Genomic DNA, 55460 nt, shown 5'->3' with positions numbered 1-55460 from the left:
CGGGCCGCCGAGAAGCTGCGGATCCGTCGCACCACCCTGGTGGAGAAGGTTCGCAAGTACGGGCTTCGGGAGGAAGAGTCGGAGGAATCCTGATCCGATCAGGCAGGTTACCCGGAGCTTCTGAAGCGGCGTCAAAGGTTCGTAACCTGAGGCGCCGTTTCTGTTTTCGGGCGACGTAATATTGTCATTGCGCTTTTCTTCGTTTTCCTTTCTATCTGAAATATAAAGAAAAAATAGAGTTGGCACGGTGCTGGCTTATCAACCTGCAAACGAAGTATCCGAACTGTAGGGTCCGAACCGACGGGCCGATCGGGGAGTCAGGTTATGAGTCAGGCACAGTTTGTTATTCAGTCCGAAGCTGGCGGCACAAAAGCCAATGCGGCGGCGGACGTCAATGACAAGGTTACCGCACTGTTTCCACAGCAGGACGATGAGGCAGTGGATTCTGCCCTGGAACTGTTCAATCGGATGTCCCGCCAGATTACCGACTCCTACCGCACCCTCGAATCCCGGGTTAACCAGTTGTCCGGCGAGTTGAACCAGGAGTCGCTGCAACGCCAGCAGGAGCTCGAAGAAAAGGAGCAACTGGCGGACCGGCTATCTACCTTGCTGAATGCCTTGCCGGCTGGCGTCGTTGTACTGGACAGCCAGGGCGTGGTGACCCAGACCAACCCGGCGGCCATAGCGTTGTTGGGAGAACCGCTCGATGGCGCCCGCTGGGTTGATGTCATTCATCGCTGTTTTGCGCCCCGGCGGGACGATGGCCACGAGGTATCACTCAAAGACGGTCGCAGGGTCAGCATCGAGATCCGGACCATGGAAAACCAGCCAGGGCAGTTGATCCTGCTCACCGACCTTACGGAAACCCGGCATCTCCAGGCCCAGTTGGCCCATGCCCAGCGTCTTTCTGCCATGGGCAAAATGGTCGCGTCCCTTGCCCACCAGATCCGCACCCCGCTGTCTGCCGCCATCCTCTATGGTGGACACCTGAGCCAGGAGGATCTGGATGAAGAAATGCGTCAGCGCTGCGCTTCCCGGTTGATGTCACGCCTTACGCACCTGGAGCAGCAGGTGCGGGATATGCTGATTTTTGCCCGGGGTGAAACACGGCTGGCAGAAGAATTGTCTGCAGACAAACTGGTTTCGGCACTGGCTGCGGCGGTTGAGGGGCTAAAGCCCGCTCCCGGCGCGGAGGTCATTTTACAGAACGAGTTATCCGGCGACTGTCGCCTGATGTGTAACCGGGATGCGCTCGTTGGCGCCTGCACCAATCTTGTCAACAACAGTCTGGAGGCCGGCGCTACCCGGGTTTCCGTTCGGGTAACGGAAGAAGCGGGTGAACTGGTGATCCGGGTTGTGGATGACGGCCCCGGTTTTGAGTCGTCGGACGCTGGTCGGCTAACCGAAGCGTTCTATACCACCAAGTCCCACGGCACGGGTCTCGGGCTTGCGGTAGTTCAGGCTGTGATCAAGGCGCACCAGGGGCGCTTCGCCATTGAATCCCCGGAGCAGGGGGGCGCTGTCGCTACCTTGCGTTTACCGCAATTACGAAACAGACACTGATCGGAGGCAACCATGGCCAAGGCCCAGATTCTGATTGTTGAGGATGACCATGACCTGCGGGAAGCGCTGGTAACCACGCTGGAACTGGCGAAGTTCCGGGTGCGTGAAGCAGCCAACGCCAACGAGGCGCTGGAACGATTGGCGGAGTCTCCGGTGGATATGGTGGTCAGTGATGTCAACATGCCTGGGTTATCCGGGCATCAGTTGCTGGCTGAGGTTCAGCGTCTCTATCCGGGGCTGCCGATGATGCTGATCACGGCCTATGGCCAGATCAGTGATGCGGTTTCCGCCATGCAGGCCGGTGCCATCGATTATCTGGTCAAACCGTTCGAGCCCAGGTTCCTGGTGGATGCCGTTAGCAAGGTTGTCGGTGGCGGGCGAGAGAAATCCAGCGATGAGCCGGTAGCGGAAGATCCGATCAGCAAGCGCATGTTCCAGCTCGCAACCAAAGTGGCCGGCAGCGATTCCACGGTTATGATTTCCGGCGAAAGTGGCACGGGCAAAGAAGTCCTTGCCCGTTATATTCATCAGCAATCCCCTCGGGCAGACCAGCCGTTTGTCGCCATTAACTGCGCAGCGATTCCCGAGAACATGCTGGAAGCCATCCTGTTCGGTCACGAGAAAGGCGCTTTCACAGGAGCGGTGGCCTCCTCTCCGGGCAAATTTGAGCAGGCCAATGGTGGCACCATTCTTCTGGATGAAATCTCGGAGATGGATCTTGGGCTGCAGTCCAAGTTGCTGCGGGTATTGCAGGAGCGGGAAGTGGAGCGTGTAGGCGGTCGAAAGACCATCAGCCTGGATGTCCGGGTAGTGGCCACCACCAACCGCGATCTGGCGGATTACGTTCGTGAAGGCAAGTTCCGGGAAGATCTTTACTACCGCCTGACGGTGTTCCCGATGCACTGGCAGCCGCTCAGGGAACGCCCGCTGGATATCATGCCTCTGGCGACCTCACTGCTGAAAAAGCATTGCCGGAAAATGAAACTCGCCGGTATTACCTTTGCGCAGGATGCAAAAAGTGCCTTGATGAACCATCGGTGGCCGGGGAATGTCCGGGAGTTGGACAATGCGATCCAGCGGGCGCTTGTGCTGCACCAGGGCAATGTCATTCACTCCGGGGATCTTTGCCTGGAACTGGGCATCACCGGGCGGTCTGACATTCACGGCGTGGAGCCGGTTTCAGCGCCTCAGGCAGTGGTTGGCCGTGGTGCTGAAGGGCAGGTTGCAGAACATCATGCCTCAGCTCCGGAGCCAGTCCAGTCGGTGCGTGATGAAGAGCCGGAAGGCGCCGTTTCGCTGGGTGATGATCTGCGGCAACAGGAATTCCGTATTATCATCCAGACACTCCGGAAAGAGCGTGGGCGTCGCAATCGGGCCGCCGAGCAGTTGGGGATCAGTCCCAGAACGCTCAGGTACAAGCTGGCCCAGATGCGTGACGCCGGAATCGATCTGGATGCCGAGATGGCCACGGCCTGACCCCCTGCAAGACGAACTCCTTCATTGGCACCCCTTGGGGTGCCGTTTTTTTATCTCTCCGTTTCAGATGGTGTGTCGGCGCCCGCTCTGTCGTCAAAAGTCCGTCATCGACTTCCTTGTTTCCAGGAGATCGATTGCTAAATAACTGATATGTAATGCCAAATATCAGTTGGCCCGCCGATTGCTTGTTCAGAATCAACAGCATCCCAAGAGCAATTCCGTCCCGGGGAGGGCGGAGCCAGGAGAGAGTTATGGTTCAGCGTGCCGACATCAACAGTGTTTTGTCCGATATTCGCTCCCTGCGTTCCCAGATGATGCAGAACCAGCGGGTCGAACAGGATCAATCGGTTCGTGGTCGTATAGACGGCCCCCGCCAGGTTCAGGAAACCCAGGAGACGCCAAGCTTCAATGACATGCTGGGCAAAGCAGTGAACAATGTGAACGATCTCCAGAAAACGGCGGGCGATCTGCGCACCGCCTACGATATGGGCGACCCGAACGTGGACATCACCCGCGTGATGATTGCCGCCCAGAAATCCTCTGTCTCCTTCGAAGCGCTGACCCAGGTACGTAACCGGGTAGTTCGGGCCTACGAAGACATTATGAACATGCCGATCTGATAACGGAGCAGAGTCATGGCCAGCGTACCTGCAGAAACCAACGCCTCTAACATGCCGGCAGCCCGGGAGGGTGACGCACCAGAGAGCCGTAGCGACCTGTTTATGGGGTTCAATCGCCTCAACCTGTTGCGCCAGATCGGCTTGATGGTGGGGCTTGCCGCCAGCGTGGCACTGGGGTTGGCGGTCGTACTCTGGGCCCAGGAGCCAAACTATCAGCCGGTGGTGGGTGATCTGTCTTCCTACAATCCGCAGGATGTGACGACCATTCTCGATACCAGCGGCATTGACTATAAAATGGACCCGCGCACCGGGGCGTTACTCGTCCCTTCCGACCAGGTCTACAACGCGCGGCTTAAACTCGCGGCCGAGGGCGTGACGGACCGCAAAACCCTGGGCTACGAATTGCTCGATCAGGAACGCGGGCTGGGTACTTCCCAGTTCATGGAAACCATCTCTTATCGGCGTGGCCTCGAGGGCGAGCTGGCTCGCACCATTGCGAGTATGCGCGGTGTCCGCAATGCCCGGGTACACCTGGCGATTCCGGAACGCTCCGTTTTTGTTCGCGATGCCAGGGATCCATCGGCCTCGGTCTTTCTCGAGGTCTTCGCTGGCCGCCGGCCGGAGCAGGAGCAGATCAGTGCCATTGTGAATCTGGTTGCCGGCAGCGTTCCGATGATGAATAAGGAACACGTGACCGTTGTCGACCAGAACGGCAATCTGCTGACCGGCAAGGAGAGCCAGACCAACGCCGACCAGATGGCCGACCAGTACGAATACACCGAGAGGGTTGAGGAGCGCCTGACCCGTCGCGTGGCTTCGCTGATAGGACCTATAGTCGGGGATGGCCGTTACCGGGCGGAGGTTTCGGCGGACCTGGATTTCTCGTCGGTGGAGCAGGCAGAAGAGTTGTTCAATCCGGAGCAACGGGCAGTGCGCAGCGAGCGTGAGCTGAATGAGCAGCGTGCGGCCGGTGCCCAGGGAGGAATACCCGGAGCTCTGGCCAATCAGCCCCCGGGTAATGCTACGGTGCCTGAGCAGGCCGCTGGCGGCGATGGCGAAGAGGCTGCTCCTCCGCCAGTGAACGTGCGCAGTGAGTCCACCCGGAATTATGAAATGGACCGCACGGTCAGCTACCGTCGCCAGGAGCTCGGAAGAGTCAAGCGGGTTACCGTGGCTCTGGCTGTGGATGATATGAAGGTCGTCGACCCCCAGACTGGAGAGGTCAGCTACGAGCCCTGGCCGGAGCAGGAACTGCAGCGCCTCAGCATGCTGGTGCGCGATGCCGTGGGCTACTCGGCCGCCAGGGGTGACAGTGTTACGGTGATGAATACGGCTTTTGCACAGGAAGAAGCTGTTGAATTTGAGGCGCCTGCATTCTGGGAACAGCCCTGGTTCTGGGACCTGATGAAGCAGGTTCTGGCTGGCCTGGTCATTCTGGTTCTGGTGCTTGGTCTCTTGCGGCCTACGCTCAAGAGCCTGTCAGGTGGCGGTCAGCGTGAACGAGGACTGGATTCCGATAGCGGCGGCTATGGCGGCCTGGACGACATCGAGGGCGGAGATGAGCTGCGCCAGGCCATGTCCGCCCAGGACGATCTGCTTTTGCCGGGTGCCACAGACGGTTATGATAGACAATTGAACGCATTGAAAGGTCTGATTGCCGAAGACCCGGCCCGGGTCGCACAGGTAATGCGCCAATGGGTGAATGTCGATGACTGAACAAGCCAATCAACAGGGTGGCAATGAGCCGCAGAAACCCCAGCGGAAAATTCCGCGCGTGGAGCAGGCCGCCATTCTGCTGATGTCACTGGGCGAGGCGGATGCGGCTGAAATCCTCAAGCACATGGGGCCCAAAGAGGTCCAGCGTGTGGGTGTGGCCATGGCCCAGATGAAGGATGTCAGCAAGGATGAAGTCACTTATGTGATGAACCAGTTTGTTGATGCCGTGGGTGGCCAGACCGGCCTGGGCGTGGGCAATGACGACTACATCCGGACGATGCTGACCCAGGCGCTGGGCGACGACAAGGCGTCCAGTCTTATCGACCGAATCCTGATTGGCGGAAATACTACCGGCCTCGATACCCTCAAATGGATGGAACCCAGGGCCGTGGGTGACATCATTCGCTATGAGCACCCCCAGATCCAGGCCATCGTTATCTCCTATCTGGATCCCGATCAGGCGGCAGAAATTCTTGGAACCCTCGATGAAAAAGTCCGCCTTGATGTCATGATGCGGGTGGCATCCCTTGAGAGTATCCAGCCACAGGCACTGCAGGAATTGAACGACATTCTTGAAAAGCAGTTCTCCGGCGGCGCAGCCTCCCAGACCAGCCGGATTGGTGGGGTCAAACGGGCAGCGGATATCATGAACTTTATGGATCGGAGCATCGAGGGCAACCTGATGGATTCCATCAAGGATATGGATCCGGACCTGGCCAGCACCATTGAGGACCTCATGTTTGTGTTCGATAACCTCAAGGAAGTGGACGATCGCGGTATCCAGGCGTTGTTGCGGGAAGTTTCTTCCGAAGTTCTGGTGGTGGCCCTCAAGGGCGCCGACGAGGAGGTTCAGAACAAGATCTTCAAGAACATGTCCAAGCGTGCTGCGGAATTGCTGCAGGACGATCTGGAAGCCAAAGGGCCGGTCAAGGTCAGCGAAGTCGAATCGGCCCAGAAAGATATCATTACCATCGCACGCCGGATGGCTGAGGCCGGTGAAATCTCCCTCGGCGGTGCCGGCGAAGAAATGATGTAATGAAAGATTCCACCCGAGACGTCAACCGAATTCCCAAGGAGCAACTGACCGCCTACGAGCGCTGGGAGCTGCCCTTGCTGGATGCCCGCGGCAACGAAGTGCCCCGGGAAGAGGAGCGGGAGGTCAAACCCCTGACGGCCGCCGACATTGACGAGATTCGCCAGGCGGCCCGGGAAGATGGTTTCAGGGAGGGGCGTGACCAGGGCTACCAGGCCGGGCTTGCCGAGGGGCGCGAAGAAGGCCACCGGGAAGGGCTTGAAAAGGGCCTGGACGAGGGCCGGGAGCAGGGTAAGACCCAGGGCTATGAAGACACCCGCAAGGAAATCGATGTCAAACTCGACCGCCTTGAGCATTTGCTGGGTGAACTGTTGCTGCCGATCAAGCGGCACGAGGACGAGCTTGAAACCTCACTGGTCAATCTCACAACGGTTCTGGCCCGGGCGGTGGTCTACCGGGAACTGACCATCGACTCCTCCCAGATTCGCCATGTGGTGCGCCGTGCCATCGAGACTTTACCTTCCACCGCAGAGAACATTCGCATCCACATTCATCCGGAAGATTGCGAAATGGTCCGCGAGGTTGCCGCTCGCCTGGACGCATCCGCGTCCGTGATTGAGGACACCAGTATTCTTCCTGGCGGTTGCAAGGTGGAAACCCGCCACAGTCTGGTTGATTTCACCGTCGAGAAGCGCTTCCAGCGCGCGGTGCAAAGTATGCTGGACCAGCAGATGAACGACAGCGAGGGCGGGGAAACCGAGGAGCTGGATTCCATGATGGAGGACCTGACCGGTTTCCATCGCGACGTCCTGGACTCTCAAGAGCCGGAGCAATCCGAAGAGGATCCAAAACCGCCGCAGAACGAAGGTGACGGTGATGACCTCGAATCTCGCTGATCGCCTGAATCGTTTTCAGGGCTTTCTGGGCAACGAACCTGAACCTGAGCTCTCGGGCCGACTGACCCGCATGGTGGGCCTGACGCTGGAATGTGTCGGCTGCCCCATGGTCGTCGGTGACCGCTGTGTGATCTTTGGCCAGAACACCGGCAACGTTGAAGCAGAGGTGGTGGGGTTCGAGGACGACAGGGTGTATCTGATGCCCCTGACGGCGATTGAAGGGCTCAAGCCCGGTGCGCGGGTGGTGCCCCTGTCCGCTGCCAGCCGTGTTCCGGTGGGTCCCCAGATGCTCGGCCGGGTGGTGGATGGCAGTGGTGAACCCCTGGATGGAAAGGGGCCTCTGCAGGCCGAAGCGCGCGTCGCGCTGACCGGCGACATCATCAACCCCCTGAATCGTGCGCCGGTGCGACAGTCCATGGACGTTGGTATCCGCGCGATTAACGCACTGATGACCGTCGGCCAGGGTCAGCGTCTCGGCCTGTTTGCCGGCAGTGGCGTGGGTAAGAGTATGCTGCTGGGTATGATGACCCGGTTTACCGATGCTGATATCACCGTCGTGGGCCTGATTGGTGAGCGGGGCCGTGAGGTCAAGGAATTTATCGAGGATATCCTGGGCGAGGAAGGCCTTTCGCGCTCGGTGGTGGTGGCTGCCCCTGCGGACGATTCTCCGTTGATGCGACTGCGCGCTGCCATGCTGACAACGCGGATTGCCGAGTATTATCGGGATCAGGGCAAGCGAGTGCTGCTTTTGATGGATTCCCTGACCCGCTATGCCCAGGCCCAGCGGGAGATTGCCCTGGCGGTTGGTGAACCGCCCGCGACAAAAGGCTATCCGCCATCGGTGTTTGCCAAGCTGCCCCAATTGGTGGAGAGAACCGGCAACGGGCGCCCGGGCGGTGGTTCGATTACCGCGTTCTATACCGTGCTTACCGAGGGCGACGACCAGCAGGACCCAATAGCCGATGCCGCCCGGGCGATCCTGGATGGCCATATTGTTCTGTCCCGACGGCTCGCCGAAGAAGGCCACTACCCGGCCATTGATGTGGAAGCGTCCATCAGCCGCGTCATGCCCCAGGTCACGGAAACCGAACACTTCTCGCGGGCTCAACGGTTCAAGCAGGTGTATTCCCGCTACCAGCAGGCCCGGGACCTGATCTCCGTAGGCGCTTACGTCAAGGGCTCCGATCCGGAGACCGATTTCGCCATCACCCATATCAGTAACATGCGCCAGTTTCTGCAGCAGGGTCTGAATGAGAGTGCACCGTTGAAAGACAGCATCGAGCAGTTGCTGGCGGTGGTGCCGGAGCGTCGTTCTCCCGAGCGGCGCAAATCGGCGGTTCCCAACCCGGCAACCGGCGTCGGCGGAGGTGATGCCTGATGCTGCGATCCCGGCGGCTGGAAGTAGTGCTTTCCCTGGAAGAGCGCAAGGAACAGGAAGCCCTGGAGCGAATGGGGGAGGCCCGGAAGCTGGCCGAACAGCAGCGTGAACAGGTGGAGAACCTGAACCGGTACCAGCAGGAATACCGAAACCAGATCCGCAACAGTCAGCAGGGCGTCATTCAGGTGTCCCGTCTCCAGGCCTGGCAGGCCTTTATCGCGCAACTGGATCAGGTGATCCGGCAGCAGCAGAAACAGCTGGAGCAGGCGGAAAAAGTCTTCGAGACCCGCAAGCTGGAATGGCAGCAGGCCTGGGAGCGGCGGCGGGGTATGGAAAAGTACATCGATAGCTGCCGGCAACAGGAGCAGAAAGAACAGGATCTTCGGGAACAGAAGCTGTCGGACGAGGCTGCCGGGCGGGCGTTCAGTCGCCGTCGACGCTGATTCTTGCCCCACATCAAGCGAATACGGATGCAAAATCAGGCCATTCAGCTATCCTTAACCGGAGAAGGACCGTTAGAAAGGCCGGTTTTACGTGCTCTTGATGCCTTGGGAGGTTTTGGAATGCCGATTCAGACGCGCCGCGATGATGACGGTCAGACCCTTGTTATCAGGATCGAGGGGCGCTTCGATTTCAGCACCCACCAGGCGTTCAGGGATGCCTACGAGCACGGTGATCCGGCCATCCGGAATTACATTGTGGATCTGTCAGATACCACCTACCTGGACAGTTCGGCGTTGGGCATGTTGTTGTTGCTCAGGGATTACGCCGGGGGCGACAGCGCCCGTATTGTGATCGAGAACTGCAATAACGATGTCCGGCGAATCCTTTCCATCTCCAATTTCGAGCAACTGTTCAACATCCGCTGATTCTCGCGGACTGCCGGAGTACACATGGATGATTCCGCTGCAGGACACAGCCCTCTCAGAATACTCATCGCAGACGATTCGGACAGCGACCGCCTGATCCTGAAGACGCTCCTCAAGCGTCTGGGCCATGAGGTTCTGGACGTTTCGAACGGTCTTGATGCGGTTTCGGTGTTTCAGCAGGAAGCGCCGGATCTGGTGCTGCTTGATGCCCTCATGCCAGTCATGGATGGCATGGAGGCGGCCCGGCAGATCAAGTTTCTGGCTGGCGAGCGTCTGGTCCCGCTGATTTTCCTGACCTCCCTCTCCGAGGCCGGTGCCTTGGCCCGTTGCCTGGAGGCGGGAGGCGATGATTTTCTGGGCAAACCCTACAACCGGATTATCATTGAAGCGAAGATCAAGGCCTTCAACCGGATGCGGCTGATGCACCAGACGCTCTCGGATCAGCGGGATCTGATCCGGGAGCGGAACCGGCAACTGACCGAAGAACAGGAAATCGCCAAGCGGGTGTTCGATAACGTTGCCCACTCCGGCTGCCTTGATGCCGACAACATTCGCTACCACGCCTCGCCCCAGTCTATTTTCAATGGCGACGTGCTGTTCGCATCGCCGCGTCCGGCCGGCGGAATGCTGATCTTCATGGGGGATTTCACCGGTCATGGCCTGCCAGCGGCTATCGGCGCCATGCCGGTTGCAGAGATCTTCTATGGCATGGCCAACAAGGGGTTCAACGGCCAGGACGTGTTGCGGGAAATCAACCAGAAACTCAAGCGGATCCTCCCCACTGGAATGTTCTGCTGTGGTGCCATGATTGAGGCGGATTTCAAGCTCAATCAGGTGCAGATATGGAACGGTGGCCTGCCGGATGGCTGGCTGATTCGGCGTTCGGGGGAGCATCGGGTACTGCCGTCACGGCACCTGCCCCTTGGCATCCTGGCGCCCGATCAGTTCAACGCCGAGTTCGAGCGCGTTGGTGCCGCTCCGGGGGACAGGGTCCTGATGATGACCGATGGCTTTCTGGAGTCTGCTGACGGCGCGGGCAATGTGTTTGGCGAGAAGGGCGTCGTGGAAACGCTCGAACGGCTGGCCGACGGTGATCATCCGTTTGATACCATGATGGCGGCCGTTCACCGCTTTACCGGTAACTTTGAAGATGGCGACGACCTGACCCTCTGCTCCCTGGAAATGATGGATGAGGCAGGTTTGGCTACGTTGCCGGACCGCGCAGCACCCTCCGCTCTGGCGGGTCCTGCGGAATGGCGCTGCACCTACGAAATCCGGGAACAGACCCTCGGGGAGTTCAGTCCCCTGCCACTGCTTCTTCACATCTGCATGGAAGTGCCGGGCCTTCGCAGGAAGAGCGGCGAAATCTACACTTTGCTGGCGGAGCTCTATAACAACGCACTGGAACACGGAGTGCTGGAGCTGCCTTCGGAGTGGAAGCACTCACCGGAGGGCTTTGGCCGCTACTATGCTGAGCGCAATCGGCGCCTGGCCAATGTAGAGGGGCATTACATCCGGTTTACACTGCATCATTCCCTGAAACCGGATGGAGGTCGGCTTCGTGTTGTGTGTGAGGACAGTGGTCAGGGGTTTGATTTTCGAAATCATCCCAGTGTGGACCCCGGTCATGCCTCGGCAACGGGCGGGCGATATGCCGGGCGGGGCCTGCTGCTGTTGAAACGCCTGGCTGAGACCATCAGGTTTCATGAGCAGGGCAATCATGTTGAAATTGTCTATGATTGGCAATTTACCCGAACAGCGGAAAATCGAGGACGGTTGGTCCGCTAAACGCTATAAAACGCACCAGGGGGTTGGTCATGAGTGATAAACCACACCTTGACGAGGAAGCACTGGCTGAGCTTCGGGACGTCATGGAAGACGAATTTGAAGTTCTGATACAGACCTATCTCGCGGATTCCAGGGACAGGATCAGGAGTCTGCGCGAGGCCCTGGCGGCAGAGGATGGTGATGCCTTCACCAAGACCGCCCACAGTTTCAAGGGCAGTTGTATCAATATCGGAGCTCCTCGGTTGGGCGTACTGTGCCTGGAGGCTGAAATGGCCGGCAAAGAGTCGCGGCTGGATGAGGCACCGGCATTGCTGGATGCCATCGATGCAGAGTTTCAACAGGTGACCGAGCGGCTGGACGACATGATGGTTCGTTAGCGGCCGGTCCGGACCCTCCACTATGAAGAGCTGGATGCTCTGGCATCACAATTGCTAAGTCTTTCGCAGAGAGTGGATTAACCGCCCATGCACCGGCCAGGTCCGGCAAGGTGAGGGCGCCAATGCGATATAAAGCGGCAAGAGGTTGCCATGGCCCAGATGGTTCTCCCCCAAACCCCCGCGCCCGGGACCCAGAAAGATCCCGGCCCGTCCAAATCCGGATCCAGCCGGGATCCGGCTGATCGAAAAAACGATTTTGAATCGGTCTCCCAGGCGGAGCAGAAGCGACTGGATCGTCAGAAAGCAGACCGAAACGATAGCGCAAAGTCTGCAGATGAAACCCGGTCCGCACGGAGCGAGGCGTCCGATAAAGAAGCTGACGCCACTGCCAGGGCTGGTGAGAAGGCCAGTGCCGCCTCTGGAGCGGATCGCCAGGACCCCGTTGAGGCTGGAGTTGCCGAAGAGGGGGCCGACACGGAAACAACGTTGCTGCCGCTGACCTTTGCCGAGTTGCAGGCCTGGCTGAACCCGCAAACCGGTCGTTCCGGCGAGACGGCCTTGTCCGTTACCGGTCAGCCAACCGGAGCGGGTTCGTCGGCTGTCGGTGCCGGTCAGGTTGCTGCGGGTGCCGGTCTGTTCAGCGGTATCCTGTCGTCTGCGCCCGGGCAGAAATCCCAGACCGCTGGTGGTCTGACTGGCGATGCCACACTGACCGATGCCATGAAGGCATCGGTACTCACGGAGGCCGGCCGCAACCCGGACGCCAGTTCGCTTACTGGCTCTGGCCGATTTCAGTCGGCCATGGACCTGATGTCCCAGCAGGTTGCCAATGGCACCAATAACGCGGCCAAACTGGCAGCCGAGACTGCGGCGCCCCTGCGAGGGTATGCTACATCGATCGACGTGCCGGTGGGGCATGCCGAGTGGGGCGATAAACTGGTGGGTAAGCTCAGCTGGCTGACCGCCCGAAATATGTCGGTTGCGGAAATTCACCTGACGCCGCCGGATATGGGCCCCATGGAAGTCAAGGTGCGGGTCCAGAACGAGCAGGCAAACATCACCGTTCATTCCGCCAATCCGGTGGTGCGGGATCAACTGGAACTTCACTCCCACCGGCTCCGGGATATGCTGGGGGAGCAGGGACTGTCCCTGGCCGGTTTCGACGTATCTGACTCACCCCGTCAGCAGACTGGCGAGCAGGGAGGCGGGGACAGTGACGGCTCCGGCGCAGAGTCCTCGCCGCTGACCGCCGGCGATCAGGACGATGAAGGCGTCAGCTCTGGCAGCCTTGATCTCAGCTGGAAAGGCGAAGTGGACATCTTCGCCTGATAGCTCACCGATATTCTCTTCCAATCTCTTTTGCCCATCCTTCCCGGCAACGCTAAACTGCTGTTCTGAACGGGAAGGTTGGGTGTTCTGGCCCGCCCTTTGCATCCAATCCTGAAAAGTCAAGGAATAACGATTCCTCTGACGGATTTCTGGCAAAGCGAACACTATGGCTGAAAATAACGAATCTGAAGCGGCTCCCGCCAAAAAAGGAAAACTGAAGCTGATCATCATGCTGGTGGTTGTGGTGATCCTGGCAATTGTTCTGTCTGTGGTGGGTACGCTGTGGTTTCTCGGCGGCGGTTTGCCGGGTATGGGGGATGAAGGCGAAGCGACGGAAACCGCCGAGGAGACCTTTGTACCGAGTAGCTACTACCAGATCGAAAAAGCCGTTGTAACGACGGTCCAGGCGGAGGGCCGTCAACGCTATGCCCAGGCCTATCTGGCTCTGGAGTCAACCGATCCGGCGGCGCTGGAAGCCGCCAAATTGCATATGCCACTGATTCGAAGCCAGCTGGTAACGGTCCTCGGTAGCAGTGATTTTAACGAGTTGCAGACGCCCGAGGGGCGGAGCGGACTGGCTGACCGGATGCTGGCAACGGTGAATCAGGTGCTGGAACAGGAAGGTGAGCCCGCCATAAAGCGGGTGTTATTCCGAAATTTTGTCGTGCAATAGGGCACGGGCCAAGGTACTTCAGGGGCAGGACTACGTATGCAGGACTTGTTGTCACAGGATGAAATCGATGCCCTCCTCCACGGCGTGGACGACGGTGACATTGATACCTATGAAGAGACTGACGATACCGGAATAAAGTCCTACGACCTTGCCAGTCAGGACAGGATTGTCCGGGGCCGCATGCCGACCCTGGAAATGATCAACGAACGGTTTGCCCGTTATACCCGGATCAGCCTCTTTAACCTGATGCGTCGCAACGCCGATGTCTCCACCGGCGGCGTTCAGATCATGAAATTCGGCGAGTACATTCACACCCTGTACGTACCCACCAGCCTTAACCTGTGTAAGGTCCGCCCGTTGCGGGGCACCTCCCTGTTTGTTCTGGACGCCAAGCTGGTCTTCAAGCTGGTGGACAACTTCTTTGGTGGAGAGGGGCGCCACGCCAAGATTGAGGGTCGGGAATTCACCCCGACCGAGACCCGCATCGTCCAGATGGTGCTGGATCAGGTATTCCATGACATGAAGGAAGCCTGGCACGCGGTCTTGAAAGTGGATTTCGAGTACCTGAGCTCGGAAGTTAATCCGGCCATGGCCAACATCGTCAGCCCCAGTGAGGTGGTCGTGGTCAGCACCTTCCACATTGAGCTCGATGGCGGCGGCGGGGAACTGCATTTCGCCTTGCCCTATTCCATGATCGAGCCCATCCGGGATGTGCTTGATGCCGGGGTGCAGAGTGATATCGATGATGTGGATGAACGCTGGGTTAATGCCCTGCAGGAAGACATCAAGGAAGTGAACGTACCGATTAACACCACGGTCTGTCGCAGACGGATATCGTTGCGGGACATTGCGAAGATGAAAGCCGGGGACATCATCCCGGTGGAGATTCCGGAACACCTGACCGTTACTGCCAACGGCATCCCCATATACAAGGCCACGCTGGGTACCCGTGACGGAAAACTGGCACTGAGAATTCATGAGCGGGCATCGCTGCCCAAGGTAAAGAAACAACTGAAGGTAGGACGCAATGGCTGACGACGACAAGAAAGACGAGCAGGAACTCAGCGAGGACGAAAAGCTGGCTGCCGAGTGGGAGGCCGCCATGGAAGAGTCCGGTGATGAGGGCGAACGAGAGGACGAATGGGCCGCGGCAATGGCCGAGGCCGGTGAGTCGGGTGAGTCCGGGGATGACGTTCAGACCGCGCCGATGGAAGAATTCGAAACCGGCACGGAACCCGCCCAGGGTGGTGGTCCGGCTCCGGATATCGACGTCATTCTGGACATACCCGTTACTATTTCCATGGAAGTGGGCAACACCCAGATCCCGATTCGCAACCTTCTGCAACTCAATCAGGGCTCGGTGATCGAACTGGATCGTCTGGCGGGCGAGCCATTGGACGTGCTGGTGAACGGTACCCTGATCGCCCACGGGGAGGTGGTCATGGTGAATGAAAAGTTCGGCATCCGCCTGACCGATGTGATCAGCCCGGGCGAACGCATCAAGCGGTTGCAGAAGTAGTATGTGGTCAAAACTGGCCGGTTTGCTGGCCCTGCTCGTTACCAACCCGGTCCTCGCCCAGGAAACGGCAGAGACGGCCGCCTCCGATTCTCCGGTGAAAGCCCCGGATACGCTCGGCACCATTGTCAGCCTGGGGCTGGGTCTGGTTGCCGTTGTTGCCGTGATCTATGGCTGCGCCTGGATCATTCGCCGGATGAACGGCATGACCGGCATGAACAACAACGCCATCAAGGTGGTATCGGTCATGGCCATCGGTGCCCGTGAGCGTATTGCCCTGATTGAGGTGGGTGGCCAGCAGATCCTGTTGGGCATTACGCCATCGGCGATCCGGACCCTGCATGTCTTTGACGAGCCGGTTGTCGAGGCCGGCAGCACCGGCTCCGGTGATTTTGCCCGCCGCCTGCAGGGCATGATCGGCAAATCCTGGACCTCCCCGACAAGGAACGACTAGGCCCATGTTTGCGGCAACCATAAAGCGACTGCTCCCATCCCTGATTGTATTGGCCGGCCTGGCCTGGGCGCCTCTGGCCCTGGCCCAGGAACCGTCCGGTATTCCGGGCATACCGGCGTTTACCGTGACTCCCGGAGAAGGCGAGGGCGCGCAGGAATATTCGGTGACCCTGCAGATCCTGGCGCTGATGACTGCGCTGACTTTCCTGCCGGCCATGCTGATGATGATGACTTCGTTTACCCGCATCATCGTCGTGTTCGCTATCCTGCGTCAGGCTATCGGCCTGCAGTCCACGCCCTCGAACCAGATTCTCCTGGGGCTGGCGCTGTTTCTCAGCATCTTCATCATGAAACCGGTGCTGGAGGAGGCCAACCGGGTGGCGTTGCAACCGTACATGCAGGAAGAGGTGACCTCTCTTGAGGCCGTTGAACTTGCCAGCCAGCCCTTTCGCAAATTCATGCTCGAACAGACCCGGGAAAGCGACCTGGCCCTGTTCATGCGAATTGCGGATGTACAGTATGAGACCCCGCAGGACGTCTCCTTCTGGATACTGATGCCGGCCTTCGTGACCAGTGAGCTCAAAACCGCCTTCCAGATCGGCTTTATCCTGTTTATCCCGTTCCTGATTATCGACATGGTGGTGGCCAGTGTTCTCATGGCCATGGGTATGATGATGCTGTCACCGATCATCATTTCCCTGCCATTCAAGATCATGCTGTTTGTACTGGTAGACGGCTGGGCCCTGATCATGGGCACGCTCGCTGCCAGTTACGGAATATAGGGGGCACCATGACTCCGGAAACCGTTATCGACATCCTGCGCGAAGCCCTGTGGCTGATTGTCCTCCTGGCCTCGATCATCATCGGCCCCGGGCTGGTCATCGGTCTGGTGGTCAGCACCTTCCAGGCCGCCACCCAGATCAACGAGCAGACCCTGAGCTTCCTGCCCCGGTTGTTGGTCACGCTGATCGTCATCATTGTCTGGGGCCCCTGGATGCTGACGCAGCTGCTGGACCACGCAAACCGGCTGTTCGGCAATATTCCTTACCTGATCGGCTGACGGATGATACCGGCGGAAATCAGCGCGGACGTTATCGGCCAATGGGTCGGCCAGCACCTCTGGCCCCTGTTCCGGCTGGCGAGTTTTCTGATGGTCATTCCCATCTTCGGTACCCAGCTGGTCCCGGCGCGGGTGCGCCTGGGCCTGGCCCTGCTGATGACTATCCTTATTGCGCCCATGATCCCGCCGGTGCCGCAGGTTGAGGCTCTCAGCGCCGACGCTGTGGTGATCACCCTCCAGCAGATCCTCATAGGGGTTGGTATGGGCTTCGCGCTCGTTGCGCTCTGGCAATTATTCGTGGTCACCGGCCAGATGATTGCCATGCAGATGGGCCTCGGGTTCGCCTCCATGGTTGATCCCGCCAACGGCGTTAATGTGCCCGTGCTGTCCCAGATCTACACCATCACCATCACGCTTCTGTTCCTGGCCATGAACGGACACCTTGTCGCCTTCGAGGTCTTTATCGAAAGCTTCCGGACCCTGCCCATCGGGATGGAGGGCCTGGGCCAGACCGGCGTCTGGGAGCTGGCCCACAGGATCAGCTGGATGTTCGCCTCCGCCATGCTCCTGGCCCTACCGGCGGTTACCGCGGTTCTCATTGTTAACATCTCCTTCGGCGTCATGACCCGTGCCGCGCCCCAGATGAACATCTTCGCCCTGGGTTTCCCGATTGGCCTGATTTTTGGATTGTTTGCCATATGGGTGCTGCACGCCAATTTTCTGCCGCACTTCGATCAGTACACCCGAGAAACCTTTGATTTCATGCGGGGATTACAGGGGCAGCCGTAACGACTCATGGCCGAAGAAAACGACAACAGTCAGGAAAAAACGGAAGAGGCCACCCCCCGAAGGCTGGAAAAAGCCAAGGAGGACGGCCAGACCGCCCGTTCCAAAGAGCTGGCCACCATGGCCGTGCTGCTGGCTGGCGCCGGCGGCATGCTGATGTTTGGCGCAAGCCTGGGCGCGTCGCTCGAAGCCATCATGCGCGATAGCTTCGTGATCGAACGCTCCGCCATCTTCGACATGCGCCATATGAGCGTTCAGCTCATCGAGTCTGCCAAAGAGGCGGCCTGGGCTCTCTCGCCGATCCTCCTCATGCTGTTGATAGCCGCCATCTTCGGCTCCATCGGCATCGGTGGCCTGCTGATCAGCGGCAAAGCCGTGGCGCCCAAACTCAACCGTATGGACCCTATCAAGGGCCTCGGTCGCATGTTCTCCCTGCGCTCCCTGATTGAACTGGTCAAGGCCATCGCCAAAGTTGGCCTGGTCATGGCTGTCGCCATTCTCATCCTTGATCTGCGTACGGAAGACCTATTGGCCATCGCCGAAGAGCCAGTGGTGCCGGCTATGGAGCACGTCCTGTGGACCATTGCCTGGAGTTTCTTCTTCCTGGCCAGTGCCACGATCATCATTGCGATGATCGACGTGCCTTTCCAGATCTATGATCATCAGAAAAAACTGCGCATGACCAAGCAGGAAGTAAAAGACGAATACAAGGACACCGAGGGCAAGCCGGAGGTTAAAGGGAAAATCCGCCAGCTCCAGCGCGAAATGGCCCAGCGTCGGATGATGCAGGATGTGCCCACGGCAGATGTGGTGATCACCAACCCGACCCATTATGCGGTAGCCCTGAAATACGATCAGAAGGCGATGGCGGCGCCGGTTGTGGTGGCCAAGGGGGCCGATGAGATTGCCTTCAAGATCATGGAAATTGCCCGTGAGAACAAAGTCGAGATCCTGAGAACGCCGCCGCTGACCCGGGCGGTGTACCACAACACCGACATCGGCGAGGAGATTCCCGATGGCCTGTACATGGCCATTGCCCAGGTGCTCGCCTACGTATTCCAGCTCCGGCAGTTCCGCAAGGGGCGTGGGCCCAAACCGGGCATGCCTGATTTCCCCATTCCCTCTGATTTGCGGCGCGACGTCTAGATTGGAGTTGGGTTCCTTTTGGTAGCCTGCGGGTTTGGGAGTTAGCGCGGTTGTGGGTGGCCTTTTCAGGACACGCTACGAGCACATCCATGTGCGCTTGACTGTGGCCATCCATGGCCACAGACAGTCCTGAAAAGGCCACCCACAACCGCTTTTCAAACCCATCGATATCGCTGAAAAATACCAATGTTGACCGTAGGTCGGATTAGGCAAAGCCGTAATCCGACAATGCAGGTCTGGCTCTGATCCCATTTGTTGGATTACGGCTTCGCCTAATCCAACCTACGTGGTTTTGGCGGACTCCCGTCAGGTTTGCGAGGTTCGTGGGGCTGCCTCCCAAAAATGTCGGCGACCAGGGATGGCCGACGCCAAGCGCACATGGGTGAGGCCGAGCGATTATGAAGCGCAGCTTCATGCGACAGCCGAACGACAGCAATCTGTGATTGCTGGCTGGACCCCGAAGGGGTGCTCGTAGCGGTTTTTGGGAGGCAGCCCCACGAACCTCTTTCCCCTGAACCTGCAGGCCAGGGCAGGAGTCGACTGGCTAGATCAGCAACCAGCTTCAATAACCCGAACCATCGGCTCGCCGCGGCTTTCGGGAATCGGCAAGATTCCATACCAGGACCTCGGGTCATGCACAGTGGCCGAGGCGAATCCACAGGACAGGAAATGCTCCCGTGCCTGCTCGTCGGTCTGGAAATGGAAAGATACCTGGCTGCGAGTAACAGCCCCAAGGACGCCACCAAGTGCTTTTAGGGTAGTGTTCAGCAATGGCTGGCGGGGCTGATAGTAACTTTCGGACAGGTAAACCGAACCCGGGCGTTTGGTCATGGCCGCGGCCAGTCGGCGCCAGAACTCGGTGATGGTCTCCAATGAGAAGTAGCTGGTGAGGCCTTCGGTCACGATGATCACGGGCTCGTTGTTTTCGAATACGCGGTCGATCACTTTTTCCAGTTGATACTCGCCGTAGTCCGCGAGGATATCGATAGGCGTGACCTGATGGTGGTCGCCCAGTCGCCCCGTGGCCATCAGGCGGAGCGCTTTGCGAGCCGCCATGTCGGGCAGGTCGGCTTCGACCATGTGGAGCAGGGGGTGTTTCTGGCGTAAGCGGATCCCCCGGGGCGACATGCCGCAGGCGATTTCCAGCACCTGGGTGATGCCTCTGTTGCGGATTGCCTGGTCGATAAGGTGGTCGATGATCAGGTGGCGTTGCAGGAGGAAGGTGCGGATGTTACCACCGATGGCCGCTTTGCTGGCGGCCTCGAAGGGGGTCATCAGGCGGTAGAGCCAGCGGCCTTTTTCCGTGGCGAGGGTATCGTCGGAAAGCCCGTACCGGTGCCAGACGGCACCGGTATACAGGGCAGTGAAGCTGATGCCGGAACTGTCAGTCGGCTTTCTGCTCATAAATGGCTTTACCCCAGGCCTCGTGGCTGCCCGGGAGCACCAGGTTCAGGATAATGGCCGCGACCGCGCACAACGCGATGCCTTCCAGGTGCCCGAGCACCATGCCGCCAATACCGAATACCAGGGTGACACCCACGATAACCAGATTGCGAGACTGTGACAGATCCACCTGATGGCGGATCAGTGTGTTGAGGCCGACCACGGCGATGGAGCCGAACAGCAGGCACAGGATGCCGCCCATGACGGGTACCGGGATGGTTTGCAGAGCCGCACCGAACTTGCCAACAAAAGCCAGAACGATGGCAATGCAGGCCGCCCACCACATGACCTTCGGGTTGAAGTTCTTGGTCAGCATCACGGCGCCAGTGACTTCCGAGTAAGTGGTGTTGGGTGGCCCGCCAAGCAGGGAGGCGGCGCTGGTGGCCAGGCCGTCACCCAGAAGGGTGCGGTGCAGGCCGGGTTTTTCCAGGTAGTTCTTGCGGGTGACGTTACCGATGGCCAGTACGTCGCCGATGTGTTCGATGGCCGGCGCAATGGCCACCGGAATCATGAACAGAACAGCGCCCCAGCTGAACGCCGGTGCGACAAAATTGGGAACGGCGAACCAGGCCGCTTCCTGAATCGGTGTGGTATCCACGATGCCGGCGAAGGCGGACAGGATGTAGCCGGTGATGACACCGAACATGATCGGAATGAGCCTGAAAATGCCTTTGGCCCAGACCGACATGATGATGGTCACGCCCAGGGAGATCATCGCAATCCAGATGGCGGTGTCATAGGGAACCAGTTGGTTGGCGCCATCACCGGTGCGGCCCGAGGCCATGTGAACCGCAACCGGTGCCAGGCCCAGGCCGATGGTCATGATCACTGGGCCGATGACGACCGGCGGCAGCAGGCGACGGACAAAACCGGTCCCCCGCAGGCGTACCAGTCCGCTCAGGAAAATGTAGAGAATACCCGCCGCCATCAGGCCGCCGAGGGTTTCCTCCATGCCAAACCGGCCTTTTGAAGCAATCACCGGTGCAATGAAGGCAAAAGAGGAAGCCAGGAAAATCGGGATCTGCCCGCCGGTCACCACGTGGAAGATCAGCGTGCCGAGGCCGGCGGTAAACAGGGCCACGTTGGGATCCAGCCCGGTAATCAGGGGCATCAGAACCAGCGCGCCGAAGGCCACCAGCAGCATCTGGGAACCGGCTATTGCCTGTTTCCAGACCGGGTCGTTGGTATGGTCCTGCATGCTTAAACGTCCTTCTGCTTGGTGCCGAAGATCTTGTCGCCGGCATCGCCGAGACCCGGAAGGATATAGCCTTTTTCGTTCAGGCGCTCGTCAACAGAAGCCGTATAGATAGATACATCCGGATGTTTCTCCAGCACCTTTTCAACACCCTCAGGTGCTGCGACCAGAACCAGTGCCCGGATCTCGGTGCTGCCTGCTTTTTTCAGCAGGTCGATGGTGGAGATCATGGAGCCGCCGGTGGCCAGCATCGGATCGACAATCATGGCCATGCGCTGGTCCAGCTCTCCCACCAGTTTTTCCAGGTAGGTGCTGGCCTCCAGGGTCTCCTCGTTGCGAATCTGACCGACAACGCTTACCCGGGCGACGGGAATCAGACTGAGGACACCGTCCAGCATGCCAAGGCCGGCACGCAGAATCGGAACAATGGTGACTTTCTTGCCGTGAATTTGTTCCACGTTAACCGGTCCGGCCCAGCCTTCGATGGTCTTTTCCTGAAGATTGAAGTCCTTGGTGGCCTCGTAGGTCAGAAGTGCACCAACTTCCTGTGCCAGCTCCCGAAAATTCTTTGTGCTGATATCCGCACGGCGCATGATGCCGAGCTTGTGGCGGATCAGAGGGTGTTTTACCTCGTGGATTGGCATGGGGTCACCTGTGTGTCTGGTTGGGTTTCTAATGTTGCGATCAAATGGCGCAAGGATACCGCATCTGGCAAGGGGAGTCAGGCCGCAAATGGCCGGTTCAGGGAAATCCCCTAAGGGCTGGTACGGATCTTGCGATAACCCTTCCAGACGACGCTCCGGTGTCAGATTTTCGACCTTCAAAACGCCTGCAGGCACGGCCAATCGGAGAAGTATCCGGCATGGACAGAGCATTAGTCCTCAATAACGTCAAAACCCTGACGCGGGGAAATCTGGGCATTCCCATCATGTTGATGGGGCTGTTGGGCATGATGATCCTGCCCATGCCAGCGTTCCTGCTGGACGTGTTCTTTACTTTCAACATTACCCTGTCGATCGTGATTCTGCTGGTGTGCGTCTACGCCCTCCGGCCCATGGAGTTCGCGTCTTTCCCAACCGTTCTGCTGGTCGCCACGTTGCTGCGGCTTGCCCTGAACGTGGCTTCCACACGGATTGTTCTGTTGAATGGCCACGAGGGTGGTGACGCCGCCGGTAAGGTTATTGAGTCCTTCGGGGCGGTTCTGATCGGCGGCAACTACGCCGTGGGTCTGGTGGTGTTCGCGATCCTGATGATCATCAACTTCCTGGTGGTGACCAAGGGTGCCGGACGGGTATCCGAGGTAAGCGCCCGCTTTACCCTCGATGCCATGCCGGGTAAGCAGATGGCGATTGATGCCGACCTGAACGCTGGTCTGATTAACCAGGACGAGGCCAAGCACCGCCGTGCCGAGATCGCCCAGGAAGCCGACTTCTACGGTTCCATGGACGGTGCATCCAAGTTCGTAAAGGGCGACGCCATTGCCGGCCTGCTGATCCTCGCCATCAACATCATCGGCGGCATCGCCATTGGTATGCTCCAGCACGGTCTGGATTTCGGGCTGGCGATGGAGCGCTATGCGCTGCTGACCATTGGTGACGGCCTGGTGGCGCAGATTCCCTCGCTCCTGCTTTCCACATCCGCCGCTATTATGGTTACCCGGGTAACCTCCAGCCAGGACATGGGCGGACAGATCCTCCAGCAGATGTTCAGTGCGCCCAAAGCCCTGTCCATTGCCGCCGCCATCCTGATTATTCTCGGTCTCATTCCTGGCATGCCCCACGTTGCCTTTCTGGGGCTGGGTGCCATGGCGGCCGGTGCGGCCTGGTATATCTGGAAACATCAACGTCAGACGGTCGAAGAAGAGGGCGTCTTTCCTGGCAGGGGCAGTGCTGGCGGTGCGCCGCGTCCCGCGGGGCGGGACCTTCCGCCGGGCGGCGACGCCGGCGGCGATCAGGGTCGTCAGCTACCGGCACCCGGAGAGACCAAAGAGCTCGGCTGGGACGATGTATCCACTGTCGATATCGTTGGTCTGGAGGTTGGCTATCGGCTGATTCCGTTGGTGGACAAATCCCAGGGAGGCCAGTTGCTCAGCCGCATCAAGGGCGTTCGTAAGAAGCTGTCCCAGGATCTCGGTTTCCTGATGCCCTCGGTCCATATTCGCGACAACCTCGATTTGATGCCCAATGTGTACCGCATCACCCTGATGGGCGTGACCATCGCCGAGGCGGAAATCCATCCGGACCGCGAACTGGCTATCGATCCGGGCCAGGTATTCGGAAAAGTGGAAGGCATTGAAGGCAAGGATCCGGCGTTTGGTCTGGACGCCTGCTGGATTGAGCCGGACAAAAAGGATCAGGCCCAGACCCTTGGGTATACCGTGGTTGATGCCAGCACGGTCGTTGCCACCCATCTGAATCAGGTGTTGCAGAAACACGCCCATGAACTGCTGGGCCACGAGGAAGTCCAGAAGTGGCTCGATCAGCTGGAGAAGATTTCCCCGAAACTGGCCGAGGAGCTGGTGCCAACCACGGTTTCCATCAGTCTGCTGCTGAAGGTGCTGCAGAACCTCCTGAAAGAAGAGGTGCCGATCCGGGACATGCGGTCTATTGCCGAGGCCATCGTGAACGTGCATCCGAAGAGTCAGGATCCGAAATTGCTGACCACGGTCGCCCGCCAGTCCCTGCGTCGGATGATCGTCCAGAGTATCTGCGGCAACGAATCGGAGATACCGGTGATCACCCTGGACCCGGATCTGGAACAGTTATTGCTAAAGTCAGTTCAGCAGAGTCAACAATCCGGCGGTCAGGAAGATATTGGCCTGGTTCTGGAGCCAAACATGGTTGAAAAGCTCCAGCGCTCCCTTCAGGAGAGCGTCCAGCGCCAGGAGATGCTCGGCAAACCGGCCATTTTGCTGGTGTCCGGGCCACTGAGGCCGGTTCTGGCGAAGTTTGCCAGCTACGGGGTAGAGCGGCTGCACGTGCTCTCATACCAGGAAATCCCGGATAACAAACAGATTACGATCGTGGCGTCCGTTGGCCAGTAACGGCGCGGATGACAGAGCGGACAGCGCCGGCACGGCGTTGCCGGTGGAGGATGAGGCATCATGAAAGTAAAACGGTTTTTTGCTCAGACCATGGCCGAGGCGCTGAAACAGGTCAGTGAACAGATGGGGCCGGACGCCGTAATTCTTTCCAACCGTCGTGTGGATGGTGGCGTCGAAATTGTGACGGCGCTGGACTACGACGAAAACATGGCGCGTCAGCGACTGGGTAACCAGGCCGAGGAAGCCACCAACGGATCCCGTCTTGCGGAGATGCAGGCAGACCAGCATCGTCGTCTGGAAGACGAGTTGAATCGGTCCCGGGATCGCATTCGAGAGGTTCGGGAAAAGCGGGTTTCCCAGGGTGCCGGATACGCCGGAGCGTCGTTCGCAGAGGTACAGGAATCGGTGAGTGTCGGCTTTGACGAACCCGAGCCAGTGCCCCGGGCACCGCGGCAAGCCTACTCCGATGAGCTTGCCCAGATGCGCGCAGAGATCAGTTCCCTGCGCGACATGATGCAGGTCGGCCGGCAGGAGCCGGAGGTTTCGGCAACATCGGCGGTTCAGCAGAGACTGGCCGAGCGCTTGCAGGAGTTCGGTCTCGGCAGCGATCTGGCCGGTTCAATTTCCCGTCGCCACAAGGCCGGGCGTCTGGAGGATGGCTGGAAGCAGTCCCTCAAGATGTTGTGCGCCGGCGTCCGGACATCTCGAATGGAATGGCTGGATGAGGGGGGTGCCTACGCCCTGGTTGGACCGACCGGTTCCGGTAAAACCACGACCATCGGCAAACTGGCAGCGCGCTATGTGCTCAAGCATGGCTCCGACTCCGTGGCACTGGTCACCACTGACCGTTATCGTGTGGCTGCCCATGAGCAGTTGTTTGTGTTTGGTCGTATCCTGAACGTGCCTGTTCGGGTGGTGGATGAAAGTCACAGTCTGGATGATATTCTGGATGAGTTGTCAGACCGGCATCTGGTGCTGATTGATACCGCCGGCTTGACCAGCGCGGATAAAGGCTATCAGGAACAGCTGGCCGAACTGGCGCGCAGCCATCACAATATCAAAACGCACCTGGTGGTCTCGGCAACCAGTCAGCCGCGCATCATGAAATCCGTCTGGCATTGCTATAAGATGGCAAATCTTGCGGGCTGTGTGATGACCAAGATCGATGAGGCCCTGACACTGGGTGAGTCTCTCGGCTTTGTGATGGAAACCGGGCTGCCGGTAGCCTATTACACAGACGGGCAAAAGATTCCTGAAGACCTGCACCACGCAGAAGCGGTTCCGCTGGTGCGGCTGGCCGTGGACCGGCTTAAAACACTCCAGCAACAACAGGCGGTCGCAGAAGGTGCCTGAGCGAGCAGGCCCGGGACTGGACAGATTGACAGTGAGCGTCTTCATAAAAGCACCCGGCTAAACGTGGCGAGAGACAAAAAACAGTATGAGCAAAGCACATCCGGTACAGGTGATTGCAGTTTCCGGCGGCAAAGGTGGAGTCGGCAAAAGTAACGTGTCGGTGAACCTCGGAATTGCCCTGGCGCAGAAAGGCCGGAGAGTGGTGCTCCTTGACGCCGATCTGGGTCTCGCCAATATCGACGTTTTGCTCGGTATTACGGCTAACCGGAACCTCCAGGACGTCCTGGCGGGTGACTGCGATCTCAAGGATGTGCTGGTCAATGGCCCCGGTGGTATCAAGATCGTTCCTGCCTCCTCCGGTACCCAGAGAATGACGCAGCTCAGCGCCATGGAACACGCCGGGTTGATTAACGCGTTCAGCGAACTGGGCGATCAGATCGATGTACTGATCGTGGATACGGCCGCCGGAATCTCCGAATCGGTGGTCAGCTTTCTGAGAGCCTCTCAGGAACTGTTGCTGGTAGTGTGTGACGAGCCGACGTCTATTACCGACTGTTACGCCCTGATCAAACTCATGAACCGGGACTACGGTACCAACCGCTTCCGGATTCTTGCCAATCAGGTACGAAACGAGCAGGAAGGCCGGCATCTGTTCGAAAAACTGACCCGGGTCACCGAGCGCTTCCTTGATGTCGCACTACAATACGTAGGGATAGTGCCTTACGATGAGGCTGTGAAGAAAGCGGTTCAGCGGCAGCGCGCGGTGCTGGACGCCTATCCCAGGGCGAAAGCCTCCCTGGCGATCAAGGCGCTGGCCGACAAGGTTGATAGCTGGCCACTGCCGTCCTCTCCCCGCGGGCATCTGGAATTTTTTGTGGAGCGGCTCGTCGAAGTCTGAATCGGATCCAGTCAAACAAAAAAACCGGATACATGACATTGGCGAAAAATCTCGGAATCTATAACCAGTCGAGCGCGCAGAAACCGTCTCAGCTCGTTGAGCAGCATGCGCCGCTGGTCAAGAAAATTGCCCTTCACCTGATGGCCCGGCTGCCGGCTTCCGTTCAGCTCGAAGATCTGATGCAGGCTGGCATGATTGGCTTGCTTGAGGCCGCCCAGCGCTACAGCTCCACCAAAGGTGCCACCTTCGAGACCTATGCGGGTATCCGGATCCGCGGTGCCATGGTGGACGAGATCCGCAAGGGTGACTGGGTTCCCCGTTCCGTCCATCGCAACGCCCGCCGTATTTCCCAGGCCATCAAGGCCGTCGAAGACCGTCTCGGCCGAGAAGCCCAGGATCTGGAAGTGGCGGAAGAGCTGGGTATGGGGCTGGCCGAGTATCACTCTTACCTTTCCGATTCCAACAGTGGCCGACTTTTTAGCCTTGATGAGCTCAATGAATCCGGAGAGCTGCCGATAGAACATACAGAGACGCAGGATAATCCCCTGGAGGGACTGTCCTCGGATGCTTTCCGGCGCAGCCTTGCCGAAGCGATAGAGGACTTGCCGGAGCGGGAGAAGCTGGTGTTGAGCCTGTATTACCAGGAGGAGCTGAACCTCAAGGAAATTGGCGCGGTGCTTGGCGTCAGTGAAAGCCGGGTCAGTCAGATCCATAGTCAGGCTGCCCTGCGCCTTCGCGGACGGCTGGCAGACTGGCGCCAGGAATCGGACAGCTGAGCGCTTCCAGTGTGTGTCCGCGAAGGGGCAGTCTGTAGTTTTTGGTAACCAATGCTTTACAACCGAAGCAAAGGTCCGACAATAAGCGCTTAAACCAGCGGCCTGCTAGACTTCGAGCAGAAAGGTCAAACGAATTCCGGGTGTTACTAACTGGAGGTCCCATTGGACAAAAACATGAAAATCCTGATTGTGGATGACTTCTCCACAATGCGACGGATCATCAAGAACCTGCTGCGTGATCTGGGCTTCACCAACACCGATGAAGCGGATGATGGCAACACAGCGCTGCCGATGCTCAAAAGCGGTAAGTACGATTTTCTGGTCACAGACTGGAACATGCCGGGAATGTCCGGTTTCGATCTGCTCAAGGCGGTACGGGCCGATGAAAACCTGAAAACCCTCCCGGTTTTGATGGTCACGGCCGAAGCCAAGCGGGACCAGATTGTTGCCGCTGCCCAGGCGGGCGTGAACGGTTATGTGGTCAAGCCGTTCACCGCCGCGGTGCTCAAGGAAAAGATTGAGAAAATCTTTGAAAGAATCCAGTAACCAGAGGTCGGATGGCTCTCATGAGCGATAGCAAAAAGAACCATCGGGGCCTTGAGCCGGAGGTGACGGAAAAGCTCCATCGGCAGGCAACTGAACTGGCAGAGAGCGTCAATGCCGGTGAATATGCCAAAGCCATGACCCTGATCAATGAACTCAGCGAGGTCAGGGATCAAAGTCTGTATCGCGAGGTAGGGCGATTGACCCGGAGCCTGCACGAAGCGATCCGGAACTTCCAGATTGACCCCCGTAATGCAGAACAGCAGGAAGCGCTGTCAAAGATGACAGATGCCTCTGATCGCCTCGAATACGTGGTGCAGATGACCGGTGAGGCAGCCAACCGGACGATGGATCTGGTTGAGGAAACCATGCCCGTCGCCAATGCCATGAGGGATGAAGCCGCCGCGTTGCGGGATGAGTGGCAGCGCTTGCGCCGAAGGGAAATGCAGCCGGCCGAGTTTCGCGAGCTGTATGGTCGGATTGACCGTTATTTCACCAGCACGGCAACCGACGCCGATACCATGTACAACAATCTGTCGGAAATCCTGCTGGCTCAGGATTTCCAGGATCTGACGGGGCAGGTTATCCAGAAGGTCACCACCCTGGTGAAAGAGGTTGAGGAGCAGATGCTCAGCCTGGTGGTGATGGCCAGTCATGTGGACCAGCTCACGGGCACGGTGCACCAGATTGAAGATAAGGAAGAATCTGCGGAGAAGGGCGTCGGGCCCCAGATCAAGGCCGATGAGCGTGAAGATGTAGTCTCGGGACAGGATGACGTTGACGACCTGTTGTCCAGTCTCGGTTTCTGAATAAAGAGGGTAACGCATGGCGTTTGATGCTGATGAAGAGATTTTGCAGGACTTCCTGGTAGAAGCCGGCGAGATCCTCGAAAAGCTGTCAGAGCAGTTGGTAGATCTTGAGCAACATCCTGACGACAGTGATCTGCTCAACGCCATCTTCCGTGGTTTTCACACCGTCAAGGGCGGCGCGGGCTTTCTTCAGCTTGAAGCCCTGGTGAACTGCTGCCATTCCGCAGAGAACGTGTTCGACATCCTGCGCAATCATAAGCGCAAGGTGGATTCGGAGCTGATGGACGTGGTTCTGGAAGCCCTGGACAACGTCAACGCAATGTTCGAGCAGGTTCGCAACCATGAGGAGCTGACACCGGCTCCGGATGAACTGATTGCCCGGCTGGATGCCCTGGCCCAGCCCGAAACGGAAGGTGCGCCAGCCGCAGCTCCCCAGCCGTCCGGGCAGGAAGAGAGCGCCCCGGAAGAAGACGGCGGTGATATTACCGACGATGAATTCGAGCAGCTCCTCGATGCCTTGCAGGATGAAAAATCCGAAGACACCTCATCGGCGTCGGGCGCCGGACCATCTTCGGGCGATCAAGAGAGCTCCGGAGACGACGAGATTACCGACGACGAATTTGAGGCGTTGCTGGATCAGCTTCATGGAAAGGGGCAGTTTGCCGGCGCGCCTGCGGGCGAGGAAGAAACCGCCAGCAAGAATGAAGAACCGTCCGCCAAGGCTGAGGGTGGCAGTAGCGATGATCTGATCACTGACGACGAATTCGAGAAGCTGCTGGACGATCTTCACGGCAAGGGCGGGAGCCCGACAGCAGGCGACACCCCGGTCGCCCCCCAGAAACCGGCAAAGCCGAAAGCGGAGCCGCCGAAGACCGAGAAGCCGAAGGAAGCGCCCAAACCCGCTGAAAAGCCCGAGGCCAAAGGTTCTGCCGCGCCGGCCATGCCGCCGCGTGAGCATGCTCCGGCGGCGGAAACCACGGTTCGTGTAGACACCAAGCGCCTCGACGACATCATGAACATGGTTGGCGAGCTGGTGCTGGTTCGGAACCGGTTGCAGCGTCTGGGTGCCGACAGCGAAGACGAGCATATGCACAAGGCGGTGTCCAACCTCGATGTTGTCACCACCGATCTACAGTCTGCGGTCATGCAGACTCGCATGCAGCCGATCAAGAAGGTGTTTGGCCGGTTCCCCAGGGTAGTGCGTGATCTTGCCAGAAACCTCAAGAAAGAAGTTAACCTGGTGATGCATGGCGAGGAAACCGACCTGGACAAGAACCTGGTTGAAGCCCTGTCTGATCCGCTCGTTCACCTGGTACGGAATTCGGTCGATCATGGCATCGAAGCCCCCGAGGTGCGTGAGAAAGCGGGCAAGCCCCGCCAGGGTACCGTGACCCTCTCTGCCGAGCAGGAAGGGGATCATATCCTGCTGTTCATCGAGGATGACGGCGCCGGCATGGATCCGGACGTGTTGCGCCGCAAAGCCGTCGAAAAGGGTATCTATGACCAGGATGCCGCGGATCGTCTGACCAATTCCGAGTGTTTTAACCTGATTTTTGCGGCTGGATTTTCCACCAAGGAGCAGATTTCAGACGTCTCCGGCCGTGGCGTCGGCATGGATGTGGTCAAAACCAAGATCGGCCAACTCAATGGACAGTTGAGCATTGAGTCGGAGCTGGGCAAAGGGTCGCGGATCGTTATCAAGGTTCCGCTGACACTGGCCATCATGCCTACCCTGATGATCATGCTGGGCGACCAGTCGTTCGCGCTGCCGCTGGTAAACGTGGTCGAGATCTTCCACCTGGATCTGACCAAGACCAATATCGTGGATGGTCGTGAATGCATCGTGGTTCGTGAAAAGGTGTTCCCGCTGTTCCATATCAAGCGCTGGCTTGTTCGTGGCGGGGCTTCCCAGGATGTGCCTGAAAACGCTCACGTTGTCATCGTTGCCATGGGCACCAAACAGGTGGGCTTTGTCGTCGACCAGTTGGTCGGACAGGAAGAAGTGGTGATCAAACCCCTCGGGCGTGCGCTCCAGGGTACGCCGGGAATGGCCGGCGCCACCATTACCGGTGATGGCCGCATTGCGCTGATTATTGACGTTCCCAGCCTGCTGCAACACTACGGCTGAACAGCGCCCCTCGGATGACTTTGGATTGGGTAGGAGAATTGGATGACAGTTTCTGTCCTGGTCGTTGACGATTCAGGGTTTTTTCGCAAACGGCTGACGGAAATACTGAGTAGTTCCGGACAGATCAAGGTGGTTGGTGCTGCCACGAATGGCCGGGAAGGTGTCGAGCTGGCTGAAAAGTTGCGTCCGGATGTCATCACCATGGATTACGAGATGCCGGTCATGGATGGTATCTCCGCTGTGCGTGAGATCATGCGCAAGCACCCGACACCGGTTCTGATGTTTTCCTCGCTGACTTACGAAGGCGCCCGGGTGACGCTTGACGCCCTTGAGGCCGGGGCTGTTGATTTTCTGCCCAAGAATTTTGAAGAAATTGCCCGGGACAACAGTCAGCTTCAGAAAATTCTGATCGAGCGAATTCTTGATGTGGCCCGAAGCCGCCCCGGAAACCGGTCCGCGGCGCCGGCCCGAGCTGAGCCGGCGGCGCCGGCTTCACGGTCACCGGGTACCTCAGCCCGTCCCCGGCCAGAAATTGCCTCGCGCCAACGTACCGACACCCAGAGCCCGGCCACGGCAGCCAGCTCCCCAAATGACGCCGAAGCCCCCCGACGTCATGCGCGACGGGGCCCGGCGAAGCATTACGCCGTTGTTGGTATTGGAACGTCAACCGGCGGGCCGGTCGCCCTGCAGCGGGTGCTGACGGCGTTACCCGCTTCCTTCCCGGCGCCAATTGTACTGGTGCAACACATGCCTGCCAGCTTCACGCCGGCGTTTGCCGAACGCCTGAACAAGCTGTGCCGGATCGAGGTCCGGCAGGCGGAGGATGGCGATGTGCTCCGGCCCGGGCTGGCGCTGCTGGCGCCCGGCGGCAAGCAGATGATGGTTGAGAATCGTGGAGGGCAGGCCAGGATTCGTATCCTGCCCGGAGACGAGCGGCTCAATTACAAACCCTGTGTGGATGTCACCTTCGGCTCCCTGGCCAGGAGCTTTCCGGGCAAAACCCTGGGCGTGATTCTCACCGGTATGGGATCGGACGGAAAAGAAGGCTGCCGCATGATGAAACAGAGCGGGTCGGACATCTGGTCCCAGGATGAGAAATCATCAGTGATTTACGGAATGCCCATGGCCGTTGCCAAGGCGGGGCTCACGGATGATGTGTTGTCGCTGGATGAGATCGGGCCGCGCCTGGTCGAAGGTGTCTGCTGATGGATATCCTGAGCCTGCTCGGGGTCATACTTGCCTTCGCCGCCATACTTGGCGGCAACCTGCTGGAGGGTGGTGCCCTCGGTTCCCTGTTCAACGGGCCCGCCGCCGTAATCGTGATCGGTGGCACATTGGCCGCGACCATCCTCCAGACGTCATGGCCCATGCTCAAGCGGGCCTTTACCCAGGTACGCTGGGTGTTCGTTCCTCCGTTCATCAATCTCGAGGATGGTATTGGAAAGGTCATTGACTGGAGTGTCAAAGCCCGCAAGCAGGGTCTGCTGGGTCTTGAGGGGCTCGCCGAGCGGGAGCCTGAACCCTTTGCCCGCAAAGGTCTGCAACTGCTGGTGGATGGCGCTGAAACCGAGACCATAAGGGGCATCATGGAGGTGGATCTTGAGTCCCGTGAACAGCGTGATCTGGAGTCCGCCAAGGTGTTTGAGGCCATGGGAGGCTATTCGCCGACCATCGGGATCATCGGGGCAGTTATGGGGTTGATCCAGGTGATGACCAATCTGGAAGACCCGCAGTCACTGGGTAGCGGTATTGCCACGGCGTTTGTCGCAACCATTTACGGTGTCGCCCTGGCCAACCTGCTGTTCTTTCCGGTCGCCAACAAGATGCGCGGTATTGTGCGGGAACGCACCCGTTACGAAGACATGATGATTGACGGCATTATTGCCATCGCCGAGGGTGAAAACCCGAAATCCATCGAATTGCGGCTGCGGGGCTTCCTGCAGTAAGCATGCTCAGGCCAATGTATGCGGCGCCGTAGGCAACCACAGGATGATCTGCACAACAAAGAGCGGTGGCTGATTTCCTATGCGGATTTCATCACCCTGTTGTTCGCCTTTTTTGTGGTGATGTACTCCGTCTCTTCGGTGAATGAAGGCAAGTACAAGGTGCTATCCGAAACCCTGACCGGCGTATTCAACGCACCCCAGCGGTCTTTCCAGCCCATTGAGATTGGCGACCAGCCCCAGCGGTCGCTGAATGCGCCTGCGGAAAACGTTATCCCTCCGGCAGTGACCGAGGCTCCTCGTAACCCCGAGATGGATGCCCGGGGTCGAACCGAAGCGCTGCGGACCATGGCAGACCAGCTGGCCATGGAATTTGATGAGCTGATCAACCAGGGGGTTGTGACGCTGGAAACCAGTGATCAGTGGCTGGAGCTGAACCTGCCGAACAGTCTGCTGTTTGGCAGCGGTGATGCGGAACCTCACTACGACGCTTTCGAGGTAGTGGAGAAGATTGCCACTGTCCTGAACAATCGGGACAACGCTGTCAAAGTGGAGGGTTTCACCGACAACCAGCCTATCGCCACCTCCCGCTTTCCCTCCAACTGGGAATTGTCTGCCGCCCGGGCGGCGGCCGTTGTCAGGATGCTGGTGATGGAAGGTATTGAGCCGGAGCGGCTTGCTTCGGTTGGTTACGGCCAGTATCAGCCGGTCGCCAGGAATGACACGGAAGAGGGGCGACGCAGAAACCGGCGGGTAGTGTTGCTCATTTCCCGTGACGCCAGTATTCGTGGTGCCATGCGCTGAACGGATCGTCGGCAGATGCGTATAGAGCCGTTGGCACGGTTCCTGTATTAATCCCCGGTAACAAAAAGGCGACGGCAACTGCTTGCCGATATTCCCTGTGCCACTTGTTCAAGTTGCCCGGGGACTGGCCGATAACCGGGATTGTGGCGTCAGGTGTTTGCCGGCCACACCGATGTGTTCTCTGGAGAGTCAAAGCGTGCGAATCTGGGCAGTAGCCAATCAAAAAGGTGGTGTCGGCAAAACCACGACCGTTGTTGCGCTGGGCGGCTTGCTTGCTGAGCGTGGCAAGCGTGTGCTTGTAGTGGACCTGGACCCCCATGGCTCGCTTACCAGCTGGTTCGGATACGATCCCGACACGATTGCCCACAGCGTCTTTGATCTTTTCCAGCATCAGGGCAAGGTGCCCGAAGGGCTTCCGGCCCAACTGATTACCGAAACCAGTTGCAAAGGTCTGTCCCTGTTGCCAGCCAGTGCGGCGCTGGCCACCCTGGAACGCCGGATGATCGGCGTGGAGGGCATGGGGCTGATCATATCCAGGGCCCTTACCCAGCTCTGGGATGATTTTGATTATGTGCTGCTGGATAACACGCCCTCTCTGGGTGTCCTGATGGTGAATGCCCTGGCGGCTGCCCAGCATCTGATTATCCCCGTGCAAACCGAATTTCTGGCCATCAAGGGCCTGGAGCGCATGCTTCATACCCTCAAGATGATCATGCGGTCCCAGAAAAATGAACTGGCCTATACCATTGTGCCAACGCTCTATGACCGGCGTACCCAGGCGTCTGTGAAAAGCCTCAACCTCCTGCGGAAAACCTACCGTGAGTCCTTGTGGCAATTTGCGATTCCTGTCGACACCAAATTCCGGGACGCCAGCCAGGCCGGACTTGTTCCTTCGGTGCTGGATGCGGAAACCCACGGTGTCCGGGCGTATAGCCATCTTCTCGATGACCTCATGTCGCGGGTGGGCACGGTTAAGGAGCGTCAGCATGGCTGACGAAAAATTGACAAGACTGGCGGATCCTGAAACCGCCATTGCCAGTTATCTCGATGAATTGCTGCATACGGCCACGGATACGGCGCTCCGCGAAGAAGCGGTCGCGCCCGAGCCAGTGACGCCGGCCCGTGAGGAACCCCGGGTGGCAACCCGAAGCAGACCGGCGCCGGTGACCAGCGCCGAAAAACCGGCGGTCAGACCTGAGCCGCCCAAACCGGCTCAGGGAAAGCCCGCTGAGACTGTCCGACCGGTGGTTCGGCAGGCGCCTGAAGTACCGGAACCGAAGACAAAATTGGTTGCCCGACCAGAGCCAGAGCCGGCCGCGCCACCGTCGCGCCCGGAGTGGTCAGATCAGCCCTTCGAGTGCCTTATTTTCACGGTGGCCGGTCTGCAGCTTGCGGTGCCTCTGATCCTGCTTGGTGCCATTCATCGTATCGAGGAAGAGATCAGGCCTATCCCCGGCAGTCCCCGGTGGTACATGGGTATCCGTCCGGATAGAGATCAGAATCTGCGGGTGGTGGATACCGCTGAGTGGATCATGGCAGGGAGAGTGCCGCCGGAGGCCCGCGATAACTACCGGTTCGTGATCCGCCTTGATAACAGTGACTGGGGGCTGGCCTGCGATGACGTGGCGCAGTCTTTCACGCTCCGGCCTGACGAGGTGCGCTGGCGGACAGCCCGAAGCAAACGGCCCTGGTTGGCGGGAACGGTGATTGACCATATGTGCGCGCTGATTGATGTGCGCGCAATGGCAGACTTGCTGGTGCGGGCAGAGAGGGAGCACCATCTGGATCTGAGCTGACGCAATCAACAGTTACTGAATGAAACCGAGCCGTGCTGGCACGGTTTGTGCCCTTAACTATAGTATTGGGCACTGATGATATTTTTTTGACGATCAGGTTGCCCGCCGGGCAGCCCAATAGGAGAAACATCGCTATGGCATCCCCGAGCGGACAAACCAATCAGGCCCAGGACGATCAGGTACTGCAGTACGTTACTTTCCGGCTGGATGATGAGACCTACGGTCTGGACGTCATGCAGATCCAGGAAGTGCTGAGATACACGGAGATTGCTCCGGTTCCGGGCGCTCCGGATTACGTGCTCGGCATCATCAACCTGCGGGGTAACGTGGTTACGGTTATCGACACCCGTCGGCGCTTTGGCCTGGCGGACGCCGAGGTCACCGATGCCACCCGGATCGTGGTGATGGAATCCGCCAACCAGGTGATGGGTATCCTGGTGGACTCCGTGGCCGAGGTGGTGTACCTGAAAGCCAGTGAAATTGAGACCGCACCGAACGTGGGTAACGAGGAAAGTGCCAAGTTTATCCAGGGCGTGTGCAACAAGGATGGCGAACTGATCATTCTGGTCGAGTTCGACAAGATGCTGTCAGACCACGAGTGGGCTGAAATCGCGGCACTGTAATCCGGGAAGACCCGATACGGCCCGCAGGTGGATGCCTTCCGTGGACATTAACGGGAGACATCCGTCATGTTTTCAGAAATTCCTTCCTATGTTCCCTGGGGGCTGACTGTTGCTGCCCTGTGTCTGGTCCTCGCTCAGGGTATTATGCTCGGGCGTCAGGTGCGTCACCTCAGAGCAACACTGAAAGAGCGTTGCGATACCCTTGGCCGGGAACTTCATGCCACAACCAGTGGCAGCATGGGGGTAGGGCAGCGGCTGGTAGCCTGCGAACGCCAGTTGCATGAATTGCGCAGTAGCCTGGATGAAATGCGTCAGAACGATCCGCTGCGAATTTCCTACGATGAAGCGTCACGGCTGGTTGATCTCGGCGCCGATATCGACGATCTTATGAACACGTGCGGAATTTCCCGTCCCGAGGCCGAGCTGGTGTCAGCACTCAGAAAACGTCAGGCGGCCTGATACCATGCCGTTACGGACGTTGCTGAATGAAGAGAGTTTATCCGAGGGCCCTTGAGGCCCTCCAATCTGTATCCCGCCATGATTTTGTGTCCGGTTCCGATCTGGTTCCCTCAATAACCGGTCACTCCATTCCCCGAGAAGACACCGTCAGTCATATCCTCTCTCTGCTCCCGGAAATCGAGCCGGATCAGGTTGTGATGCATGTGGGCGGTGGCTCTGGATATCTCGCCGCAGTGCTCTCAGGCCTGGCCCATCGGGTGATCTACCTGGAGAAGAATTCCGTGGTTGCGGAAGCTGCACGGGAGCGGTTTTTCCGGCTGGGGATGCACAATGTGGACGTTGTGGTGACCAGCGTCGAAGAGGCTCCGGAGCCCGATCCGTTGTGCGACCTGGTGCTTTGCACCACCTTTGTCAAAGAGCGCGGTAACCTTGTCCGCCTGTTGCGTGAAGGTGGCCACCTCGTATGCCTTGAGGGGCGTGCGGGGCCTGTGCCGAGTCTGGCGATGTTCGTAAGGCGCGACACCAGGCTGGAACGTGTCCGGACCCTGGGATGGGTGGACTTCAATCGTAACGTGGAACAGATCCTCATCGATCAGGGGCTTGTGGATGACAGGATCCTGGCCGAGTCGAAGGCGGAAGCGGCGAAGCAGAACTGCCGCCTGCTTGATGTTCTCCGGCGCAAACTGAATCTGGAAGAGACGGATCTTTACCGCTCCCTCGCCCGGCAGCGTGGCATGACCTTCACTGACGCGGACGAACTGCTGCCGGATCTTCATCCCGCGCTGTTCCGGCGTTTTTCCCGGACGTTTCTGGATCTGTCGCGCCTGATTCCCATCGCCCAGGACGATGGCAGGATCACTGTGGTTACTGACGATCCGGATGCGCGCACCGACCAGCTGGAGCGCATGAGCCCGAATCAGGTGGTTGATTGCCTGCTGGTGACGCCGACTGATTTCCGCCGTATCTGGTCAGCGCTGGATCTGACCGCCAAGGGCCGAAGCTTTGTAGCGGATCAAGGGTTGAGCCCGGATCCACAGCAGGACACGGCCGCCGGGGCGGATCAATTGCTGGGAAACGACCCGAAGAATAAGCATGTCAGCCCCTATCTGGTGTCTGTCTACGAGGCGATACTGCTTGATGCCGTGAGCGAAAAGGCCAGCGACATTCATATTGAGCAATACGGTGAGAGGATCCGCATCCGCCTGAGGGTGGATGGTGATCTGCATGATTTACCCCAGTATCAGTTGTCGCCTCGGGAAATCAAAGGCGTGATCAACGTGATCAAGCTCCGGGCGGAGCTGAACATTGCCGAGCATCGGCTGCCCCAGGGGGGGCGGTCACGGTTGCAACTGGGTGACATGGCCTACGACCTGCGTATCCAGACACAGCCCTCACTTCATGGCGAGCATGCTGTCATTCGGCTGTTGCCCCAGACCGGACGTGCCATGACCATCGCCGAGCTGGGTATGTCGCCGATGATCGGGGCCCGTTACCAGCGGCTGCTGGACAACCCGGCCGGCCTTGTGCTGGTCGTGGGCCCCACTGGCTCAGGCAAGTCCACCACGCTTTATGCCGGACTGCAGACCCTCGCCGATGACGGCCGAAGGAAAGTGATTACGGTAGAAGACCCGATCGAGTACTCCATCGATAATATCCAGCAGACCCGCGTGCGATCAGAGATTGGCTTTGGTTTTGCCGATGCCATGAGAGCGTTTGTCCGGGAAGATCCGGATGTGATTCTGGTGGGCGAAATCCGAGATCAGGAAACCGCGCTGGAAGCGATCCGGGCGTCCCAGACCGGGCACGTTGTTCTGTCGACCCTGCACTGCAATGACGCGGTGGATTCACTGCAGCGCCTGTACGATCTGGGCGTCCATCCGAATTCCATTGCTGGCGAGTTGCTGGCAGTCATCGCCCAGCGCCTGGCCAAGCGCATCTGCAAGCATTGTCGCCGGCCTGCAGAGCCGGACCCGGTGATTCTGTCGGAGGTATTTCCCGATGGCCCACCCGCGGATTTCCGGTGCTTTGAAGGCGCCGGCTGCGACAAGTGTAATGGTCGGGGTACCCAGGGCCGTGTGGCCATCGTTGAATACATGGAAGTCGATTCCGATATCCGCAATGCCATTTCCAGCCAACCGCCGATCGGTGAACTCCGATGGCGTGCTCTCGATGCCGGCCTGGTGACCATGCGGGACAGTGCTCTGGATCATGTGATTGAAGGTATTATCCCGCTATCCGAATTGCCAAGAATCCTGCCGAGGGAACGCATGGCACCGGAAGTTCGTGGCGGCCGCAGGAGTCAGTAATGAGCAGCAAGCAAACCAGATTAAAGGCCGCGCAGCGGGAACCGGTGGAAGTGGTCTATTCCGATGAGCTGGAAAAGCTCAGGGGGATGGATCACGGCCCGGTGCCGCCCGGCTGGCTGATGTCGCCCCGGGCGGTGGAAAAATTTGTGATGGGGGATGAGAAACTCGGCATCGAGCGGAAATTCGTTGCCGACCGGGCCATGGTGGTCCGGATCATCATCTCCCTGTGCACCAGTCGCGGATGCCTTTTGGTCGGAGAGCCCGGCACTGCGAAGTCCTGGCTGTCTGAGCTCCTGTCGGCGGCCATTTCGGGAACGTCTACCCTGACCCTCCAGGGCGGGGCGGTGAGCGACGTGGGACAACTGTTGTACAGCTGGAACGAAGCAGTCCTGCGCACAGAGGGGCCGTGTGTGAAAGCGTTGGTTCCCAGCCCCTTGTTACGGGGCATGATGGAAGGGCGCATGGTCCGTTTTGAAGAGATCGCCCGCTGCCCCCAGGCCCTGCAGGATGCGCTGCTCTCAGTGTTGTCCGACAGGGTCGTGGTGATTCCCGAACTGGCAGGAGAGGACGGCGTGGTGCTTGCGCGGGAAGGCTTTAACGTGATTGCCACATCCAACAGTATCGATGAGGGCGTTCACCGGATGAGCGCCGCCCTGAAGCGGCGGATGGACTTTGAGGAAATTCGCCCGATCCGAAACCTGGCGGATGAAATGGATGTGGTGCTCCGGGAAGTACGCAGGGCCAACAGTCGGGCAGGGATTGAGGTAGAGCTTGATGAGACGGTGGTTGAGATTCTGGTCACCATGTTCCACGAGCTTCGTAATGGTCAGACCCTGGATGGCCGAAGTACTGACCGGCTCGCGGGCTCGGCGCTGTCCACAGCGGAAGCGGTTTCGGTCGCTCACGCGGCAAGCCTCAATGCCTGGTATTACGGCGGCGGGAGTATCACGGTGGAGCAGCTGATGCACCACATCATCGGTTCGGCCCTGAAAGACCAGCCGGAAGACCGGCGCCGGCTGCGGCACTATTTCGAGACGGCCGTGGCCCCCAGGCGTGGTGACAACTGGCAGCAGGCCTGGGCGCTCCGGTCACTGATCCACTGAACCCTCTGGGGTTCCGGGCCTGCGGTCATCGGGTCTAAGTCCGCGGATATGGAAAGCAAAAGCCAGGATCTCGGCAACCACCCGGTAAAGCGATTCGGGAATCTCTTCATTCAGTGACAGGCGGGCCAGAATGCTCGCCAACTCCGCATTTTCGTAAAGCGGAACATTATGTTCCCGGGCGATGCGGATGATCTCTTCCGCCAGCTCGTGGGTGCCGGTGGCGCTGATGGTGGGTGCTTTCTCACCATCGTATTTGAGCGCGACCGCAGCTGTACTGGGATGTTCTGTTTCTGATGTCATGCCCGGGTATCCACCAGTCTGTGTTCAAGTCGGGTAACGCTGCTCTGGGGGGCTCCTCGACGGCAGTCCAGGTCGGTCACTTCCAGCCCCAGGTCCGTCAGGCTTTGTCGCAATGCGGGTAGCTCCCGATTCACATGGCGCAACGTGGTCTGTTTTTCCGCCCAGACCCGCGCGCTGACCGCCTGCTGTCGCAGGGCAACATCGAAGTGCAGGGGGCCCGCCTCATCCAGATCCATGGTCAGCGAAAGCCGCCATTCGGCTGTGGCGGTTGCCCGGGATGCCCGTTCCGACTCCCCCTCTTCCGAGTACTGTTCGATCCGCACCTGCGCCAGCCTCGGTTCGTTCTGGGGTGTCAGCCATGGCAGGTCGAGTACCAGGGTGGACGTGGGCGCAGGACCAGCCGCGTCGCCACCGCCTCTGGCAGTGAGCACCTGGCTGTGCAACTGATTGACAGTAATCCGGTTGAGCATGCCCGCCAGCAGGCGCAGCATTTGCCCCACACTGGGTGCTTCGCCATCGCTGCGAGCCTGGGTGGAAGTCAGCGGTTGCGGGAATTGGAGCGGTGCCTGCATCAGCTCCGGCGTTGACATGGGGGTTAGTCGGTTAAAGTGTTCCGGGGTGCTGCCCTGCTGGGCAAGCAATGCACTAATGACCCTGCCCAGTGCCAGCTTGAGGTCAGGAAGCTGGGCGGTGGGCGTCTGGGCCAGGCGGGATTCGGCAAACAGGCCGCTCTCCGAGAGCCATTGGCGAACCTGCTGGGCTGTGGTGTCCTGGCCGCCGGAACCGGGGGGCAGGCTGCTCCCTGAGGGCAGCCTGGCTACCAGTTGTTCGATAGCCAGCCTGGCCGCTTCCGGAAGTGGCTGGGTGCCTCTGGACAAGGGAAGCTGGCCCGGCAGCGGATCCTGCCGGAGCCCTCGTGTCAGGGCGTCCATCAGTTTGGCCAGCCCGGCATCCAGGGTTTGTTGCCAGGGCAGGCGCTGGGCCAGCGCCCGGGCGATACCGGCTTCCGGTGCGGGCGCCAGTTTGCCCATCAACTGCAACTCATTGCCGGCCCGCATCACTTTCACCCAGTCACCGGTCGCCAGCTCGGTCTTGCCGACTGCGGCCTGAACGAGAAGAGACTTGCCCCGGATGTCCAGTAACAGATCCGCGCTGTTGCCGCCCTGCCGGTTGATGATCTCCGCCACCCGGGCCAGCGTGGTTTCACGGTTCGTCAGTTGCAACTGGTCGAGCAATTGCCTGGCTGATGTGGCTACTGGCTCCCGTGCGTCTCCGGTTGTGGCAGCCGGCCGCGTTGCCTGTGGTGCAGGCTGGGCAGGAGGTGTTGTGGGCTGTTGTCCGCTGGGTAGTTTCATCGCCACTGATTTGATGTTGGACAAGAGTAATCGGCGGGCGCTTTCGTTATAATACGCCGCGCCGGCGGATCCTGGGTGAATATTGTTCACGGCCGCCGTTGTCACGAATGCACCCGATGCCGTCTACACGTGCATCGTCCTGGTTACGGGGCCCTGATGTCTGAGCCGTTATTACAGGCTGTCGATCTGCAGTGCGAACGGGATGAACGGATACTTTTCCGTGACCTGTCGTTCTCCATACTGCCCGGTACGGTCACCCGTGTCGAGGGGCCCAATGGCTCTGGCAAGACCACTCTGCTGCGGATGTTGGCCGGGCTGAATGACGCCTGGTCCGGTGATCTCCTCTGGTGTGGCAAACCGAGGTCCGGCCAGCGGGAAGAATTCCTCCGCAATACCCTGTATCTTGGCCATCGGCCGGGCATCAAACCCTTGTTGACCCCCATGGAAAATCTTCGGGCTCTGACGGCAGGACGCCGGCCACTGCCGGATCCGGTTTTGCGTCAGGCGCTGGACGGTACCGGACTGTCGGGGTTTCAGGATGTGCCCTGCCGGAATCTTTCGGCAGGACAGCAAAGAAGAGTGGCCCTGGCACGCCTTCTGATCGCCGATGAGCCCCTCTGGCTACTGGATGAGGTCTTCACCGCCATTGATGCCAGTGGTGTCAGTGCCATTGAAGATTTGCTTCAACAACGCGCTGGCGAAGGGGGTGCGGTGGTCGTAACAACCCATCACGACCTCAGGTTACCGGGTATGCAGCGTATTGTTTTGGGCGGAGGGGTAACGAATGAATGCTGATGCCCGGCCGGCCCTGGCCTTACGACAGGATGCGGTGGGTGCGCTGGCCGCGATGCAGGGTGTGTTTAGCCGCGACCTCAAGGTGGCGTTCCGGCAGCGGCAGGATCTGCTCAATCCTTTGTTGTTTTTTGTCATGGTCGTAACCCTTTTTCCCCTGGGGGTTAGCCCGGAAGTGTCATTTCTGCGGGAGGCCGGTGCCGGTATCCTGTGGGTAGCTGCGCTGCTTTCGGTGTTGCTGTCACTGGATCATCTGTTCCGCCACGATTTCGATGACGGTACGCTGGAACAGCTGGTGCTGCAGCCCCAGCCGCTGTTTTTGCTCGTGCTGGCCAAAACCATGGCGCACTGGGTTTTAACGGGGTTGCCTCTGGTGATACTGACGCCGGTTCTTGGCGTAATGGTTCATCTTGACGGGAACTCCATCGGAGTTTTGTGTCTAACGCTGCTGATCGGTACACCGGTGCTCAGTCTGATCGGTTCCATTGGCGCGGCACTGACCCTGGGGTTAAGGTCGGCGGGGGTGCTCTTGTCCCTGTTGATCATTCCACTGTACATTCCCGTCCTGATCTTCGGAACGGGTACCGTGGCTTCGGCTGCGGAAGGCGCTCCCGTAGGTGCCTATCTGGCCCTGATGGGGGCATTTCTGGTGCTGGCATTGACCCTGGCACCCTTTGCATCGGCAGCGGCGCTGCGTATCAGCCTGTCTAACGGGTAAAACAAGGTAACGGTAGGACGGTGACCATCTGATGTGGCAATTTTTTCACAAGCTGGGTTCTCCCAAATGGTTCTTCGGGATTGCAGCCCGGCTGATGCCCTGGCTACTGGCTGGCGGCATCCTGCTGCTGATGGCAGGCATAGTCTGGGGGCTGGCTTTTGCGCCCAAGGACTACCTCCAGGGCAACAGCTACCGGATTATATTCATCCACGTGCCCACGGCCTTCCTTGCCCAGTCCGTCTACGTGATGATGGCGGTGGCGGCTGTCGTCACCCTGGTCTGGCGAATGAAGCTGGCCGATGTGTTCGTCAAGTCTGTGGCCCCGGTGGGTCTGGTGCTCACCTTTCTTTCCCTGTTCACCGGTGCCGTTTGGGGTAAGCCGACCTGGGGAACCTGGTGGGTCTGGGATGCCCGGTTAACCTCCATGCTCATTCTGCTGTTTCTTTACGGCGGCGTAATTGCCCTGGACAGAGCCATTAACGATGAAAAGTCCGCAGCTCGGGCCGTTGCGGTACTTGTTCTGGTTGGGGTGGTGAATATACCAATTATCCAATACTCCGTTGAATGGTGGAATACGTTACACCAGCCGTCGACGTTCAAACTGACTGAAAAGCCGTCCATGCCGGCGGAAATGTGGGTACCGCTGCTCCTTTCTGTACTTGGGCTGTACCTGCTGTTCGGCTGGCTGGCCTGTTTGCGTATGCAGACCGAGATTCTTCTGCGCGAGCAGAGAACCCGCTGGGTTAAAGATTTTGTGTTGGCCGGGAGGGGCTGAGGTATGGCGTTTGATTCCTTTTCGGCGTTTATGGTGATGGAAGGCCACGGGCCCTATGTCTGGTCCTGTTATGCGGCCTTTTTCCTGTTGATGGTTGGCCTGATGATCTGGTCTGTGCGCCGCCGCCGAGCGGCCATTGAGGCCTGTCGTCGAGGTTACGAGTTCCAGGCCGGTCAGCAGAACCAGCAGTCCGCTTCGGCTTCTGCGGCTTCCTTCACCCGCGTCAAGGTTTCCCAAGACTGAATGGCAGGTATCTAATGCATCCAATCCGTAAAAAACGGCTGACTATTGTACTGTTCCTGTTGGCAGGGCTGGGTATTGCGGTCGCACTGACGACATACGCTCTGCGCCAGAACATCAATCTTTTCTACGATCCCAGCCAGATTTCTTCCGGCGAGGCACCGGTGGACGTCAGAATCCGGGCTGGCGGTATGGTCGAGGAAGGGTCGGTCAAACGGGATCCGGACAGTCTGAAGGTCGAGTTCCGGGTTACCGACTTCAACGCTTCCGTTCCCATCGAATATACCGGGATTCTTCCTGATCTGTTTGCAGAAGGGCAGGGAGTAGTCGCTATGGGCAGGCTGGACGGCAATGGACGACTCGTTGCGGATCAGGTCCTGGCCAAGCACGATGAAAATTATATGCCACCGGAGGTTGCTGCGGCCCTGGAAAAGGCCTCAAAGGGTCAACACAAGGCCAGCGACAGTGCGGAAACCGTTTCCTATTAAACGCAAGAACTGACAGCCTGGTTCTGGAGGGCTTTGATGTATCCTGAATTTGGACAAATTGCACTGATACTTGCGCTCTTGCTCGCCGTGTTGCTCTCGATAGTGCCCCTTGCGGGCTCACTTTCGGGGAGAGACAAGTTAATGGCCTTTTCCAGGCCTTTGTCCTCGGGCATGTTTGTGTTCGTTGGTATCGCTTTCGCCGTACTGACGCACGCTTTTATGGTTGACGACTTCTCCGTCGCTTACGTCGCCAACAACAGCAACAGCCTGCTGCCGTGGTATTACAAATTCAGTGCAGTCTGGGGTGGTCATGAAGGGTCACTGCTGCTCTGGATTCTGATGCTCGCAGGCTGGACCCTTGCTGTGGCCATATTCAGCCGCCGTCTTCCCGAGGTCATGACAGCCCAGGTGCTGTCTGTACTGGGTATGGTGTGTGTCGGTTTTCTGCTGTTCATTGTCATTACTTCCAACCCGTTTGACCGCACCTTGCCGAATGTCCCTGCGGATGGGGCCGACCTTAACCCGCTGCTCCAGGACTTCGGTCTGATTGTGCATCCGCCGATGCTGTACATGGGCTACGTTGGTTTTGCCGTGGCTTTTGCCTTCGCCATTGCCGCCCTGATCAACGGCCGGTTGGATGCAGCCTGGGCACGGTGGTCACGTCCATGGACAACGGTTGCCTGGGCATTTCTGTCTCTCGGGATCGCCCTGGGCAGTTGGTGGGCCTACTATGAGCTGGGCTGGGGTGGCTGGTGGTTCTGGGACCCGGTGGAAAATGCGTCATTGCTGCCCTGGTTGGCGGGTACGGCCCTCATGCACTCGCTGGCGGTCACCGAGAAGCGGGGCGTGTTCAAAAGCTGGACCGTTCTGCTGGCCATTGTCACCTTCTCCCTGAGCCTTCTGGGCGCTTTCCTGGTCCGTTCGGGCGTGCTCACATCCGTGCACTCCTTTGCGGCGGATCCGGAGCGGGGCACGTTCCTGCTCGGCCTGCTGGCAGTGACCGTTATTGCCAGCCTGGCGCTCTACGCGTTCCGTGCCCCTGTGGTTCACGTGCGGGCACGTTATGGCTCGCTTTCCCGGGAGGTCTTCCTCCTTCTCAATAATGTGTTACTGGTGTCCGCCACGATTCTGGTTGCCGTGGGTACTCTCTACCCCCTCGTCCTTGATTACCTTGAGCTGGGAACACTGTCGATCGGCGAGCCGTTCTTCAACCTGACCTTCAGTCCCCTGGCTGTTGCCACTGGTCTTCTGCTGGGCGCCGGGATTTTCTCCCGCTGGAAGAAAACGGATGGCGGCTGGCTCGGTCGTAAACTCCTGTGGCCCCTCGCGATCAGTACGCTGGTCACGGCTGCTGTACTCGTTGGTTACGGCGGCTTTACAACCTGGGCGTTCCTGGGGGTATTTGCGTCTGTCTGGGTGACAGTGGCGACTTTCTGGGATCTGTGGGACAAGTCCTCCTCCAGGAAAGGCCGTCTGCATGGACTCAAGCGTCAGTCGCGCAGCTATTACGGTATGGTGCTCGGGCACCTGGGGCTGGCGATCACCATGGTCGGGGCAACCGTGGTTTCCAATTACGGCATCGAGCGGGATGTCCGCATGGTACCGGGTGATGTGGCGTCTGTTGGCGATTATCAGGTGGCATTCAAGAGCATCGGTCAGCGCCAGGGACCGAACTTCACCGCACAGTATGGAACCTTTGATGTTTTGCTGGATGGCGAGCGGGTTGCTGTTCTGCATCCGGAGAAACGTCAATACACGGTGGGTATGAGCGTTATGACCGAAGCCGATATTGACGCCGGGTTGTCCCGGGATATCTTTGTCGCAATCGGTGAAAGGATTACGGACGAGGCCTGGGCCATCCGCCTGCAGTACAAGCCGCTGGTGCGCTGGCTCTGGCTGGGGTCCCTGTTCATGGCAGCCGGTGGCTTCCTTGCGATTGCAGATCGTCGGTACCGGATCCGGGAGCGGGCCGAGCAGGCCTCGAAAGCCGGCACTAGCGTGCCAGAGCCGGGGTCTGCAACGTCCGCCGGAGCAACATCATGAAGCGTTTCCTGCTGTTTCTGCCGCTGCTGATTGCCATTGTTGTCGGCATCGTGCTGTTTGCGGGTATCGGCAAGGATCCCAGCAAACTTGAATCGGCCCTGGTCGGTAAACCGGTGCCGACGTTCAGCCTGAGGGATTTGCACAACCCGGAGACCATGCTCGACCAGAGCCTGTTTCAGGGCGAGGTGACGTTGTTGAACGTATGGGGAACCTGGTGTCCTGCATGCAAGGACGAGCACGACGATCTGATGTGGCTGGCGGAGGAGAAAGGCGTTTCCATCATCGGGCTTAACTACAAGGACAACCGGGAGGACGCGCTTGTCTGGCTTGACCGGTTGGGCGACCCCTACCGGAAAACCATCTATGACCCCCGGGGTACACTCGGATTTGACTTGGGTGTCTATGGTGCCCCGGAAACCTTCGTGATTGATGCCGGTGGTGTGGTTCGGTATCGCCACGTCGGTGTGGTGAACGAGACAGTCTGGGAACAGACGCTCCTGCCGGTAATCAACGACGTTCGGGGGAATGGCTGATGGTCCGGATTGCTTGTTTGATACTGGCCCTGATTCTCCCGGCTCTCGTGGCGGCCGATGTGGCTGATGTCTACGATTTTTCCGATCGGGCGCAGGAACAACGCTACCGGAATCTGATCGCGGAACTGCGTTGCCCGAAATGCCAGAACCAGAACATCGCTGATTCCAATGCGCCCATCTCGAAGGACATGCGGGACGTGGTGTACCGGATGATGAACGACGGCGCCAGCAATGAGGAGATCGTCGAATCGCTTGTTGGCAGATTTGGCGAGTTTGTTCGATACAAGCCGGAATTCGACAGTCGGACCTTTCTTCTGTGGGCAACGCCAGCCATTGCGGTTTTCGGCGGGCTTCTGGTGGTTGCCGGTGTGGTCATCCGCTCCCGGCGGTCGGGCTCGGAAAGTCCGGCCCTGAGTGCCGAGGAAAAGGCCCGCGTCGACAAAATGCTTGCAGATCAGGACAGGCCGTCCTGAAACGGGCCTGGCCCTGGATGTTAAAGCCGCTACCTCATTCTTAATTCCGAACCTGTGACTGAAATTCCATGACTGAAACTTTCTGGATTGCCGCAACGGTATTGATCATTTTTGCCCTCTTGTTTGTGCTGTACCCGGTCTTTTTCCACCGGGTCGGTGCCCGGGAACAGGTGGACCTTAAAAACCAGAATCTGATGGCCTATCGCTCAAGGATGAAAGAGCTCGATAGCGAGTATGAGGCCGGTATCCTGGACGACGAAAATTACCGGCAACTCAAGGAAGAGCTGGCCGGAAGCATGCTGGACGATGTACCGGACCAGGAGCAGGCGAGGCCGGTGATCAGTGGTCGCAGGAGTGCCGTGGCAGTGGCACTGCTGTCGATTCTCCTGATTCCGGCGGCAACGTTTTACCTGTATGAGCGTTGGGGGGCGATGGACCGTGTCGAGCAATTCATCACCATGCAGGAAATGGGGGCAACCGACGGTTCCAGACAGGCCCAGATGATCGAGCTTGCCGGACAGCTCCGGGAGCGGCTTGAGGCCAGTCCCGATAATCCGGATGGCTGGGCCATGCTGGGGCGTACCTACATGCGGCTGGAGCGTTATGATGATGCGGCCTGGGCGTTCCGCCAACTGGCCAGCAACGTCAGTGATGATGACCGGGCGGAAGCGGTTGCCTATGGCCTGTCTGCCCAGGCATTGTTCTTCGGTAGCGAAGGTGCCATGACGGAAGAGGTAACCGCAGCCATCGAACAGGCTCGCCAATTGAACCCGGACGAAGTGAATGCCCTTGGTTTGCTGGGTATCAACGCCTTCAGCCAGCAGGATTACCGGCAAGCGATCGAATATTGGGAGCGGATAGAAACGGTCGCTCCCGATCACCCACAGATTGCCTCCATTCGTGAAGGTGTTCGCGGGGCCTACACTCGCCTGGGTGAAGAACCGCCAGGACAGGTTGAGGAACCCGAAACTGCCGGCACCGGTGTAACCGTGCGGGTGACGCTTGCCGAGGACTTGCGGGATCAGGTGCCTGAGGACACCACCCTGTTCCTGTTTGCCCGTGAGGCCAATGTCCGCCAGGGCGCGCCTCTGGCCGTCGCCCGGCTTACGGCAAACCAGCTGCCCGTCGAAATCCGGTTGGATGACCGGTACGCCATGTCGCCCCAGGCAACCATTTCGAGTGTTGATGAGGTTGTCGTGACGGCCCGTCTCAGTCGTTCCGGAAGCGTGAACGCCCAGGCAGGAGACTGGCAGGGGACCACAGACGTGCCGGTGTCGGTTAACGAGGGCCAGGAAGAACCGGTAGCAATCGTGATTGACCAGCAGTTGATTGACTGATCAGATCAAGCGGGCCGCGTCCGGCCCGGTTTTGTCACGGGATGCGAGTCAGGACAGCCCCTCCGGATAGAGAGGTGGCAAAGCACCTCTGGAGTTGTCAGGCGTCTGCTTCCGGATTTGCTCAAGGGCCCGGGCGCATGGGCGGCCATCCCAGGCGTCGTTGTCGTGCCGGGGTGAGAAGAGCCTGGCCTGCAGTCTTCTGAGTTCCGTTGCCAGTGTCTCGTCGCGAAAATGATTGACAACATCGGCTGCGGAACGGAACCCGTGGCCGGGAACGTGCAGGTTTGCCCATTCCACCAGAAGCTCCGGGGTTTCTGCGGAACCGTCCCTAACAGCCTTGATCAGTCGTTCATAGGCGGCATTTTCCCCCTGGTTTTCGATGAGGATCGCGGACTTCGGCCGATTTCTCCGAGACCACCACCATGCCAGTGCCGTTACTGCCCACAGAAGTCCCAGGGCCAGACTGAGCCATTGCCACACACCGGATGCGCCAGCTGCCGGGGGCGCAGTCGATTCGTCCCCTGAGGAATCCGGTTCCGGTGCGGTTTCGTCTCCGGAGCTTTGTGGTGGTTCTGTAGCGGCGACCGCATTCGGGTTTTTTACAGTGAGGGTTCTTTCCGGAATTTCGGCAACGCGCTCCCGGTCTGCTTCTGTGTCCCACCAGTGTATACGAATGGCGGGCAGGGTCATTTGACCGTCTTCAACCGGTACCAGCGCCACGGACTGGCTGAGCGACGAGGTGAGGCCCGCTGGTGTCGTCTCTGTACGCCGCTCAGGCTCCTCGGGGTAACTCCGCAAGCCCTCGGGCACGGCCTCCGGCAAAGGCGGCAGAGCTTCCGATGGCAGTCCCGCCGCAGTCAGCTGAATCTCGCGGGTAATGTTTTCGCCGGTGGCCACGTCGAGGCTCGGTGGAAGTCCGGATTCCTCAAGCGATACCCCGGTTGCCGGCAGCCAGGTTTTGCCGCTGAATTGGGGCGGGACATCCTTGACGGGCACTTCGAAGAGCTCCGCGCTGTCCCTGAGAAACCGGAGGCTACCCGAGGCATCTCTTGCCTGGCCCTCAAACCGGATCGGAGCAAGTCTGAGATTGCCGGGCCGCTGGGGGAACAGCGCATACCGGCGTTCCACCACGCGGTAACGGACACCGTCTCGATAGCGCGTGAACTCCTGCTGTCTGCCGAGAGACTCAATAATGGCATGGGGGTGCTCCGGTTCCGACAATTCCCCCCGAATCAGATTGCCGCGGAAGAAAAGGCGGACGGTCAGAATCAATTGCTCCTGAACGTACACTTCGTCCTTGTCGGCGGAAAGCTCAATAAAACTGTCGCGGCCGGGCGCCGCCTGATCTGGCGGTGTCCCATCCACCACTTCCACCGTCACAGGTTCGGAAACCGCATCCTTGAAGGTCAGGGCGGGAATGGTCAGTTCGCCCGTGGATTTCGGGGCGAGCTGATAGGTCCAGGTAATTTCTCCCACCATCTGGCTGTTGACGGTGCGGATACTGTACTGCTGGTTCCGGGCGAGGATCTCGAAATCCGGCTCCACCTTTTCGATATCGGGTTTGGGGAGGCTGGACATGTCGAAATCGAACAGGTTGCCGAGATTGATATCGATTTCCATGCTGCCTTTGACGGTCAGTGTCAGCACCTCGCCCTCGTAGAGCCGGGTTCTGTCCGGTTCGACGCTCAGTTGCTGTGACTGTGATTGTGCCTGGACCTGCGCCGGCAGCCAGAGGGCTGTTAGCAGAAACAGACAGACGGCAGGCATGATCAGCCGTTTTACCATGGTGTATCACCCTCGTCGGATGGAGTCTGGCGTTGTTGATATTGCTGCAGGAACTTGCGTTGCAACAACCCGCCCGGGTTGTCGGGCACCCGTCTCAGCCACTGTTCCTGGCTCTGGCTCAGGGGTGTTTCGGAAATCGGGGCGGGCGCCTGTGCCTGGCCCGACGGCGATTCCTTCTCGCCCGATGCCGGCTCGGGTTCGCTATCTTCCCGGGTCTCCTCCGGCTGATTCTGCTCGGTGGCCTGACTGTCCGACTGATCCTGATTGCCTTGAGAGGACTGACTGTTTTCGGGATTTTGCTGCTGATCGCTGCCCGAATTGCCGGAATTCTCGCTCTCACCGTTTCCGTCCTGATCCTGACGGTTCTGTTGCTGATTACCCTCGTTGTTCCGGGAATCCGAGGAATCCTGTTGGTCGCCGTCCTGATTCTGTTTCTGCTGATTCAGAAGCTCCTCGACAATTTGTCGGTTGTGACGGGCATCTTCCAGATCCGGGGCCTGGTCCAGAGCTGCATCATAGGCAGCGACGGCCTCCTCCAGTTTGCCGGCACGGGCCAGTGCATTGCCCCGGTTATAACTGCCGCGCGGGCCCCGTGCCCGGGCAAACGCATCGGCGGCGCTGTCGAACTGGCCAGAACGATAGAGTGCGGAACCTCGCCATTCCGGATCGTCCAGCTGGCGGGCGGCTGCTTCCGGGCTTTTCTGAATCAGTTCAGGGGCTCTCTGATCCTGTCGTTGCCAGAGCTCATCCCAGCTTATGGCCGCGGCAGGCTGCGGCCAGACCGGCAGGAGGGTCAGGATGAGCGCACTGAAGGCTCCGCGTCGCCAGCCAATCAATACCAGAGGCAAAGCCAGCCAGAGTAGCCAGTAGCCGTCGTCCTGCCAGCGACTGACGGTAAGCCCGTCCTCAGAGTCCTGCCAGTCGTCACTGTCCCGGGGGCTGAGCCCCAGGGAATCAATATCGGTGTCGTCGAGAGTCAGCTCATGGCTGCGGCCCCCGGTTCTGCTGGCGAGCTCAGCCAATGCTTCTGGGTTGGCACGGCTGATTACAATGTCGCCGTTTTCACGGATGAATCCGCGCCGGGCCAGGGGGATGGGGCCGCCTTCCTCCGTTCCGACAACCAGGGTATTGAGCGCGTACCCGGTTCCGGAGAGGGTATTCCGGATGGCATCCACGTAGCGGCTGCTGATGTCGTCGGTGATCAGCAGGATCCGGCCTTCTCCGGGCGCGCCCTGTTGCAGCAGTTCTTTCGCCCTCGCAACCGCAAGATCCGCCCGGTTACCAGTGGCGGGCATGATGACCGGGTCGAGCACATTGAGCATGCCGGCGATGGTGCGACCATCATCCGTCAGAGGGGTTACCACATGGGCGTCACCCGAAAAAACCAGCAGGCCGGTCAGGCTGCCTTCCCGCAGGGCGAGGATATCGCGGATCTTTCGCTTTGCCCGGGTAAGGCGGTCCGGCTCGACGTCCGTTGCCAGCATTGACAGGGAAAGGTCCAGTGCTATTACGAGGCTGTCGCCCGGCTGTTTCAGGGGCGTGGGCGCCTCCCGCCAGGCGGGCCCGGCCAGCGCCAGGGACAGAATGACCAGGGCAGCCGCCGCTGGAACCAGGGGCGAGCCGGGCGACTTCCCCGAGCTGCCTTCATGCCGTATCAGGGGGGAGAGCAGATTGGCCGGAATAAGGCGTGACCAGCCGCTGTCGCCGAGACGAAGCTGCCTGAGTGCCAGGTACAGGAGCGGCACCAGGAGGATCAGCAGCAGCCAGAGAGGTCGGAGGAAATGGAAATCAGCCAGCATGCCTGTTCTCCTCTTTGTCCTGGCGAGACGTGGTAGCCAGTTCGCTGCCGTGCCGAACCAGAAACAGGACGAGCCAGAGCATGACAGCAAGGCCCGCTGGCCAGACATAAAGTTCGGTAACGGGACGGTAGTACTTGCCTTCCAGTTCAATGGGCTCCAGTTGATCAATGCTCTCGTAGATCAGCTCGAGTTCCGGCAAACTGCGGGCCCGGAAATACTCGCCTCCGGTTTGCTGGGCCATCCGGGTCAACAGGTTTTCGTCCAGATCCCGGGAGGGATTGACCCGGCGCGAACCCAACAGGCCACGCTGAACCATGGATTCAGCGCCAATGCCGATGGTGTAAAGGCGAATACTGGCAGCAGAGGCAATTTCTGTCGCCTTGTCCGGCGTTATTTCCCCGGCGGTATTGGCGCCATCGGTCAGCAATACCACGACTCTCTGGTCCTGGGGTCTGTCCCTGAGCCGTTTGGTGGCAAGACCCACGGCGTCGCCTATCGCCGTGGCGCGCCCCGCCATGCCCAGACCCGCCTCGCGCATCAGGGTTCTGACAGTCTCAAGATCAAAGGTAAGTGGAGCCTGAACGTAGGGCTCTGTGCCGAACAGGATCAAACCGAGACGGTCACCCTGGCGGCGGGAGATAAAATCATCCAGCACCCGTTTGACGGCCTGCAGTCGGTTGATACTTCGGCCCTGAAGTACCATGTCCTGCTCATCCATGCTGGGGGAAATGTCCACTACAAGCATCAGGTCACGGCCGGATACCGGCATCTGGACCTGCTCACCCACATGCTGGGGCCTTGCCAGTGCGACCACGAGGAGCACCCACATCAGGAACAGCACCACTTGCTGCCAAAGCGGCACTGCATTGCCGCGGCGGCTTACGCCGGGCAAATCGGAAAGCCAGTGACCCACCGGCAGAACCGGTGCGTCAACGGATTGCCCCCGGGGTTTGCGCCATTTCAGGATCAGGGGAACGAGGACCAGAACCAGCACCCAGGGCCAGGCAAAACTCAGCATTTCTGCCCTCCCAGCCACAGCCGGGCGAACGCCAGAGCCTGAGCAGGTTCCGTGGAAACCGAGGGCCGCCAGGCACTGTGGACCAGTTCCTCTGCAACCGGTCTGGAGGCTACCCGGTCTTTCGGGGCGGTCGCCAGCAGGAATTCCACCCAGGCCTCGCCGGACAGGGCTTCCGGGTGCTGTTCCGGGTAGCGCTCACGAGCGGCCTGTTTGAGCAGTGTGTTCAGTTGAACGAACCACCAGGGTTCGGGAACGGCCGACCGTTCCAGCCTGGCAAGTTCGGCCCTTGCGGACCGGAGCCAGCGATTCCGTCTTCTGCGCCGGAGATAGAGCCAGGCAAGGGTGGCGAATGCGGCGAGCAGCAGGATGGCCAGAATCCACCAGCCGGGTGCCGGTGGCCAGAAACCGCCGGGCTCGGGCAGGTGAATGTCTCTGAGTTCGCTGAGCGGATCCTGCGCATTCATCCGATTCGTCCTCCGGGCCCAAGGAGCAGTTTCAGCGCGACGGCGGGATCGTCTGCGGTCGACACTTCTGCTGCAGTGACGCCCGAGGTCCGGAAACATTCCCTCAGCCGATGTTCATGGCTGGTCACCTTTTCGTGCCAGGCCTTCTGGAAACGTGAATTACCTGCGTCAAACCACACCGGTCCGTCTGGACCGGCCACCGCAAAACGGCCGCTCTTCGGCAGCTCTTTTTCCAGTGGATCGACGACTCTCAGAGCGCTGACAGCGTTGTGCCGGGCCAGTGCGCCGAGCAGGGCCCCGGTATCTTCCGAGATGTCCAGAAAATCACTGATCACGAAGATCCGGCTGCCTGTGTGGGCCACCCGGCGGGCTTCGGTCAACGCCGTATCCAGCCTGCTTTGGCGCAGTTGTGGCTCCTGTGTCGGGCCGTGATTATCCCGGCGCTGCTGTTCTGCCAGGGTGTCCAGCAACCGAAGAACAGACTTCTTTCGACGGGCAGGGCGCAGAACACTCAGGGCCTCGCCATTAAAGACGATGCCGCCCACCTGATCACCGGACCACAACGCCAGCCAGGCGAGAATGGCGGCAAGCTGGGCACAACGCACCTGTTTGAAGGCGCCAGTGCTGGCGAAAAACAGGCTGGGGCCGAGGTCGCACAGGAGCAGGACGGGCCGCTCCCGTTCTTCTTCGTAAAGTTTGGTGTGGGGCTCCTGGCGTCTGGCCGTGACCCGCCAGTCGATACTCCGGATATCGTCTCCGGGCTGGTACAAACGGACCTCTGCAAATGCCATCCCGCGGCCCCGCAATGGGGATCGTTGCAGGCCGGCCTGACGGGAACGCACTGGACGGGCCGAGGGCAGCTTGAGTGCCCGGGCATCCGCCTGCAAGCGGATAAGATCCGGTAGGCCAATGTGCGTTTTTGCTTCGGTGTTGCCCATGCCTGACGGCTCCCGTGTGTGACTTCCGGCGATGGCTTCAGGCGCTCACAGGGACACGTTCGATCAGCCGCTCGATCACCGTGTCGGCGGTCATGCCTTCGGCCTCTGCTTCAAACGTCAGGAGAATTCGATGCCGGAGCACATCGAAGGCCATGGCGCGCACATCATCCGGAGTGACGTAGTCGCGGCCGTCAAGCCAGGCCAGGGCCCGGGCACAGCGGTCCAGGGCGATGGTGCCGCGGGGGCTGGCACCGAACGCGGTCCAGCGCGCAAGTTCCGGATCCAGTGCCGCCGGGTCACGGGTTGCCAGAACCAGCGCCAGCAGGTATTGCTCCACCGGTTCTGCCATGTAGATGTTGGCGACTTCCGCCCGGGCGTCGAAGACCTGGTTTGCCGTCAGACGCAGGTCCGTTTTCGGCAGGCCATGGCGATAATCATTCCTTGCCAGCTGCAGAATGGCCTTCTCAGCTTCTGCTGATGGATAGTGGATAACCACATGCA

General features: G+C 59.3%; 57 protein-coding genes (2 of these 57 cut by a window edge). 46 read left to right on the top strand and 11 right to left on the bottom strand.

The window, feature by feature from the left end:
• The 21 genes from ACESMK_RS07985 to flhB all read left to right on the top strand — a co-directional run.
• Positions 1 to 93, top strand: the end of a protein-coding gene (locus ACESMK_RS07985; RefSeq protein WP_372997007.1) for a sigma-54 dependent transcriptional regulator. 1359 nt of this gene lie to the left of the window's left edge; only the last 93 of its 1452 coding nucleotides appear in the window; the start codon falls outside the window, past its left edge; it ends in the stop codon at positions 91 to 93.
• Positions 94 to 324: 231 nt separating this feature from the next.
• Positions 325 to 1563, top strand: coding sequence for a sensor histidine kinase (locus ACESMK_RS07980; RefSeq protein WP_372997005.1), 1239 nt, complete (start codon positions 325 to 327; stop codon positions 1561 to 1563).
• A 12-nt stretch (positions 1564 to 1575) separates the two neighbouring features.
• Complete coding sequence (locus ACESMK_RS07975; RefSeq protein ID WP_372997003.1) at positions 1576 to 3039, top strand: sigma-54-dependent transcriptional regulator; 1464 nt, start codon at positions 1576 to 1578, stop codon at positions 3037 to 3039.
• 251 nt (positions 3040 to 3290) lie between these two features.
• The gene (gene fliE, locus ACESMK_RS07970; RefSeq protein ID WP_372997001.1) at positions 3291 to 3659 is read left to right on the top strand and encodes a flagellar hook-basal body complex protein FliE; all 369 of its coding nucleotides are present in this window, start codon (positions 3291 to 3293) and stop codon (positions 3657 to 3659) included.
• A gap of 15 nt (positions 3660 to 3674) precedes the next feature.
• Complete coding sequence (gene fliF, locus ACESMK_RS07965) at positions 3675 to 5375, top strand: flagellar basal-body MS-ring/collar protein FliF (RefSeq protein ID WP_372996999.1); 1701 nt, start codon at positions 3675 to 3677, stop codon at positions 5373 to 5375.
• Positions 5368 to 6411 (top strand): flagellar motor switch protein FliG, encoded by a 1044-nt coding sequence (gene fliG, locus ACESMK_RS07960; protein ID WP_372996997.1) that lies wholly within the window; start codon positions 5368 to 5370, stop codon positions 6409 to 6411. The genes fliF and fliG overlap by 8 nt, the downstream gene beginning before the upstream one ends.
• Entirely contained in the window at positions 6411 to 7304 is an 894-nt protein-coding gene (locus ACESMK_RS07955) for a flagellar assembly protein FliH (protein WP_372996995.1), read from the top strand. The genes fliG and ACESMK_RS07955 overlap by 1 nt, the downstream gene beginning before the upstream one ends.
• Entirely contained in the window at positions 7285 to 8682 is a 1398-nt protein-coding gene (gene fliI, locus ACESMK_RS07950; RefSeq protein ID WP_372996993.1) for a flagellar protein export ATPase FliI, read from the top strand. Before ACESMK_RS07955 ends, fliI begins: the two co-directional genes overlap by 20 nt.
• On the top strand, positions 8682 to 9125 hold the full coding sequence (fliJ, locus tag ACESMK_RS07945; protein ID WP_372996991.1) for a flagellar export protein FliJ: 444 nt from the start codon (positions 8682 to 8684) through the stop codon (positions 9123 to 9125). Before fliI ends, fliJ begins: the two co-directional genes overlap by 1 nt.
• 120 nt (positions 9126 to 9245) lie before the next feature.
• Positions 9246 to 9551 carry an STAS domain-containing protein gene (locus tag ACESMK_RS07940; protein ID WP_372996989.1) on the top strand — a complete coding sequence of 102 codons (306 nt, stop codon included), beginning with the start codon at positions 9246 to 9248 and terminating at the stop codon, positions 9549 to 9551.
• A gap of 24 nt (positions 9552 to 9575) precedes the next feature.
• The gene (locus ACESMK_RS07935) at positions 9576 to 11339 is read left to right on the top strand and encodes a SpoIIE family protein phosphatase (RefSeq protein WP_372996987.1); all 1764 of its coding nucleotides are present in this window, start codon (positions 9576 to 9578) and stop codon (positions 11337 to 11339) included.
• Positions 11340 to 11368: 29 nt separating this feature from the next.
• The gene (locus ACESMK_RS07930; RefSeq protein WP_372996985.1) at positions 11369 to 11716 is read left to right on the top strand and encodes an Hpt domain-containing protein; all 348 of its coding nucleotides are present in this window, start codon (positions 11369 to 11371) and stop codon (positions 11714 to 11716) included.
• Between the two features lie 150 nt (positions 11717 to 11866).
• Complete coding sequence (locus ACESMK_RS07925) at positions 11867 to 13045, top strand: flagellar hook-length control protein FliK (protein WP_372996983.1); 1179 nt, start codon at positions 11867 to 11869, stop codon at positions 13043 to 13045.
• Between the two features lie 166 nt (positions 13046 to 13211).
• On the top strand, positions 13212 to 13718 hold the full coding sequence (fliL, locus tag ACESMK_RS07920) for a flagellar basal body-associated protein FliL (RefSeq protein ID WP_372996981.1): 507 nt from the start codon (positions 13212 to 13214) through the stop codon (positions 13716 to 13718).
• A gap of 36 nt (positions 13719 to 13754) precedes the next feature.
• Complete coding sequence (gene fliM / locus ACESMK_RS07915) at positions 13755 to 14753, top strand: flagellar motor switch protein FliM (RefSeq protein WP_372996979.1); 999 nt, start codon at positions 13755 to 13757, stop codon at positions 14751 to 14753.
• Complete coding sequence (gene fliN / locus ACESMK_RS07910) at positions 14746 to 15237, top strand: flagellar motor switch protein FliN (RefSeq protein ID WP_372996977.1); 492 nt, start codon at positions 14746 to 14748, stop codon at positions 15235 to 15237. The genes fliM and fliN overlap by 8 nt, the downstream gene beginning before the upstream one ends.
• Before the next feature lies 1 nt (position 15238).
• Positions 15239 to 15688, top strand: a complete 450-nt coding sequence (fliO, locus tag ACESMK_RS07905; protein ID WP_372996975.1) for a flagellar biosynthetic protein FliO — start codon at positions 15239 to 15241, stop codon at positions 15686 to 15688.
• Between the two features lie 4 nt (positions 15689 to 15692).
• Entirely contained in the window at positions 15693 to 16469 is a 777-nt protein-coding gene (gene fliP / locus ACESMK_RS07900; protein ID WP_372996973.1) for a flagellar type III secretion system pore protein FliP, read from the top strand.
• Positions 16470 to 16477: 8 nt separating this feature from the next.
• Positions 16478 to 16747: a flagellar biosynthesis protein FliQ gene (gene fliQ / locus ACESMK_RS07895; protein WP_372996971.1), complete on the top strand. Its 270-nt coding sequence runs from the start codon at positions 16478 to 16480 to the stop codon at positions 16745 to 16747.
• 3 nt (positions 16748 to 16750) lie between these two features.
• Entirely contained in the window at positions 16751 to 17536 is a 786-nt protein-coding gene (gene fliR / locus ACESMK_RS07890) for a flagellar biosynthetic protein FliR (RefSeq protein WP_372996969.1), read from the top strand.
• A gap of 6 nt (positions 17537 to 17542) precedes the next feature.
• Complete coding sequence (flhB, locus tag ACESMK_RS07885; RefSeq protein ID WP_372996967.1) at positions 17543 to 18679, top strand: flagellar biosynthesis protein FlhB; 1137 nt, start codon at positions 17543 to 17545, stop codon at positions 18677 to 18679.
• 549 nt (positions 18680 to 19228) lie between these two features.
• Here the strand turns inward: flhB and ACESMK_RS07880 are convergent.
• From ACESMK_RS07880 to upp, 3 genes are read right to left on the bottom strand one after another with little or no spacing between them, the layout of a single operon-like run.
• Positions 19229 to 20083 carry a class I SAM-dependent methyltransferase gene (locus tag ACESMK_RS07880; RefSeq protein ID WP_372996965.1) on the bottom strand — a complete coding sequence of 285 codons (855 nt, stop codon included), beginning with the start codon at positions 20081 to 20083 and terminating at the stop codon, positions 19229 to 19231.
• A complete protein-coding gene (locus ACESMK_RS07875) occupies positions 20064 to 21320 on the bottom strand; it encodes a uracil-xanthine permease family protein (protein ID WP_372996963.1) in 1257 nt (418 codons plus the stop codon). Before ACESMK_RS07875 ends, ACESMK_RS07880 begins: the two co-directional genes overlap by 20 nt.
• Before the next feature lie 2 nt (positions 21321 to 21322).
• On the bottom strand, positions 21323 to 21961 hold the full coding sequence (gene upp / locus ACESMK_RS07870) for a uracil phosphoribosyltransferase (RefSeq protein WP_372996961.1): 639 nt from the start codon (positions 21959 to 21961) through the stop codon (positions 21323 to 21325).
• A 218-nt stretch (positions 21962 to 22179) separates the two neighbouring features.
• Here upp and flhA point away from each other — a divergent pair, with 218 nt between their 5' ends.
• The 16 genes from flhA (at position 22180) to ACESMK_RS07790 (ending at position 39901) form a co-directional block, all read left to right on the top strand.
• Positions 22180 to 24360 (top strand): flagellar biosynthesis protein FlhA, encoded by a 2181-nt coding sequence (flhA, locus tag ACESMK_RS07865; RefSeq protein WP_372996959.1) that lies wholly within the window; start codon positions 22180 to 22182, stop codon positions 24358 to 24360.
• 60 nt (positions 24361 to 24420) lie between these two features.
• Complete coding sequence (gene flhF / locus ACESMK_RS07860) at positions 24421 to 25713, top strand: flagellar biosynthesis protein FlhF (RefSeq protein WP_372996957.1); 1293 nt, start codon at positions 24421 to 24423, stop codon at positions 25711 to 25713.
• An 85-nt stretch (positions 25714 to 25798) separates the two neighbouring features.
• Positions 25799 to 26611, top strand: a complete 813-nt coding sequence (locus tag ACESMK_RS07855) for a MinD/ParA family protein (RefSeq protein WP_372996955.1) — start codon at positions 25799 to 25801, stop codon at positions 26609 to 26611.
• 32 nt (positions 26612 to 26643) lie between these two features.
• Complete coding sequence (locus ACESMK_RS07850) at positions 26644 to 27387, top strand: RNA polymerase sigma factor FliA (RefSeq protein WP_372996953.1); 744 nt, start codon at positions 26644 to 26646, stop codon at positions 27385 to 27387.
• Between the two features lie 162 nt (positions 27388 to 27549).
• Positions 27550 to 27933 (top strand): chemotaxis response regulator CheY, encoded by a 384-nt coding sequence (cheY, locus tag ACESMK_RS07845; RefSeq protein ID WP_008173086.1) that lies wholly within the window; start codon positions 27550 to 27552, stop codon positions 27931 to 27933.
• A gap of 20 nt (positions 27934 to 27953) precedes the next feature.
• Complete coding sequence (locus ACESMK_RS07840; RefSeq protein WP_372996951.1) at positions 27954 to 28739, top strand: protein phosphatase CheZ; 786 nt, start codon at positions 27954 to 27956, stop codon at positions 28737 to 28739.
• A gap of 16 nt (positions 28740 to 28755) precedes the next feature.
• A complete protein-coding gene (locus ACESMK_RS07835; RefSeq protein ID WP_372996949.1) occupies positions 28756 to 30867 on the top strand; it encodes a chemotaxis protein CheW in 2112 nt (703 codons plus the stop codon).
• Positions 30868 to 30909: 42 nt separating this feature from the next.
• Positions 30910 to 32073 carry a chemotaxis response regulator protein-glutamate methylesterase gene (locus tag ACESMK_RS07830; RefSeq protein ID WP_372996947.1) on the top strand — a complete coding sequence of 388 codons (1164 nt, stop codon included), beginning with the start codon at positions 30910 to 30912 and terminating at the stop codon, positions 32071 to 32073.
• Positions 32073 to 32813 (top strand): flagellar motor protein, encoded by a 741-nt coding sequence (locus tag ACESMK_RS07825; protein ID WP_372996945.1) that lies wholly within the window; start codon positions 32073 to 32075, stop codon positions 32811 to 32813. Before ACESMK_RS07830 ends, ACESMK_RS07825 begins: the two co-directional genes overlap by 1 nt.
• Before the next feature lie 18 nt (positions 32814 to 32831).
• Positions 32832 to 33614 (top strand): flagellar motor protein MotD, encoded by a 783-nt coding sequence (gene motD / locus ACESMK_RS07820; protein ID WP_372996943.1) that lies wholly within the window; start codon positions 32832 to 32834, stop codon positions 33612 to 33614.
• A 196-nt stretch (positions 33615 to 33810) separates the two neighbouring features.
• The gene (locus ACESMK_RS07815; protein WP_372996941.1) at positions 33811 to 34608 is read left to right on the top strand and encodes a ParA family protein; all 798 of its coding nucleotides are present in this window, start codon (positions 33811 to 33813) and stop codon (positions 34606 to 34608) included.
• The gene (locus ACESMK_RS07810; RefSeq protein ID WP_372996939.1) at positions 34601 to 35410 is read left to right on the top strand and encodes a chemotaxis protein CheW; all 810 of its coding nucleotides are present in this window, start codon (positions 34601 to 34603) and stop codon (positions 35408 to 35410) included. The genes ACESMK_RS07815 and ACESMK_RS07810 overlap by 8 nt, the downstream gene beginning before the upstream one ends.
• Positions 35411 to 35544: 134 nt before the next feature.
• The gene (locus ACESMK_RS07805) at positions 35545 to 36033 is read left to right on the top strand and encodes a chemotaxis protein CheW (protein WP_372996937.1); all 489 of its coding nucleotides are present in this window, start codon (positions 35545 to 35547) and stop codon (positions 36031 to 36033) included.
• A 66-nt stretch (positions 36034 to 36099) separates the two neighbouring features.
• Complete coding sequence (locus ACESMK_RS07800; protein WP_372996935.1) at positions 36100 to 36492, top strand: DUF2802 domain-containing protein; 393 nt, start codon at positions 36100 to 36102, stop codon at positions 36490 to 36492.
• 26 nt (positions 36493 to 36518) lie between these two features.
• Positions 36519 to 38798 carry an ATPase, T2SS/T4P/T4SS family gene (locus ACESMK_RS07795; protein WP_372996933.1) on the top strand — a complete coding sequence of 760 codons (2280 nt, stop codon included), beginning with the start codon at positions 36519 to 36521 and terminating at the stop codon, positions 38796 to 38798.
• Entirely contained in the window at positions 38798 to 39901 is a 1104-nt protein-coding gene (locus ACESMK_RS07790) for an ATP-binding protein (RefSeq protein ID WP_372996931.1), read from the top strand. Before ACESMK_RS07795 ends, ACESMK_RS07790 begins: the two co-directional genes overlap by 1 nt.
• On the opposite strand, the gene ACESMK_RS07785 is transcribed toward ACESMK_RS07790, so the two are convergent.
• Together ACESMK_RS07785 and ACESMK_RS07780 are read right to left on the bottom strand one after the other, a co-directional pair.
• Positions 39887 to 40201: an EscU/YscU/HrcU family type III secretion system export apparatus switch protein gene (locus tag ACESMK_RS07785; RefSeq protein WP_372996929.1), complete on the bottom strand. Its 315-nt coding sequence runs from the start codon at positions 40199 to 40201 to the stop codon at positions 39887 to 39889. The two genes, ACESMK_RS07790 and ACESMK_RS07785, sit on opposite strands and share 15 nt — an antisense overlap.
• Positions 40198 to 41556, bottom strand: coding sequence for a flagellar hook-length control protein FliK (locus ACESMK_RS07780; protein WP_372996927.1), 1359 nt, complete (start codon positions 41554 to 41556; stop codon positions 40198 to 40200). Before ACESMK_RS07780 ends, ACESMK_RS07785 begins: the two co-directional genes overlap by 4 nt.
• Positions 41557 to 41712: 156 nt before the next feature.
• On the opposite strand from ACESMK_RS07780, the gene ccmA reads away from it, so the two are divergent.
• From ccmA to ccmI, 9 genes are all read left to right on the top strand, one after another.
• A complete protein-coding gene (gene ccmA / locus ACESMK_RS07775) occupies positions 41713 to 42351 on the top strand; it encodes a cytochrome c biogenesis heme-transporting ATPase CcmA (protein WP_372996925.1) in 639 nt (212 codons plus the stop codon).
• Positions 42341 to 43066, top strand: coding sequence for a heme exporter protein CcmB (ccmB, locus tag ACESMK_RS07770; protein ID WP_372996923.1), 726 nt, complete (start codon positions 42341 to 42343; stop codon positions 43064 to 43066). The genes ccmA and ccmB overlap by 11 nt, the downstream gene beginning before the upstream one ends.
• A gap of 31 nt (positions 43067 to 43097) precedes the next feature.
• On the top strand, positions 43098 to 43841 hold the full coding sequence (ccmC, locus tag ACESMK_RS07765) for a heme ABC transporter permease CcmC (RefSeq protein WP_372996921.1): 744 nt from the start codon (positions 43098 to 43100) through the stop codon (positions 43839 to 43841).
• 3 nt (positions 43842 to 43844) lie between these two features.
• Positions 43845 to 44084: a heme exporter protein CcmD gene (gene ccmD, locus ACESMK_RS07760; protein ID WP_372996919.1), complete on the top strand. Its 240-nt coding sequence runs from the start codon at positions 43845 to 43847 to the stop codon at positions 44082 to 44084.
• Between the two features lie 14 nt (positions 44085 to 44098).
• Positions 44099 to 44569, top strand: a complete 471-nt coding sequence (gene ccmE, locus ACESMK_RS07755) for a cytochrome c maturation protein CcmE (protein ID WP_372996917.1) — start codon at positions 44099 to 44101, stop codon at positions 44567 to 44569.
• Positions 44570 to 44605: 36 nt separating this feature from the next.
• The gene (locus ACESMK_RS07750; RefSeq protein ID WP_372996915.1) at positions 44606 to 46612 is read left to right on the top strand and encodes a heme lyase CcmF/NrfE family subunit; all 2007 of its coding nucleotides are present in this window, start codon (positions 44606 to 44608) and stop codon (positions 46610 to 46612) included.
• Positions 46609 to 47145 (top strand): DsbE family thiol:disulfide interchange protein, encoded by a 537-nt coding sequence (locus ACESMK_RS07745; RefSeq protein WP_372996913.1) that lies wholly within the window; start codon positions 46609 to 46611, stop codon positions 47143 to 47145. Before ACESMK_RS07750 ends, ACESMK_RS07745 begins: the two co-directional genes overlap by 4 nt.
• Positions 47145 to 47618, top strand: a complete 474-nt coding sequence (locus ACESMK_RS07740) for a cytochrome c-type biogenesis protein (RefSeq protein WP_372996911.1) — start codon at positions 47145 to 47147, stop codon at positions 47616 to 47618. Before ACESMK_RS07745 ends, ACESMK_RS07740 begins: the two co-directional genes overlap by 1 nt.
• A gap of 68 nt (positions 47619 to 47686) precedes the next feature.
• Positions 47687 to 48955 carry a c-type cytochrome biogenesis protein CcmI gene (ccmI, locus tag ACESMK_RS07735; RefSeq protein ID WP_372996909.1) on the top strand — a complete coding sequence of 423 codons (1269 nt, stop codon included), beginning with the start codon at positions 47687 to 47689 and terminating at the stop codon, positions 48953 to 48955.
• Between the two features lie 48 nt (positions 48956 to 49003).
• Here the strand turns inward: ccmI and ACESMK_RS07730 are convergent, their stop codons facing one another.
• The 6 genes in view from ACESMK_RS07730 to ACESMK_RS07705 are tightly spaced (at most 37 nt apart) and all read right to left on the bottom strand, a layout consistent with a single transcriptional unit that may run on beyond the window.
• A complete protein-coding gene (locus ACESMK_RS07730; RefSeq protein WP_372996907.1) occupies positions 49004 to 50740 on the bottom strand; it encodes a BatD family protein in 1737 nt (578 codons plus the stop codon).
• Positions 50734 to 52539: a VWA domain-containing protein gene (locus ACESMK_RS07725; RefSeq protein ID WP_372996905.1), complete on the bottom strand. Its 1806-nt coding sequence runs from the start codon at positions 52537 to 52539 to the stop codon at positions 50734 to 50736. Before ACESMK_RS07725 ends, ACESMK_RS07730 begins: the two co-directional genes overlap by 7 nt.
• Positions 52529 to 53557, bottom strand: a complete 1029-nt coding sequence (locus ACESMK_RS07720) for a vWA domain-containing protein (RefSeq protein ID WP_372996903.1) — start codon at positions 53555 to 53557, stop codon at positions 52529 to 52531. Before ACESMK_RS07720 ends, ACESMK_RS07725 begins: the two co-directional genes overlap by 11 nt.
• Complete coding sequence (locus tag ACESMK_RS07715; protein ID WP_372996901.1) at positions 53551 to 54021, bottom strand: DUF4381 domain-containing protein; 471 nt, start codon at positions 54019 to 54021, stop codon at positions 53551 to 53553. The genes ACESMK_RS07720 and ACESMK_RS07715 overlap by 7 nt, the downstream gene beginning before the upstream one ends.
• On the bottom strand, positions 54018 to 54959 hold the full coding sequence (locus ACESMK_RS07710) for a DUF58 domain-containing protein (protein WP_372996899.1): 942 nt from the start codon (positions 54957 to 54959) through the stop codon (positions 54018 to 54020). Before ACESMK_RS07710 ends, ACESMK_RS07715 begins: the two co-directional genes overlap by 4 nt.
• 37 nt (positions 54960 to 54996) lie before the next feature.
• Positions 54997 to 55460, bottom strand: partial view of an AAA family ATPase gene (locus ACESMK_RS07705; protein ID WP_372996897.1) — the end only. 499 nt of this gene lie beyond the right edge of the window; 464 of the gene's 963 nt are visible here — the last part of the coding sequence; its start codon lies beyond the right edge, outside the window; it ends in the stop codon at positions 54997 to 54999.

The sequence above is a fragment of the Marinobacter sp. genome (assembly GCF_041687235.1).
Classification (GTDB): domain Bacteria; phylum Pseudomonadota; class Gammaproteobacteria; order Pseudomonadales; family Oleiphilaceae; genus Marinobacter.
This window is presented reverse-complemented; position numbering and strand designations above follow the sequence as displayed.

What these genes read in the sequence shown, in the direction of transcription:
- ACESMK_RS07825 (WP_372996945.1), top strand. Translation starts at nt 32,073, where the DNA reads ATGGATATCCTGAGCCTGCTCGGGGTCATACTTGCCTTCGCCGCCATA.
- ACESMK_RS07830 (WP_372996947.1), top strand. Translation starts at nt 30,910, where the DNA reads ATGACAGTTTCTGTCCTGGTCGTTGACGATTCAGGGTTTTTTCGCAAA.
- fliI (WP_372996993.1), top strand. Translation starts at nt 7,285, where the DNA reads ATGACCTCGAATCTCGCTGATCGCCTGAATCGTTTTCAGGGCTTTCTG.
- ACESMK_RS07975 (WP_372997003.1), top strand. Translation starts at nt 1,576, where the DNA reads ATGGCCAAGGCCCAGATTCTGATTGTTGAGGATGACCATGACCTGCGG.
- ccmA (WP_372996925.1), top strand. Translation starts at nt 41,713, where the DNA reads ATGTCTGAGCCGTTATTACAGGCTGTCGATCTGCAGTGCGAACGGGAT.
- ccmI (WP_372996909.1), top strand. Translation starts at nt 47,687, where the DNA reads ATGACTGAAACTTTCTGGATTGCCGCAACGGTATTGATCATTTTTGCC.
- ACESMK_RS07725 (WP_372996905.1), bottom strand. Translation starts at nt 52,539, where the DNA reads ATGCTGGCTGATTTCCATTTCCTCCGACCTCTCTGGCTGCTGCTGATC.
- fliO (WP_372996975.1), top strand. Translation starts at nt 15,239, where the DNA reads ATGTGGTCAAAACTGGCCGGTTTGCTGGCCCTGCTCGTTACCAACCCG.
- ACESMK_RS07850 (WP_372996953.1), top strand. Translation starts at nt 26,644, where the DNA reads ATGACATTGGCGAAAAATCTCGGAATCTATAACCAGTCGAGCGCGCAG.
- ccmD (WP_372996919.1), top strand. Translation starts at nt 43,845, where the DNA reads ATGGCGTTTGATTCCTTTTCGGCGTTTATGGTGATGGAAGGCCACGGG.
- motD (WP_372996943.1), top strand. Translation starts at nt 32,832, where the DNA reads ATGCGGCGCCGTAGGCAACCACAGGATGATCTGCACAACAAAGAGCGG.
- ACESMK_RS07805 (WP_372996937.1), top strand. Translation starts at nt 35,545, where the DNA reads ATGGCATCCCCGAGCGGACAAACCAATCAGGCCCAGGACGATCAGGTA.
- fliQ (WP_372996971.1), top strand. Translation starts at nt 16,478, where the DNA reads ATGACTCCGGAAACCGTTATCGACATCCTGCGCGAAGCCCTGTGGCTG.
- ccmB (WP_372996923.1), top strand. Translation starts at nt 42,341, where the DNA reads ATGAATGCTGATGCCCGGCCGGCCCTGGCCTTACGACAGGATGCGGTG.
- fliL (WP_372996981.1), top strand. Translation starts at nt 13,212, where the DNA reads ATGGCTGAAAATAACGAATCTGAAGCGGCTCCCGCCAAAAAAGGAAAA.
- ACESMK_RS07835 (WP_372996949.1), top strand. Translation starts at nt 28,756, where the DNA reads ATGGCGTTTGATGCTGATGAAGAGATTTTGCAGGACTTCCTGGTAGAA.
- fliN (WP_372996977.1), top strand. Translation starts at nt 14,746, where the DNA reads ATGGCTGACGACGACAAGAAAGACGAGCAGGAACTCAGCGAGGACGAA.
- fliM (WP_372996979.1), top strand. Translation starts at nt 13,755, where the DNA reads ATGCAGGACTTGTTGTCACAGGATGAAATCGATGCCCTCCTCCACGGC.
- ACESMK_RS07935 (WP_372996987.1), top strand. Translation starts at nt 9,576, where the DNA reads ATGGATGATTCCGCTGCAGGACACAGCCCTCTCAGAATACTCATCGCA.
- fliE (WP_372997001.1), top strand. Translation starts at nt 3,291, where the DNA reads ATGGTTCAGCGTGCCGACATCAACAGTGTTTTGTCCGATATTCGCTCC.
- ccmC (WP_372996921.1), top strand. Translation starts at nt 43,098, where the DNA reads ATGTGGCAATTTTTTCACAAGCTGGGTTCTCCCAAATGGTTCTTCGGG.
- fliR (WP_372996969.1), top strand. Translation starts at nt 16,751, where the DNA reads ATGATACCGGCGGAAATCAGCGCGGACGTTATCGGCCAATGGGTCGGC.
- ACESMK_RS07740 (WP_372996911.1), top strand. Translation starts at nt 47,145, where the DNA reads ATGGTCCGGATTGCTTGTTTGATACTGGCCCTGATTCTCCCGGCTCTC.
- ACESMK_RS07785 (WP_372996929.1), bottom strand. Translation starts at nt 40,201, where the DNA reads ATGACATCAGAAACAGAACATCCCAGTACAGCTGCGGTCGCGCTCAAA.
- upp (WP_372996961.1), bottom strand. Translation starts at nt 21,961, where the DNA reads ATGCCAATCCACGAGGTAAAACACCCTCTGATCCGCCACAAGCTCGGC.
- ACESMK_RS07875 (WP_372996963.1), bottom strand. Translation starts at nt 21,320, where the DNA reads ATGCAGGACCATACCAACGACCCGGTCTGGAAACAGGCAATAGCCGGT.
- ACESMK_RS07840 (WP_372996951.1), top strand. Translation starts at nt 27,954, where the DNA reads ATGAGCGATAGCAAAAAGAACCATCGGGGCCTTGAGCCGGAGGTGACG.
- ccmE (WP_372996917.1), top strand. Translation starts at nt 44,099, where the DNA reads ATGCATCCAATCCGTAAAAAACGGCTGACTATTGTACTGTTCCTGTTG.
- flhA (WP_372996959.1), top strand. Translation starts at nt 22,180, where the DNA reads ATGGACAGAGCATTAGTCCTCAATAACGTCAAAACCCTGACGCGGGGA.
- ACESMK_RS07810 (WP_372996939.1), top strand. Translation starts at nt 34,601, where the DNA reads ATGGCTGACGAAAAATTGACAAGACTGGCGGATCCTGAAACCGCCATT.
- ACESMK_RS07930 (WP_372996985.1), top strand. Translation starts at nt 11,369, where the DNA reads ATGAGTGATAAACCACACCTTGACGAGGAAGCACTGGCTGAGCTTCGG.
- ACESMK_RS07710 (WP_372996899.1), bottom strand. Translation starts at nt 54,959, where the DNA reads ATGGGCAACACCGAAGCAAAAACGCACATTGGCCTACCGGATCTTATC.
- ACESMK_RS07880 (WP_372996965.1), bottom strand. Translation starts at nt 20,083, where the DNA reads ATGAGCAGAAAGCCGACTGACAGTTCCGGCATCAGCTTCACTGCCCTG.
- fliF (WP_372996999.1), top strand. Translation starts at nt 3,675, where the DNA reads ATGGCCAGCGTACCTGCAGAAACCAACGCCTCTAACATGCCGGCAGCC.
- ACESMK_RS07800 (WP_372996935.1), top strand. Translation starts at nt 36,100, where the DNA reads ATGTTTTCAGAAATTCCTTCCTATGTTCCCTGGGGGCTGACTGTTGCT.
- fliP (WP_372996973.1), top strand. Translation starts at nt 15,693, where the DNA reads ATGTTTGCGGCAACCATAAAGCGACTGCTCCCATCCCTGATTGTATTG.
- ACESMK_RS07795 (WP_372996933.1), top strand. Translation starts at nt 36,519, where the DNA reads ATGAAGAGAGTTTATCCGAGGGCCCTTGAGGCCCTCCAATCTGTATCC.
- flhF (WP_372996957.1), top strand. Translation starts at nt 24,421, where the DNA reads ATGAAAGTAAAACGGTTTTTTGCTCAGACCATGGCCGAGGCGCTGAAA.
- ACESMK_RS07745 (WP_372996913.1), top strand. Translation starts at nt 46,609, where the DNA reads ATGAAGCGTTTCCTGCTGTTTCTGCCGCTGCTGATTGCCATTGTTGTC.
- ACESMK_RS07955 (WP_372996995.1), top strand. Translation starts at nt 6,411, where the DNA reads ATGAAAGATTCCACCCGAGACGTCAACCGAATTCCCAAGGAGCAACTG.
- ACESMK_RS07750 (WP_372996915.1), top strand. Translation starts at nt 44,606, where the DNA reads ATGTATCCTGAATTTGGACAAATTGCACTGATACTTGCGCTCTTGCTC.
- fliJ (WP_372996991.1), top strand. Translation starts at nt 8,682, where the DNA reads ATGCTGCGATCCCGGCGGCTGGAAGTAGTGCTTTCCCTGGAAGAGCGC.
- flhB (WP_372996967.1), top strand. Translation starts at nt 17,543, where the DNA reads ATGGCCGAAGAAAACGACAACAGTCAGGAAAAAACGGAAGAGGCCACC.
- ACESMK_RS07925 (WP_372996983.1), top strand. Translation starts at nt 11,867, where the DNA reads ATGGCCCAGATGGTTCTCCCCCAAACCCCCGCGCCCGGGACCCAGAAA.
- ACESMK_RS07940 (WP_372996989.1), top strand. Translation starts at nt 9,246, where the DNA reads ATGCCGATTCAGACGCGCCGCGATGATGACGGTCAGACCCTTGTTATC.
- ACESMK_RS07730 (WP_372996907.1), bottom strand. Translation starts at nt 50,740, where the DNA reads ATGGTAAAACGGCTGATCATGCCTGCCGTCTGTCTGTTTCTGCTAACA.
- fliG (WP_372996997.1), top strand. Translation starts at nt 5,368, where the DNA reads ATGACTGAACAAGCCAATCAACAGGGTGGCAATGAGCCGCAGAAACCC.
- ACESMK_RS07980 (WP_372997005.1), top strand. Translation starts at nt 325, where the DNA reads ATGAGTCAGGCACAGTTTGTTATTCAGTCCGAAGCTGGCGGCACAAAA.
- ACESMK_RS07720 (WP_372996903.1), bottom strand. Translation starts at nt 53,557, where the DNA reads ATGCTGAGTTTTGCCTGGCCCTGGGTGCTGGTTCTGGTCCTCGTTCCC.
- ACESMK_RS07715 (WP_372996901.1), bottom strand. Translation starts at nt 54,021, where the DNA reads ATGAATGCGCAGGATCCGCTCAGCGAACTCAGAGACATTCACCTGCCC.
- ACESMK_RS07790 (WP_372996931.1), top strand. Translation starts at nt 38,798, where the DNA reads ATGAGCAGCAAGCAAACCAGATTAAAGGCCGCGCAGCGGGAACCGGTG.
- ACESMK_RS07855 (WP_372996955.1), top strand. Translation starts at nt 25,799, where the DNA reads ATGAGCAAAGCACATCCGGTACAGGTGATTGCAGTTTCCGGCGGCAAA.
- ACESMK_RS07780 (WP_372996927.1), bottom strand. Translation starts at nt 41,556, where the DNA reads ATGAAACTACCCAGCGGACAACAGCCCACAACACCTCCTGCCCAGCCT.